The organism is Streptomyces sp. NPDC043685 (genome assembly GCF_056436585.1).
Window position 1 is genome coordinate 463,985 of sequence record NZ_JBWKCH010000004.1, and the last position, 57,168, is coordinate 521,152.

The window sequence follows — 57,168 nt, forward strand, 5'->3', positions numbered from 1 at the left end:
CCAGAAGCTGGTCCGCAAGCACGAACGGCGGGCCAGGGCCGGCAAGGCCATGAAGACGCTGGTGATTCTTGGCGCGGTCGCGGGCGGTGCTTTCGCCGCGTGGAAGTGGTGGGACAAGCAGGCCAACCCGGACTGGCTGGTGGAGCCGCCGGCCGCGACGGAGGTCCCCGAGTCGGGGCGCCTGTCTTCCGTGGACGGCACCGGCCAGGCGGTCCTGGACCCTGAGGTCGAGGCCAAGCAGGCGGAGGACGAAGCCGCCCGGCGCGACGACCGTTCCTGAGGGCGCCTGACAATCAACAGCACGGCGGGGCAGGAGACTTGAGGGTCTCCTGCCCCGCCGTGCTGTGTCACCGGGACCTCCTGGTCAGGGAGCTGTCCTGGATCTGCGAGTCGCTTGCGAGACACCCGTGTGAGGGATTTTCGGGAGGGATGGCGGCCTCTATCGTGACAGCTCACCCGTCGTGCAATTGCACGCGAAATTGCAACGGTATGACTGTCGGAGGCGATGTACATGCAGTACGACAACGGTGTTCCCGCCGACCGGATCAAGGGCGCCCAGTGGATCAAGAGCACGGCAAGTCAAGGGGCGGGCAACTGCGTTGAAGTCGCCGGGCTCCCCGACGGGCGCGTCGCCGTCCGGAACTCACGCCACCCCTCGGGGCCCGCCCTGGTGTACACGCGGCAGGAGATGGCAGCCTTTGTGGCCGGAGCTCGGGACGGTGAGTTCGACGGACTGACTGCGTAGCCCCGCGCAGGACAACGCTTGTCCGGTCCCATCGGGTTCTCCGCTCTGCGAGACTCGGGCAAGCGTTGATCTCACAGAGGAGAGTGCGTGCGCGTGGGATCTGATGGGCCTGCAGCGTCGATGCCCTCGGGGCAGCAGTCACAGCCGGATCCCGCGGCACGCCTCCTCGGAGAGCGGTTGCGCAGGCTGCGCCTCCAGCGCGGTCTGACCTTGAGTGAGGCGGCGGTCACGATCCGTGCTTCCGCCGCGAAGGTCAGCCGCCTCGAGCGGGCTGCCACCCAGCCGAAGGCGCGGGACGTCCGTGATCTCGCGGTCTTCTACGGGGCCGGCCGGGAAGAGCTGGCGGAGATCGAGTATCTGCTCTCCCAGTCCTCCAACGGCGCCTGGTACACGCAGTACAGCGATGTCACCCCGGACTTCCTGAAGAGGCTGATAAGCCTCGAGCAGGGTGCTGAGCGGATCATCATGTACGAGGCACTCGTCGTGCCGGGCTTGTTGCAGACTCGTGATTACGCACGAGCGGTGATCTCCGCCGCCCTTCCGATGGACGCCGAGAACGAGCGACGGGTCGCTCTGCGGCTGGACAGGCAGCGGATTCTGCGGCAGCCGGATCGTCCTGTGCTCACAGCACTGCTGGACGAAGGGGTGCTCCACCGGCCTCGTGGAGGCCGGCGGGTCATGAGACGCCAGCTGGAACAGTTGCTGGCCATGGGACAGGTGCCCGGGACCAATATCCGGATCGTCGAATTCGTTCACAGTGGGGATGTCTCGCCTCCGTACCCCATCACGCATCTGCGATTGCGGGACGGCCGGCCGGCGGAAGTGGTCTATGTCGAGAGCATCGGCAGTGCGACGTACCTGACCCGCCCGGAGGAGACGGAGCGCTACCGGTTCGTTCTGAATCGCCTGATGGAACGAGCGGCTTCCCGAAAGCGCACGGAGGAACTGCTGCGCAGGGCTATCGAAAAGTACCAGTGAGTCCGCGCACCCTGGGATTGCCGCTTCTTTCCTTCACAGGGCGACGACGCCGCCCCATTCCTCCCACTCGTTTCCCTGCTTCCATACGGTGGGCTGGGAATCGGGTCGCCATTGGCTCACCTCGACCAACCCCGGCTCGACGGGCTCCCAGTCCCGCAGGAACTCCGTCACCTCCGCTTTGGAACGGACGCGTCCCCAACGCCCCCCGGTCGCGGTTGCCATCAGGTCGGTGACACCGTCCCGGACCGCCTTGTTGTCGCTGACCAGTTGGCACACCACCAGGTAGCTTCCCGGGGCCAGTCGACCGGCCACGTCGCGCAGGAGCGCGCCGGGATCGCTCTCGTCCGGGAGACAGTGCAGGACGGAGACGAACAGGGCGGCGGTGGGCTTGGTCGGGTCGATCAGCCGCTTGGTGTCGCCGTGCTCGAAGATGTAGTCGGTCTCACGCATGTCAGCGCACAGCACCGCTGTCCGAGCGTTCTCCTCCAGCATGGTGCGGCCGTGCGCGAGCACGATGGGGTCGTTGTCCACGTAGACCACCCGTGCCAGCTCGTCGGCCTTCTGCGCGATCTGGTGCACATTGTCCTGCGTGGGCAGGCCGGATCCATGGTCGATGAACTGCTGGATCCCCCGCTCCTCGGCCAGGAAGCGGACCACCCGCCGCAGGAACGCCCGGTTGGTGAGAGCGAGTTCCCTGCTGCTGGGGGCGATCCGCAGCAGGTGGTCGCATGCTTCCCGGTCGCTCGCGTAGTTGTCGGTTCCCCCGAGCAGCCAGTCGTACATGCGAGCCACGCTCGGGGTCGTGACATCGATCTCGCGGTCTGTCGGCGTGTAATGGCCCATACATCGTCCTCCCCGGAGCGGCACCCAGACAGCGTCCTGGGTGAACTAGCCATGGTAGAGACGCACTTGGGGCGACAACAGGTGACGATCGGGCGTTCGGGCCGTCGGCCTCCAGGCGCGGGACCGGGGTCGGCCGCGAGCCGTGGGGCCGGCCCCGCTCTGACGACAGCGGGGCCGGCCCTTACGTCTCATTCGATGCGGATACGCATGTAACCGATGGACGAGCGGCTCCGCAGGGCGACGCCCAGGACGCCTGTCGCGACGCCCATGGCCGTCCAGCCGGGGTCGCGCACGTAGAGCCATGCCAGCACCCCGGTCGCCAGGAGCAGACCGAGGCACACTTCCACTCTCCAGATGGTCATCCGGCGAATTTGTGGACCCCACTGGCGCCAACTGCTAACTTCACTGTCGGCCGGGAGCTCATTCATCCATCCTCGGCCAAACCTGTCGATCACGTGGAGTTTTTCTCCTTTCCTTGATCGCGCGTGCCCCGGGGTGTGTCCGCACCCTGGGGCATTTGCGTGCGCTGAATCGTTTACGGGCGCACGCCGCACGCTATGACGTCGCCACAGTAGCGGTCCCGTCAAAGGCCCGCCACGCGTTCGGACGATGCAACAGCGGGATTTGTTGAACCTGCGGCGACAACCATTAAACACACCGGGCTTCACCCCACCGGCCGCAGATCAGACGTGACGCCCACGGAATCCAACCACGAACACTTTCGTGAGAAACGTGGCCATATTTGATCGACTTTCTTCGACAAGGCATCGGTCAGTCGGCATGTGATGCAGATAGCGCTTCCAGTAGAGCTCCCTTCGCTGCGGCCTCACAGCTCACGAGCGGAGCCTCTGAAGGGCTGACAGGAGCGTTTCATTCCGGATATCTGCACGTGCAGATGCAATAAGAGTGCAAGGAACACCCCCTCCCCGGCGCCCCTCCGGGGGGTGTGCCGTCCGGCCCGGAGCATGCGGTCGGGGCACGGCTGCGCCGGAGGCCGTACAAGGAGGACGCGACACCACATTCTCCGACGCCCCAGGGGCACCGAGCGTTGCGGGCGCTCGCCGCGGACACGTCTGGCGCCGAGGGGCGGCGGGGGCAGCCGTCACCCGGCGTCGATCGCCTTCCCCGAGCCCGTCCGGCACCAGGGGGCCGCGCACGGAGAGAGCCCCTCCGGCCCGGGTTTTCCCAGGCTGAAGGGGCTCTCGAAGTGTGGAGCCTAGGGGAGTCGAACCCCTGACATCTGCCATGCAAAGACAGCGCTCTACCAACTGAGCTAAGGCCCCGGAAAGTGACGTCCAGCCGGAGGAACCGCGTCCCGGCGGGCGTCGGAGACAAGAGTACCGGGTCACCCCCGTGGTTCCGCAAAAAGATTGGGGGTCCCCGTCGCCGACCACTCTCCGTAAGATGCTCGGCGTGGTTCGCTACCGCGAACCGCCGTATGGGGAAGCGATGGGGAGACGCAATGGACGCCGCACAGCAGGAAGCGACCGCAAGAGCGCGGGAACTGCAGCGGAACTGGTACGGGGAGCCACTGGGGGCGCTCTTCCGTAGGCTCATCGACGATCTTGGTCTCAACCAGGCTCGTCTCGCGGGGGTTCTGGGACTGTCCGCTCCGATGCTGTCGCAGCTGATGAGCGGTCAGCGGGCGAAGATCGGCAACCCCGCCGTGGTGCAGCGGGTGCAGCTGCTGCAGGACCTCGCGGGGCAGGTCGCGGACGGCAGCGTGAGCGCGGCCGAGGCCACCGAACGCATGGAGGAGATCAAGAAGTCACAGGGGGGCTCGGTGCTCAGCAACACCACGCAGACGACGAGCAGTTCGGGGGCGCCCACGGTCAAGCGCGTCGTGCGCGAGATCCAGTCGCTGCTGCGCTCGGTCGCGGCGGCGGGCGACATCATCGACGCCGCCGACACCCTCGCCCCGACCCATCCGGAGCTGGCAGAGTTCCTCCGGGTCTACGGGGCCGGCCGCACCTCGGACGCGGTCACGCACTACCAGTCCCACCAGAGCTGATCCCCGGCCCGCCCGCCGAAGGGGGTTCGGCAGCGGGCCGCGGGTGAAGCGACGGGGGACGCGTCACGGTACGGACGGGCACGAGGGGGCGTGTTCCGTACGGGGGACCGTTCGACGCGAGGGGGAGGTATCGCTCATCGGGGGAGCCGGGGGCTCGGGGGCCCGGGGGAGTCTTTCGCCCGTCGGGGAGTCGTAGCGCTCACCGACGGGGAAGCAAGGGGGGAAGCCGCAGGGGGAGGAGCGACGTACAGCCATGGGTGAGGTCTTCGCCGGCCGGTACGAACTGGTCGACCCGATCGGACGCGGAGGGGTCGGCGCCGTCTGGCGTGCCTGGGACCACCGCCGCCGTCGCTATGTGGCCGCCAAGGTCCTGCTCCAGAGCGACGCGCATTCGCTGCTGCGCTTCGTCCGCGAACAGGCCCTGCGGATCGATCATCCCCATGTGCTCGCCCCCACCAGCTGGGCCGCCGACGACGACAAGGTCCTGTTCACCATGGACCTGGTGGCGGGCGGATCGCTGGTCCATCTCGTCGGGGACTACGGCCCCCTGCCGCCGGCCTTCGTCTGCACGCTGCTCGACCAGCTGCTGGCGGGCCTGGCCGCGGTGCACGCGGAGGACGTGGTGCACCGTGACGTGAAGCCCGCCAACATCCTGCTGGAGGCCACCGGCACGGGCCGGCCGCGGCTGCGGCTGTCCGACTTCGGCATCGCGATGCGGCTGGGCGAGCCCCGCCTGACCGAGACCAACCTCGTCGTCGGAACGCCCGGTTATCTCGCGCCCGAGCAGATGATGGGCGCCGAACCGGACTTCCCCGCCGATCTGTTCGCCGTAGGGCTGGTCGCGCTGTATCTGCTGGAAGGCGCCAAGCCGGACAGCAAGGCGCTGATCCAGTACTTCGCCGAGCACGGGACGCCCGGGGCCCCCAAGGGCATCCCGGAGCCGCTGTGGCAGGTGGTGGCCATGTTGCTCCAGCCGGACCCGGAGGCGCGGTTCCGGACGGCCACAGGCGCCCGCAAGGCCCTCGCCGCCGCCGTGGAGCTCCTCCCGGAGCCGGGCCCGGACGACGAGCTGATCGAGATCTTCGACCAACTCGGGCCGCTCCCTGGGGGATTCGCCCCCGAAGGGCCGCTGGAGAGGGCGAAGGGGCTGAGCCCGAGGCAGGGGTTGCCCGACTCGCAGACCGGCGAGGAGCGGTCCCGGCGGACAGGCGGCGAGGGCGATACGCCGGTGCCCGATGGACAGCACACCGAGCCCCGGCGGCAACGCGGCCCGGCGACGCCGGCCGACCCGAGACGGACCACCGGCTCCGACCCCGCCCGGACGCCCTCGATGTCTGACACCGGCAGCTTCCATCTGCCGCCCCCGCAGGCCACCGTCACCTCGTCACCCACGCCAGAGCCGTACCGGCCGGCGTCCGCCTCCCCCTACGACCCGACCCACCGGCTGTCCCCCGCCCAGCCGCTCCCACCGGTGTACTCCGGCGCGCCGCCGCTCCCCGCGGAGCACTACCGCACGGACGCCTCCACCGCCTCGTACACCGCCCAGAGCCCACCGGCCCGGTTCGACAGCCCCACGCCGTCACGGCATCGTGCACGACGCGCCCCCCGGCCCGGCCCTCCGGCCAAGGTGGCGGTGCCCCTGCTGCTCCTCGCGCTGGCCTGCTACGCCGTGGGCTTCTGGGCTCTGACACGCCTGTGAGGGACGTGGCGGCGGGCCGGGGAGCGCCCGTCCCCCTTACCCGGCACTCCTGCGCCGAGCGACCACGGTCCACACTCCGAGTCCCACCAGCAGGGCGCTGCCGGTGCCGATCCCGCCGACGGCGAGTGCCCTCATCGCGGTGTCGTCGCCCCCGGCCACGCCTTCCACGGCCGCTTCCCGGTCCGCCTCCGACACCTCGAAGACGCCCTTCGGCTCGGACTCCCCCGCGTAGGCGGGCCCGCTCCCGGCCTGCCCGCTCACCCGGACCCGCAGCGTCATCGCGAACGGGCCGTCCCCGTAGGCGCCGGCGACACCCTCCGCGAGGTGGGCGACGAGGTAATAAGAGCCGGCGAAGCGCATCGCGCTCACCTGCGCGGTGGCGGCGTGGCGGTTGGCGTGGTCGACCGGTGGGAGGGGAGGCAGGCTGTTGGAGTTCTGGTCGCCGTCGTAGCCGACACCCACGTCGGCGATGTGACCGCGGGCCGGGTTGTAGAGGGCCACGTTCAGGGCGTCGGAGGTGTAGCCGGTGCCGCCGGAGTCCGAGCTGCCGAGGTCGGCGGTGACGGAGACCTGCTGTCCCCAGTCGACCGGCACCTTGTAGAAGAGCGTCTGGCCGGGCCGGATGTCGTCCCGCCAGACTCCCTGGTCGAGGGGGGTGGCGCCGGTGAATCCCGCGCCGCCTTTCCGGCGCTCGGGCTGTCCCTGGACCGGCTGGGGCGTGGCGGAGTCCCACACCTGGGGTGCGCCGGTCGCCTCGGCCCTCTCAGTGCGCGGTTCCGTCAGGGTGACGAGTTCCAGGTCCCAGGTGTCCGGCGAGGAGCCCTCGCCGTCCGGGTCGGCGCGCTCGACGGACACGTAGTACGCACCGGCCTTGCGGCACAGCGACTTGCCGGGCGAGATCTCCCGCATGCCCCAGGCGGCGATGGGGTGCGGGCTGCGGGCGGTCCCGAAAACGGTGGTGTCGTCGGAACAGGTGTTCCCCTCGGCGTCCTGGACGGTCACCTTGACGCCGTCGATGACGGAGACGGTGCTGTCGGGGGAGGGGACCGCGGTGACGGAGACGTACGCGTTCGACGCGGCGTCGAGCTCCAGGCCGTAGGTGACCTTGCCGTCGGCGGGCAGGGAGCTCTTGTACGTACGGCCGGGCTTCAGGAGAGCGGCGTCCCCGGTACTCCTCGCCCCCTCGACGCTCTGCGCGTCGGCGGCGAAGGCATAGGAATTCGGCGCGTCCGCGGCCTTGGAGGCGTCCGCTGCGAAGCTCTGCCCCGACACGGCGGCGGCATGTCCGGGGGTCACCGCCGCCGCCGTCCCCAGCACCACCGCCACGGCCCCCAGGCGTATTGCCACCGCCGGACGGCGGCGCCACGCACCCGTGCGCCGTCCCCACGCCGTACGACACCGTCCCCTCACGCGCCACCCCTCACCCTCGCCGGGCCACGAATCCGTGAAGCCGTGGCCCATCCTGCCGCGCCGGCCGGGTTCACGACCGGGCCTCGGCACACAAAACCCCGACCGCGAGGCGGCCGGGGTGTGCTTGGTCTGGGTTGTCGTGACTCACGAACCCGTGGGCACGGAGTCAGTCGCCTCCGTCCACAGATCCTGCTCGGCGCGATCCGCCTGGATCTGGCGGTACACGAGGAGCCCGCCGATGGCGGCCAGTGCGACCAGGAGAAGCTTCTTCACCGCGCGACCTCGTCTTTCCTTGACGTAGGGGACCTCTGGCGCCCGACTATACACACCGACCGATACCGATCGGTGACCTGAGTCGGCCCTCAACTCCCCTCCCGCGAACCGGGATAGAAGCGGAGTACACCGCTCCGATCGGAGGGTGATCACACGCCGACGGACGGTTACTTTGACCTCCCTTCGCCGCTCTCCTCACGTTTTCAGGCCTCTTGCGGCCATACGAGTGGTGTTGATCTGAACATCGACGCGCCACGGGTCGAGATCCACCACTTCTCGGCCCCCATACACATCATGAGGAAAGTACGCAAATCGCCCAACCCGAAAGTGAGGGGCCATGGCCCGGAACAAGGTCATGAAGCTGTGGACCGCCATCGTCACCGCCTTCCTCGCGCTGTGCACGGCGCTCGGACTCGTCACCACGACGGCCGCCCCGGCCGTAGCTCAGAGCGAGCAGAAGAGCAACAGCAACGGCGCGAGCATCCCGCAGCAGCGGACGGCGGCACCGGCGGCGTTCCCCTGGTCCTCCCCCAAGGCCCTGCCCCCCACGATGAAGCAGCGCATCCGCGCCGAGGCCCACGGCAAGACCCCCCGCTGCCGGCACCGCTCGTCCGCGGACACGGCGCTCACCCCCGGCACCGACTGCACCGACGAGGACACCGACGCCGACCCCGACAGTACGGCGGACCGCTTCGCACCCCTGCAACGCTGAGATCGCGGAAGCCCCCAGACACGGAAGACCCCCGACCGCTAAAGGTCGGGGGTCTTCGTGCTGGACCGGGGGCTTCGCGGTCCGCGTTGCTTACTGGTGAAACCGAGCGCGGCAGCTACTAGTACTTCAGGTAGCTTTCGGCGACCCAACCCCACTTGCCCTTGTTGGCGCCGGAGAGCACTTTGCCGTAGACCCAGGACTGGGACTTGTAAGTCGAGCAGTAGTGATCGAACTTCGTGCCCTTCGCCAGGAAACCCTTGGATGTGTAGCTCGTCCCGGGGCCGCTGCGAAGGTTGACGGTGGTCGTCGTCTTCTTCGTCTGCGGCACGGGAAGGATGAGGTCCTTCGGGCAGGCGGAGGGAAGGCTGGCTGCGGAGGCGGTGGCCGGAACCCCCATCACCAGAGCACTTGTCACCACTGCGGCACCGAGCAGTGACGCCAGTTTTTTGCGCACCATTTCCCCGTTCTCTGGTCAGATTGGTCGGCCAGTGATCATATCGAGCACGCGCGGGAAGCCAGGGGCACGTCCACAGCTCTTGAGCAGGGGCTTCACATCGTGGTCGCTCCTGACACGCCTGGTGGAGTGCTAGCGGGTGATGACCATGACGACGTAGAACATGCCTGCGGCAGCAACGAGGCAGGCACCGATGACGGCAAGCGCGGCAACGCCCGCCAGCCCTGTCACGCCCAGGATCGCCATCCATCCCGTTCGAGCCATCCGCTCGGCCTGCTCGGCTGCGCTGTCGTGGTCGCTGTCGTCGTACCAGTCTCGTTCAGTCATGACGCCCCCCGCTCCTAGACCCGGCACACCTGCGACCCGCTCACCGGCCGACGTCAGCCGTGGATGTCAAAGACCCCCAGCCGCTGTCGACTGGGGGTCTTTTCGCTGGTGGGGCTAACAGGAATTGAACCTGTGGCCTCATCCTTATCAGGTCGATCAAGGGAGTCCAGCGTCCTGGCTCTCCCCCGTCTCTGCCTCAACCGATGGTTCGCACCGGTCCGCTCTCGGTTGTCGCTGTTCGCACCTGTCGGTGTCAGGCACTGGTGTCAGCGGAAGGAGGGGGCCTTGACAGGTCTCTTATAGCCCCCTATATGGGCATCCAGGCGAGAACGCTTACTAGTATTTCAGGTAGGCAGTGGCAACCCAGCCCCACTTGCCCGTGTTGGCACCGGAAAGCACCTTGCCGTAGTCCCATGTCTGTGACTTATAAGTCGAGCAGTACACCTCGAACTTCGTGCCCGTGGCCAGGGAACCCTTGGCTGCGTAGCTCGTCCCTGGGCCGCTACGGAGGTTCACGGTCGTCGTCGTCTTCAGCGTCTGCGGCACGGGAAGGATGAGGTCCTTCGGGCAGGCTGAGGGAAGAGTGACCGCAGAGGCGGTGGCCGGAAGTCCCATCACCAGAGTGCTCGCCATCGCCGCAGCGCCGAGCAGCGCCGCCAGTTCCTTACGCATCCGTTCCCCGTCTCAGTTCAGATTTGACGAGTGATCATACTAAGGCTGGCGGCTTTGCTGCGTAGGCCTGGGCTTACCTCCGGCCTCACCCACTACTCACCTCAGCTTCCGTCCCGTCCGCCGTCGACCCACACACCGTGGAGCGGGCGTGGTTCAGGGCGTCAAGGTGGAGCGCGCCACTGTACGAACGACCTTGACGCCCTGGGCCGCGTCTGCTCGGCTCTGCCTGGGTCGACGGTGGACGGGACGGAAGCACCCCACGCACACCACTACGGGCCCGCGGCCGGGAACGGCGCCCCCTCCATCCCGGTGCCGGCCGATCCCCCGCCGGAGGCATCGCCTTGACCGTGGGCCGCGCAATGCGGTGATCGACTCATGGCCACCGGCCCTATCCACATGTGGGCGCGCGTCGGCGGCGGCAGCGCCGAGCGGGCCGAAGGCAGGAGCGCGGGCGCAGCCAGAGCCGGGAAGCGCGCCCGGCGGAGCGGAGCGCAGCCGGGGCTTGATGAGGTAGAGAAACCTGTAACAGCTCTTGCCCTGCAAGGGTCAGGCCGAAGGCACGTCGGTCGTCAGGAGTCGGCTCGTGAATCCGGCTTGGCACAGGCGCTCGTACGCGTCGACCACGTCGGCAGGTAGGGGCTGGCTGATCATGAAGCCCTGCTCCGGGTAGACCATCAGCCGCTGAAGCGCACCGACCAGCATGTCGATCACCAAGCGGGCGTTACCGATGGAGTCGACGTACTCGTCCAGCGTCATCGGACTGGAGGCGCTGACGACCTCGACTCCGGGCCAGAGCTTCCGCGCGGTGGCGTACGCCCGCCGCTCCTCGTACGGCTTGCTGATCAGGAGCACCGAGGACACCTCCACCCCGGCCTCCTCCAACAACTCTCGCGAGAAGCGGATGTTCTCGCCCGTGTTGCGGGCACGAGGCTCGACCAGAACGTCACTGCTGGGGACCCCGAGTTCCACTGCCCGCTCCCGGTAGTGGACGGCCTCACCGCGGGGCATGCGTTCCCGTGTCGTGGGGCTCGTGGCACCGGTGAAGAGGAGCAGAGGGGCCATGCCGCGCTTGTACAGGTCCACTGCCGTGTCAGCAACGCCCAGGTCGTGGCTGCCAAGCCCGATGGCCACGGAGCACGGCCGGGGTGAGTGACCCATCTGGTGGTAGTCCCACACGCGTCGGGCGTCTGCCCAATCCTGTGTCGAGATCACTGCTGCCCCTCCCTGTCCTTCGCTGAGTCGGGCACCTTGAAGTCGTACTCCCATGCGAAGCGCGACGCCGCGTGTACCCCGATGGCGAATTCCACGACGGTGCCCTCGGCCGTGTACGTCGTTCGGTGCAGCTCGACGACCGGTTCGCCCGGCGGTAGCTGCAACTGCTTGACCTCGTCCGGTGTCGCAGCACGGGCAAACAGTCGCTCCTTCATGTGATCGATCTCGTAACCCGCGTCGTACAGCACACGAAATCCGCCGCCCCGGCCGGCGGGACCCGGAGTGGGGTCCACCAGGCGTGTTCCCTCAACGTGCTCGGGACGGTAGTAGCTGGTCAGCGTGTGCGTCGGCTGGTCGCCTTCCTTGACCAGTCGCGCGCGGGCGTAGACCTCGGCACCTTCCGGCAGCCCATGTGCGGCTGCTACCCCCGGTGGCGCCACGACGCGAGTAACCGACTGGGTCTGCTCGTTCCGGCGGTAGCCCCGCCCGGAAGCCACGCGGTCTGCGATGAAGGCGACCTCGTCACCGTCCCGCCACTTGGCCTTGTCGTACCTGGCAATGCCAAGGCGCTTGAGAGGCACTCGCTCCCGCACCACAGTTCCGTGACCGCGAGAAGACGTCACCAGGCCCTCAGCCTCAAGAGCCTTGTAGGCCTGATGAACGGTGGACTTGGAGCCCTCACCGGCTGCAACTAGCTCCCTGATCTGCGGGAGCTGCTGGCCTGGTGCGTACTCACCGGTCTTGATCTGTTCAGCCAGCTTGTCGGCCAGCTCCCGCCACTTGGGCGCCATTGCGTGTCCCCTTCCTAACGGAATCAACTTTCGCACAGTCCCAGGACTATTGACAGTCCCAGGACTGCATGCCACAGTCTCCTCAAGCTGCTCACAGTCCTAGGACTGTGGTGGCGGAGCGTCTTTTGGCCTGCTCCAACGCAATCGACTCAAGGAGAGCTTTATGCCGTCGTTCAAGATCGACACCTCGACTGCCATCGTGTTCGTGGCGACTGCGCCGGAACCGAAGATGGCCAACAAGAAGACCGGTGAGCGGGCCGTGGACCGGGACACGGGTGCGGGTCTGTCGACCGTGGGTCTGCTGGTCTCGGATGAGGGGGAGGGGAACCTGTACCAGGTGACCATCCCGGAGACGGGTTACCCGGACGGTCTTCAGCCGGGTATGCCGGTCAAGGTCATTGGCCTGAAGGCGCGTGACTGGGAGAACGAGTTCAACGGCCAGAAGCGGCACGGCATCTCGTTCCGGGCGGTCGCGATCACCCCGGCGGCCTGACCATGAGTGACCTGACGTTGTGGCTGGAGGCCACGGGAGCCTTAGCGGGCGCCGGTGGTCTCGGCTACGCGAAGGTACGCGCGCCGCGCGTGTACTGGTCGCTGGTCGGGATGCCGGTCACCTGGGGCCGCTTCACTCTGTCGTACCGCTCGACGATGGACGTGTGTGGGCTGACGGTGCACCCGTCGGGTCTGCGGGCGTTCATGACCCGCAACGTGGCCCGCCGTGAGGTGCAGCCGGTCCCGCCGAAGATCCGCCGGATACGCGGCACCTCGACAGGGCTGCGGGTGACACTGCGACTTCCCGCCGGCCTGGAGCCCGCTGACGTGATGGCCTCCTCGGAGCGGCTTCGGCACGCCTGGGGTGTCCACTCGGTGACCGTGGTCGAGACCAAGCCCGGTTTCGTGGAACTGCGGATGACCGGCTATGACGTGCTGCGCCGGGTGCGGATGCCGCGCAAGGCCCGCCCGCATGGCATGGCCGTTCCGGTCGCGGTGCGCGAGGACGGGACCGCCTTCGAGCGGGACTACCGCAAAGCCCCGATGGCCCTCACGCTCGGCGCGAACCACTCGGGCAAGTCGATGTATCAGCGCAACCTGATCAAGGGGCTGGCGCAACTGCCGGTGGCCCTGGTCGGCATCGACTGCAAGCGCGGGGTGGAGCAGTCCGCGTTCGCGCCCCGGCTGTCGGCGCTGGTCACCAGCCCCGATGATGCGGCCTCGCTGCTCGGTGTGCTGGTCGCGGAGATGGAGGACCGCTTCGACCTGCTGAGCCGTCACGGTGTCTCGGACCTGTGGGAGCTGCCTGCCGAGGTGCGGCCAGTGCCGGTGGTCGTCCTGGTCGACGAGGTAGCGGAACTGTTCCTGATCTCTTCCAAGAAGGATGAGGAGCGCCGGGAGCGGATCGTCACCGCGCTGATCCGACTCGCGCAGATGGCCCGGGCCATCGGTATCCATCTGGAAATCTGCGGGCAGCGCTTTGGCTCCGACCTGGGCAAGGGCGCCACCATGCTCCGTGCTCAGCTCACCGGCCGTGTGGTGCACCGCGTCAACGACAAGCAGACCGCCGAAATGGGCCTGGCGGATGTGGCCCCGGACGCGGTCCCGGCCGCGAGCCTGATCCCCATGAACCGCCCCGGAACCGCCGTCGCGGCGGACCCCTCGGGCGGCTGGTCAAAGATCCGCACCCCGGAAACCTCGCGGGACGAAGTGGTAGCCGTCTGCCGGGAGTTCGCCCACCTGGTCCCGGACCTGCCGTTCCTCGAACCGTTCCGCCCCCACCTGCCCGCCGGGGCGCCGGCGTCCAGTCCATCGCTGGTCAAGCCCCGCCCGGTCACCGAGTAACACCCCGTACCGCCACGGTCGGCGCGACCGCATCTCGCCAGGTCCCTACCCCCGCCATGCCGCTGGGCGGCCGGACATCGCTCCCCGCCCGCCCCGGCCCGACTCCCTGAAGGGAGGTGCCCTTCATGTCCCGCTCGATCCGACCGGACGCCGTTCTCGTCCAGGCCGTCATTGCCGGTGCGCTGTCCTTCGCCCACCTGCACGACCTGGCCCAAGCCGCCGGACAGACCGGCTGGAAAGCCTGGGCCTACCCGGTTTCGGTGGACCTGCTCCTGGTTGCCGCCTGGCACCGGCTGCGAACAGCCCGCCGCGACCGCTCCGCCTGGACCTGGTTCGTCATCGCCCTGGCTGCCTCGCTCGGCGCGAACATCGCCACCGCGGGCCTGCTCGACCTGACCCACGTACCCGCCTGGCTGCGCATCCTCGTTGCTGGCTGGCCCGCGCTGGCCTTCCTCGGCGGAACCCTCCTGGTCCACACCCTCACCGAACCGGCCGACTCGGCACAGCCTGTGGACGATGATCCGGCCGCGCCGGAAGTCGAGATGCACCGCACCGACGAACCCTCTGCCGACTCGGAGCCCGCGGCGACCGTGCCCGAGCTGATCCCGGCCTCGCCGGAGCCCGCCCCGACCGCTGCACCGGTCGTCCCGGCCGCGCTGCTCGACCACGCCCGCAAGATCGCCGAAGCCCACCAGGCCTCGACCGGATCACCGATGCCAGCCGACGCCTTGTCGGCGCGGCTCGGCCTGCCCGCACCGATGGCCGACGCCATCGCCGCCCAACTCCAGCTCGCCTAACCCGAAGGGAGAAACGCCCGTGCCCGCCTACCGCCGCTTCCGCGACGTGATCCGCATCGGCCCCGTGCAGGTCGCCACCGCCTACGACGGTCGGGGCCGCGACAAGCACACCGCCGCCTGCACCGCCCCCGGCTGCGGCTTCGCCGCCGACTACGACACCCGCGCCGGTGCCGAACTCGCCGCCCGCACCCACCGCTGCAAGGCCTGAGAGGAGATCGCGCCATGGACGTACCGCTCTGGCTCGCCCTGCTCGTCGTCGGATGGCTCGGCGTCAAGCTCGCCCGCCCGCCGTGGTGGCTGGTCGCCGTGCTCCTGGTCGGCGGCTACCTCGTCGCCGGAAGCTTCCTCGCCCCCGCCCTCGGCACCGTCCTCAAGTAGAGAAGGGAACCGCCTCGTGTTCACGCCGAAGTACCCGCCCCAGGACACCGCGCCCCCGGTCAACGCCGCGGGTGCCCCGACGGTCGCCCGCCACCCGGCGCCCGTCCAGCCGACCCCGCCCCCGGTCGCGCCCGTCTCGAACCGGCCGACGGTCCAGCTCACGCCGGGCAGCGCGCTTGCCCTTGCCGCTGGCGGTGGCGCGGTGGTCCTCGTCGTCGGCGCGGTCCTGGTCTCCATGCTCCTCGCGGTCGCCATCACCGGCGTCTCCGTCGCCGTGGTCGCGGTCGTCTTGCGCCTGCTCGTCAAGGACCTGAACAACCATCGCTGAACGGCCCCCGGAGCGGCCTCGGTCGCCAAACTTCCGCCGCTCCGGGCGCCTTCCCACCTTCCACACCCAACGGACATGAAAGGCAAGCCCATGATGCCCCAGCACGCCCCCGCTGCGCGGATCTGCCGCGACTGCGACGGCTTCGCCGCCGTCGTCATTACCACCGGCAGCCGCCACGCCGACGGCACCCGCGTCACGCTCACCGTCGGTTGCCCGGCCTGCCACGGCACCGGCAACGCGCCTGCCGCCCGCTTCGCCCGCGTCGGGAGGTGACCGCCGCCATGAGGACCATCACCACCTCAGCTCACCTGGAGCCGGACACCACCGCCCGCGTGAGCGTGTTCGCTCCCACGCCCGAGGACGAAGGCTTCGTCAGCCTCCGTGTCGGGGGAGAGTTCATCGACCTTGCGCTGATCGCCCGTCCGGACACCGCCGACGCCCTGCGCGCCCTGGCCCGCGCCGCTGAGGAAGCCGCCTCGGCCCTCGACCGGATCGCCGACACCACCCCGGACGGTGCCGTGTGACCGACACCGCCACCATGGCGGGCCTGGACCCGGCCACCCTCGCCGACGTTCTGCGGGTGGCCGGGTCCCCCGGCTTCGACCGCATCCAAGAACAGATCCGCCGCACCGGCGGCTGCTCCGACCCCATCCACCTGCAAGGCTCCACCGTCACCCGCGACGCTGCCACCGGACAGGTGCTGCACTCCTACTCGACCGACACCGAGCCCGGCGGACGACTCCGCATCGCCTGCGGCAACCGCCGAGCCTCTCGCTGCCCGGCCTGCGCCTGGACCTACGCAGGCGACACCTACCACCTCATCCGCGCCGGACTCGTCGGCGACCCCGACAAGGGCACCCCGCACACCATCCGCGATCACCCGCGAGTCTTCGCCACCCTCACCGCACCGTCCTTCGGGCCAGTCCACAACCGCCCCGGAAACCGGCCCTGCCGCTGCGGCCAGCACCACGACGAGGACTCACCTCAACTCGGCACCCCGCTCGACCCCGCCGCGTACGACTACGCGGGCGCCGTGCTGTGGAACAACCACGCCTCCGAACTGTGGCGCTACTTCACGATCTACCTGCGCCGCGAGATCGCTAAGCGAGCCGGACTGACCCAGAAGGCTGCCAAGGAACAGTCCCGCGTCTCCTTCGGCAAGGTCGCCGAGTACCAGAAGCGCGGGGCCGTCCACTTCCACGCGGTGATCCGCTTCGATGGACCCGACGGGCCGGACGATCCGCCGCCGGCATGGGCCACCCTCGACCTGCTCACCGACTCCATCCATGCCGCCGCCGCCCGCGTCGCGGTCGAGGTGCCCGCCGCAGGGGACCAGCCCGCCCGCACGCTGCACTGGGGCACGCAGCTCGACGTGCAGCCGATCAGTGCCTTCGGCCACGCCGAGGAGATCACCGAACAGGCCGTTGCCTCCTACGTCGCCAAGTACGCCACCAAGGCAGCCGAGACCACCGGCACCGTCGACCGCCGCATCGGCAACAAGGAAGCTCTGGTCCTGCTCGGCGTGCCCGACCACCCTGCCCGGCTCATTGAGGCGTGCCTCGACCTGCACGCGCTCTACCCGGATCGCAAGCTCCGGGACTGGGCTCACATGCTCGGCTTCCGCGGCCACTTCTCCACCAAGTCCCGCCGCTACTCCACCACCCTCGGCGCCCTGCGGCAGACCCGAGCTGACTACCGCACCGCCCAGCAACGCGAAGCCCTCGGCCTGCCCGACCCCGACGACGAGGAAGCAACCACCCTGACCCTCGCCCACTGGTCCTACGCCGGGCACGGCCACACCCCCGGGGAATCCTGGCTCGCCGCCAACATCCGCCGCGACATCCAGCACAACCGCGAGATCGCCCGCGAGGAACTCCCCGCCCTGCTCGTCCTGGAAGGAGCTGCAACGTGACCACTGCCACCCCCGAGCTGCTCACCGTGCCTGAGGTCATGGCGCGGCTCAAGGTCGGTCGGACCAAGGTCTATGACCTGATTCGCACGCACCGTCTGGTCTCGATCAAGGTCGACGGGTGCCGCCGTATTCCGGCGAACTCAGTCGGGGACTTCATCCGGCGGCAGATCGAGAAGGGTGCCTGATGGCAAAGAGGCGCCCGAATGGCGGCGGCACGATCTCGAAGCGGGCGGACGGTCGCTACATGGGCCGCGCGCATGTCACCGACACCGATGGCAACCGGATCCGCAAGACGGTGTACGGCGCCACATGGGACGAAGCCAATGAGAAGCTCGGCAAACTCCAAGACCAGGAGCGCAACGGCATCCCGGTGCCGTCCCGGTCCTGGACGCTGGGCGAGTGGCTGGCCTACTGGCTGGAGCACATCGTCGAGCCGGAACGCGAGCACAACACGTACGTGAAGTACGAGTCCAAGGTCAGGCTGTACCTGTTGCCTCACCTCGGCAAGAAGCCGCTAGTCAAGCTCACCCCGGCACAGATCCGGGCCTTCATGGCGGCTCTGGCCCGGGAGAAGGTCGGCGCTTCGGCTCGCTTCGAGGTCCTCCGCGTTCTCCGCAACGCCCTGAACCGGGCCATGCGCGAGGAACTGGTCACCCGCAACGTCGCGCTCCTGGTCGGCATGCCCAAGGTCACCAAGGACAAGGGCACGGCATGGAACGCCCGGGAGGCCATCGCGTTCCTGCGGTCGGTCCGCGCCCACCGGCTCTACGCCGCCTGCGTCCTCGTCCTGGTCCTCGGCCTCCGCCGCAGCGAGGTGCTCGGGCTGCGCTGGCAGGACATCGACTTCGAGGCCGGCCACTTCACCCCGGTCAAGCAGGTCCAGCGGGTCAAGGGCACGGGCCTGGTCCTCAAGGACCTCAAGACGGAGTCCTCACAGGCCGTGCTCCCGCTCCCTGAGTTCTGCGCCCGCGCCCTGGAGGAGCGGCGCGAGCTGCAAGCCCTGGAACGGAAGATCGCCGGTGAGCACTGGTCCCAGGAGCCGGACCATGACCTGATCTTCTCCTCCGAGCACAGCGGCATGATCGACCCGGTGGGCTTCTCCCGCACCTTCGATCGGCTCGTCAAGCGGGCCAGGGTGCGCCGCATCACGGTCCGACTCGCCCGGCACACCTGTGGCACCCTGCTCGCCTTCCTTAAGGTGCACCCCAAGGTGGCTCAGGCGATCCTCCGGCACAGCCAGATCAGCATGACCATGGACGTCTACACGCACGTGGTCGGCGACAGTGAGCGGGAAGCGGTCGGCATGCTCGCGGAGCTACTGGAAGATCCGCTCATCGGCTGATCGCCGCTGTTGGTGTCAACCGTAGGTGTCAAAAGACCCCCAGCCGCTACCGACTGGGGGTCTTCTCGCTGGTGGGGCTAACAGGATTTGAACCTGTGGCCTCATCCTTATCAGGGATGCGCTCTAACCAACTGAGCTATAGCCCCGCCGCGCTGTTCGGGAGTGTGTCCCGCGCGCTGACTCCTGAAGATTAGCGCACGACATGCGCAGTCCCAAAATCGGTTGGCGGGACATCGTCAGGGCAACGACCGAGGTGATGTCACTCGTCCTCGGCGAGCGTCAGCTCGACACCGCCCACGAAGCCCGCGGACAGGTTGTAGATGAACGCGCCGAGCGTCGCGAGGGCCGTCGCGAGGACGACGTCGATGACCGCGATGACCGACGTGAACATCAGGACGTTGGGCAGCGACAGGAAGGCCTGCAGGTCGAAGCCGTTGGACTCGTTCGAGCCGGTGGCCTCCGAGATCGTGCCGCCGACCGTCGAGAAGACGCCCATCGCGTCCATGACCATCCACAGCACGGCGGACGCCACGATCGTACAGATGCCCAGGGCGATGGAGAGCAGGAAGCTGACCTTCATCACCGACCACGGGTCGGCCTTGGCCACCCGCAGCCGCGCCTTGCGGACGCGCGGAGTGGTGCCCGCTCCCGTACGAGGACGCCGTACGGCGGCAGCGGTCCCCCCGGCCGCCGCCTGCTGCTGCGCCGGGTAGGCCTGCGGCGGGTGGTACGGACCGGCCTGCTGCTGCGTCTGGCGCTCCCCGGGCAGAGGAGAGGCCGTGGCCGGCTCCTGCGTGGCCGGCTTCGGCTTCGCGCCGGAGGCGGACGGACCGGCTCCGGTCTTGTGCTGCTGGGTCTGCGGACCTCGGGTGTCCGTCACAGTTCCCCCCTGTGATTCATGCGCGTCAGGCGAGGGCGTGTCCTTGGTCGGGGACTTGATCGCCTTCAGGTTGGTCGTGTGCGGGTCCGCCGCACGCGCGGCGGAGCCACGACCGCCGTCGTCCGCTTCCGTACCCCTGGAGGTTCCGGCCGGTCCGGCGCCCGTGGCTCCGCTCACGCTGACTCACTCCTCGTGCTACTCGGACGAGGGCGCCTCACCCTCGTCCGTGCCGGTGGTCTCGGCACCCTCGGCGGTCTCGTCGACGACCACATCGCCGTCGACCTCCTCCGCCTCGCGTCCTGCCTCGGCGTTGCGAGCGATACCCACGACGGCATCGCGCTTGCCCAGATTGATCAGTTGGACGCCCATGGTGTCACGGCCGGTTTCCCTGATCTCGTTGACTCGCGTACGAATCACACCGCCCGACAGCGTGATGGCGAGGATCTCGTCGGTCTCCTCGACCACCAGCGCGCCGACGAGGGACCCACGGTCCTCGACGATCTTGGCAGCCTTGATGCCGAGGCCGCCGCGACCCTGGACGCGGTACTCGTCGACGGCGGTCCGCTTCGCGTACCCGCCGTCTGTGGCAGTGAACACGAACGTACCGGGTCGAACAACATTCATCGAGAGCAGCTCGTCGCCTTCGCGGAAGCTCATGCCCTTGACGCCCGAGGTGGCACGGCCCATCGGGCGCAGGGTGTCGTCCGAGGCGGTGAACCTGATGGATTGCGCCTTCTTGCTGATCAGAAGCAGATCGTCGTCCGCCGAGACCAGTTCGGCACCGATCAGTTCGTCGTCGGAACCGTCCTCCATCGAGCGGAGATTGATCGCGATGACACCGCCGGAGCGGGGCGAATCGTAATCCTTCAGAGGCGTCTTCTTCACAAGTCCGGCCTTGGTGGCGAGCACGAGGTAGGGGACCGCCTCGTAGTCGCGGATCGCCAGGATCTCGGCGATCGCCTCGTCCGGCTGGAAGGCGAGCAGGTTCGCCACGTGCTGACCGCGCGCGTCCCGGCCGGCGTCGGGCAGCTCGTAGCCCTTGACGCGGTAGACGCGGCCCTTGTTGGTGAAGAACAGCAGCCAGTGGTGCGTGGTGGACACGAAGAAGTGGTCGACGATGTCGTCTTCCTTGAGCTTCGTGCCGCGCACGCCCTTGCCGCCGCGCTTCTGGGCGCGGTAGTCGTCGGTCTTGGTGCGCTTGATGTAGCCGCCCCGGGTGACCGTGACGACGATGTCCTCCTCGGCGATCAGGTCCTCGATGGACATGTCGCCCTCGTAGGGGATCAGCGTCGTCTTGCGGTCGTCGCCGAACTTCTCGACGATCGCGGCCAGTTCGGCACTGACGATGCCGCGCTGGCGGACCGGGGAGGCGAGGATCTCGTTGTACTCGTTGATCTTCGCCTGGAGCTCGTCGTGCTCCTGGACGATCTTCTGGCGCTCCAGGGCGGCCAGGCGGCGCAGCTGCATCTCGAGGATGGCGTTGGCCTGGATCTCGTCGATCCGCAGCAGGTCCATCAGGCCGCCGCGGGCGATCTCGACGGTGTCGCTGCGCCGGATCAGCGCGATGACCTCGTCGATGGCGTCCAGGGCCTTCAGCAGACCGCGCAGGATGTGCGCCCGCTCCTCGGCCTTGCGCAGCCGGAAGCGCGTACGGCGGACGATGACCTCGATCTGGTGGGTCACCCAGTGCCGGATGAACGCGTCCAGGGAGAGCGTGCGCGGCACGCCGTCCACCAGCGCCAGCATGTTGGCGCCGAAGTTGGTCTGCAGGTCGGTGTGCTTGTACAGGTTGTTCAGCACGACCTTGGCGACCGCGTCCCGCTTCAGCACGATGACCAGGCGCTGGCCCGTGCGCGAGGAGGTCTCGTCGCGGACGTCGGCGATGCCGCCGATCTTGCCGTCCTTCACCAGGTCGGCGATCTTCTGCGCGAGGTTGTCCGGGTTGACCTGGTAGGGCAGCTCGGTGACCACCAGGCACTGGCGGTTCTGGATCTCCTCGACCTCGACGACCGCGCGCATGGTGATGGAGCCGCGACCGGTGCGGTACGCCTCCTCGATGCCCCGGCGGCCGACGACGAGCGCGCCGGTCGGGAAGTCCGGGCCCTTGATGCGCTCGATGAGCGCGTCCAGCAGCTCCTCGTGGGAGGCCTCGGGGTTCTCCAGGTACCACTGGGCGCCGGCGGCGACCTCGCGCAGGTTGTGCGGCGGGATGTTGGTCGCCATGCCGACCGCGATACCGGCCGAGCCGTTGATCAGCAGGTTCGGGAAGCGGGCCGGCAGGACGGTCGGCTCCTGGGAGCGGCCGTCGTAGTTGTCCGTGAAGTCGACGGTCTCCTCGTCGATGTCGCGGACCATCTCCATCGACAGCGGCGCCATCTTGCACTCGGTGTACCGCATGGCCGCGGCCGGGTCGTTGCCCGGGGAGCCGAAGTTGCCGTTGGAGTCCACGAGCGGCATGCGCATCGACCACGACTGCGCGAGGCGGACCAGCGCGTCGTAGATCGAGGAGTCGCCGTGCGGGTGGTAGTTGCCCATGACGTCGCCGACCACGCGGGCGCACTTGTAGAAGCCGCGCTCGGGGCGGTAGCCGCCGTCGTACATGGCGTACAGCACGCGGCGGTGGACGGGCTTGAGGCCGTCGCGGACGTCGGGCAGCGCACGCGAGACGATGACGGACATCGCGTAGTCGAGGTACGAGCGCTGCATCTCCGTCTCGAGCCCGACGGGCTCGACGCGCATGGCCAGGGCGTCACCCTCGGGCGTCGTCACGGGAGTGTTCTCGTCGGTCATTGCTGGTGAAGATCCTTCCTGATGCGGTCAGCTGAGACCGACTCAGATGTCGAGGAAGCGGACGTCCTTGGCGTTGCGCTGGATGAACGCGCGGCGGGCCTCGACGTCCTCGCCCATGAGGACCGAGAACAGGTCGTCGGCCTGGGCGGCGTCGTCGAGGGTGACCTGGCCGAGGACGCGGTGCTCCTGGTCCATGGTCGTGATGCGCAGCTCCTCGGCGTTCATCTCGCCGAGACCCTTGAAGCGCTGGACGGAGTCGTCCTTGATGCGCTTGCCGGCGTTGCGGCCCATCTCGATCAGGGCGTCGCGCTCGCGGTCGGAGTACGCGTACTCGAAGTCGTCCTTGCCCCACTTGATCTTGTAGAGCGGCGGGCGGGAGAGGTACACGTGACCGGCCTCGACCAGGGGCCGCATGAAGCGGAACAGGAAGGTCAGCAGCAGGGTGTTGATGTGCTGGCCGTCGACGTCGGCGTCCGCCATCAGGATGATCTTGTGATAGCGGAGCTTCTCGATGTCGAAGTCCTCGTGGACTCCGGTGCCGAAGGCCGAGATCAGCGCCTGGATCTCCTGGTTCTGCAGGATCTTGTCGATCCGCGCCTTCTCGACGTTCAGGATCTTGCCGCGGATCGGGAGGATCGCCTGGTACTGCGGGTTGCGGCCGGACTTGGCCGAGCCGCCGGCGGAGTCACCCTCGACGATGAAGATCTCGCACTTGGTGGGATCGTTCGACTGGCAGTCGGAGAGCTTGCCGGGCAGGGACGCCGTCTCCAGCAGGCCCTTGCGGCGGGTGAGGTCGCGGGCCTTGCGGGCCGCCACGCGCGCGGTGGCCGCCTGGATGCCCTTGCGGATGATGTCCGCGGCCTCGTTCGGGTTGCGGTCCAGCCAGTCCGTGAGGTGCTCGTAGACGACCTTCTGCACGAAGGTCTTGACCTCGGTGTTGCCCAGCTTGGTCTTGGTCTGGCCCTCGAACTGGGGCTCGCTCAGCTTGACGGAGATGATCGCCGTCAGACCCTCGCGGATGTCGTCACCCGTGAGGTTGTCGTCCTTCTCCCGCAGCAGCCTCTTGTCGCGCGCGTACTTGTTGATCAGCGAGGTGAGCGCCGCGCGGAAGCCCTCCTCGTGAGTGCCGCCCTCGTGCGTGTGGATGATGTTGGCGAACGAGTACACGCCCTCGGTGTAGCCGCCGTTCCACTGCATCGCGACCTCGAGGGACAGGTTCTTGTCCTTGTCCTCGGCCTCGAGGTCGATCACGGTGGGGTGCACCAGGTCTCCCTTGCGGGAGTTCAGGTACTTCACGAAGTCGACGATGCCGCCCTCGTAGTGGTACGAGACGCTCTTGACCTCGTGCTTCTCGTCCTCGCCCGCCTCGTCCGCGCCAGCGGTGGCCTTCGCCGACTCGCGCTCGTCGGTGAGGTTGATCCGCAGACCCTTGTTGAGGAACGCCATCTCCTGAAAGCGCCGGGAGAGCGTCTCGAACGAGTAGTCGGTGGTCTCGAAGATGTCGCCGTCGGCCCAGAAGGTGACCGACGTGCCGGTCTCCTCGGTGGCCTCGTGCCGGGCGAGCGGTGCCGTGGGGACGCCGAGCTTGTAGTCCTGCGTCCAGCGGTAGCCGTCCGTCTTGACCTCGACGGCGACCTTCGTGGACAGGGCGTTCACGACGGAGACACCCACGCCGTGCAGACCACCGGAGACCGCGTAACCGCCGCCGCCGAACTTGCCGCCCGCGTGCAGCACGGTCAGCACGACCTCGACGGCGGGCTTGCCCTCGGACGGGACGATGCCCACCGGGATGCCACGGCCGTTGTCGACGACCCGGACACCGCCGTCGGCGAGGATCGTCACGTCGATGGTGTCCGCGTGACCGGCCAGCGCCTCGTCGACGGAGTTGTCCACGACCTCCTGCACCAGGTGGTGCAGTCCGCGCTCACCGGTCGAGCCGATGTACATGCCGGGTCGCTTGCGGACCGCGTCCAGACCCTCGAGGACGGTGATGGCACTGGCGTCGTACGAGGCGGTGACCTCGCCGTTGGAGGTGATCGCCTCGCTGGTCACGCCTGCGTCGGTGGACGGGATGTTCTCGTTGGGGTTGCCGGAATCGGCCACGAAGCGCCCTTTCTGGCACAGCACGAGCCAGGCTCGTCGGCGGGTTGCCGGAGCGGCTGCGGCATGTTGCGTTGGTAAGCCTTGATCAGCGTTGCTCAGCTTTTCCCGGACGGTCCCCACGAGTGGGGCGGGATTGCTTCCAGTCTACCGGTAGCACTGACACTGATGGGGGTTTGCCGGTACCTGAGTCCGCATGTGCCGCCCTCGATGGGTCTTGCCCGACTCCCGATATACGGATGGGGGCTCCAAGAGGCTCACGGAGGCACTCAGCGCTTCCGGCCGTCAACCCTTGGCTACTTAGGAGTCAGGTCCCGATTCGCAACCGTGTGCGGACGCACGACGGAAGGACCGCCGACGCTCCGAAAGAGCGGAAGGAAGCCCTTGATGTGAAGTCAGTCACGTGCTGTCGACAGGTGGGAAACCGGTGCCGCTCAGCCGTAGGTGTCGCCCGGACCGGTGCTGCCGGGGGCGCGCAGCGGACCGAAGCGGCGCGCGGGACCGGCCGGGCCCTGCACCTTGATCAGCTTCACCCTGCCGTGCCCCAGGTCCTCGTTCAGGCGCGCGACCAGCGTGGGCGCGAGCAGCCGGAGGTTCGTCGCCCACGCCGTCGAGTCGCAGCGCACCACCAGGACGCACTCGTCCTCGTCGTACTTCTCCGGTACGCAGTGCTTGGCCACGTCCTCGCCGACGATCTGCGGCCAGCGGCCCATCACACCCCCCACCGCGGCCGGCGCCTCCCAGCCGCGCTCGGTGATCAGCCGGTTGATCGCCGAGCCGAGCGCCATGGGATCGCGCCCGTCGGCGCGCGCGCCGGAGCGCAGACCGCCGCGGCGCGCCTGCTTCTTCTGCTGCGCCGCGTCTCCCCGCGCGCGTGCGGCCTCCTTGGCGGCGCGCAGCGCCACGCGCGCGAGGTCGACTCCGGAGGGCTCGGGGGCTCCGGAGGGCTGGGCGGGCCGGGACGCGCCGGGTGTGTTCTCCGTCATACGCGCTCCACCGTCCCCTCGGACACGGCGAACCGCGTCCCCGACAGCACATGCGGTACGTCGTCGTCGACCGCGGCCGTCACCAGGACCTGCTCGCCGGGCGCGACCAGCTCGGCGAGACGCTCACGGCGGCGGGTGTCCAGCTCGGCGAAGACGTCGTCGAGCACCAGCACCGGCTCGTTGCCCTCCGCCCTGAGCAGGTCGTACGAGGCCAGGCGCAGCGCCAGCGCGTAGGACCAGGACTCGCCGTGGGAGGCATAGCCCTTGGCCGGCAGCTGGCCGAGCTTGAGCAGGAGGTCGTCCCGGTGCGGGCCGATCAGGGTGACACCGCGCTCGATCTCCTGCTTGCGGGCCTCGGCGAGCGCGGCCATCAGCTGCTCGAAGAGGTCCTCGCGGGTATGTGCCTCCCCCGGCGCCGAGGGCTTGTACTCCAGCGCGATCGGGCCGCCTCCGGGGGCGAGTTGCTCATAGGCCTTGTCGGCCAGTGGCTGGATCGTGGCGATCAGGTCCAGACGCTGGGCGAGCAGCTCGGCGCCCGCGCGGGCGAGGTGCTGGTCCCACACGTCCAGGGTGGACATGTCCATGGTGCGGCCGCCGTGCCGCCGGGCCAGGGCGGCCGACTTCAGGAGGGTGTTGCGCTGCTTGAGGACCCGGTCGTAGTCGGAGCGGACCCCGGCCATGCGCGGCGAGCGCGCGGTGATCAGCTCGTCGAGGAAACGACGCCGCTCACCGGGGTCGCCCTTGACCAGGGCGAGATCCTCCGGCGCGAACAGCACGGTCCGCACGATCCCCAGCACGTCACGCGGCCTGACCTGCGAGGACCTGTTGATGCGGGCGCGGTTGGCGCGCCCCGGGTTGATCTCCAGCTCGATGAGCTGCTGCCGTTCGCCCTGGCGGACCTGGGCCCGGATGATCGCGCGCTCGGCGCCCATGCGGACCAGGGGGGCGTCGGAGGAGACCCGGTGGCTGCCGAGGGTGGCGAGATAGCCGACGGCCTCGACGAGGTTGGTCTTGCCCTGCCCGTTCGGCCCGACGAAGGCCGTCACCCCGGGGTCGAGCGGGACCTCGACCCGGGGGTACGAGCGGAAGTCGGCCAGCGACAGATGCGTGACGTGCATGGTCGTTTCGCCGACCTCCCCGGACGGTTGTGGACTGCCGTACAGCCCTGTGGACTACTTCTTCTCGACCGCGTGGCCGCCGAACTGGTTCCGCAGCGCCGCGATCATCTTCATCTGGGGCGAGTCCTCCTGGCGGGAGGCGAACCGCGCGAACAGCGACGCGGTGATCGCCGGCAGCGGCACCGCGTTGTCGATGGCCGCCTCCACAGTCCAGCGTCCCTCGCCGGAGTCCTGTGCATAACCCCGCAGCTCGTCGAGGTGCTCGTCCTCGTCGAGCGCGTTGACCGCGAGGTCGAGCAGCCAGGAGCGGATGACCGTGCCCTCCTGCCAGGAGCGGAAGACCTCCCGGACGTCGGTCACGGAGTCGACCTTCTCCAGGAGCTCCCAGCCCTCGGCGTAAGCCTGCATCATCGCGTACTCGATGCCGTTGTGGACCATCTTCGCGAAGTGGCCGGCGCCGACCTTGCCGGCGTGCACCGAGCCGAAGTCGCCCTCCGGCTTGAGGGCGTCGAAGACCGGCTGCACCTTGGCGACGTTCTCCTTGTCGCCGCCGTACATCAGCGCGTAGCCGTTCTCCAGGCCCCAGACGCCGCCGGAGACACCGCAGTCGACGAATCCGATGCCCTTGGCCGCCAGCTCCCCGGCGTGCTTCTCGTCGTCGGTCCAGCGGGAGTTGCCACCGTCCACGACGACGTCCCCGGGCTCCAGCAGCTCGGCGAGCCGGTCGATCGTGGTCTGCGTGGCCTCACCGGCCGGGACCATCACCCAGATCACCCGCGGGCCGCTGAGCTTGCCCACCAGTTCTTCCAGGCTGTGGACATCGGCGAGGTCCGGGTTGCGGTCGTATCCGAGGACGGTGTGACCTGCGCGGCGGATCCGCTCGCGCATGTTGCCGCCCATCTTGCCGAGGCCGACGAGACCGAGCTCCATCAGTTGTGTTCCTTAGGTTCTGCGACGTGGCGTGGCGGCACGTGCGTACCGCGAGGCACTCTCGTACCCGCGTCCGAGCCTAAACCCGGACGCTCGCGCACATCTGTGGGCATACGCGCTCACTCGTACGCCCTCACCTGCGGGTTTGTCCTCAGCCTGTGGACAACCGCCGGTGATCCCCAGAGGCTCACCGGCCCCCGGGCGGGCTCAGCCGCTGAGGCGCACCGGCATGATCAGGTACTTGTAGGCCTCGTCCGCCTCGGCGTCCAGCGCCGGCCTGCCGCTGAGCAGCGCGGGCTTGGTGGACGTCGTGAAGGACAGCTGGGCCACCGGGGAGTCGATGGCGCTCAGACCGTCCAGCAGGAAGGTCGGGTTGAAGGCGATCGAGATGTCGTCGCCCTCCAGCTGGGCGTCAACCCTTTCCACAGCCTGTGCGTCGTCGCTGGAGCCGGCCTCCAGGATGAGCACGCCCTGCTCGAAGCTCAGCCGCACCGGGGTGTTGCGCTCGGCGACCAGGGCCACACGCTTGACGGCCTCCACGAAGGGGGCGGTCTCGATGACGGCGATGCTGTTGAACTCCGTCGGGAACAGCGTGCGGTACTTCGGGAGGTCGCCCTCCAGCAGCCGGGTCGTCGTACGGCGCCCCGCACCCTCGAAGCCGATCAGGCCCTCGCCGGCGCCCGAGCCGGACAGCGCCAGGATCACCTGGTCGCCGCTGGTGAGGGCCTTGGCGGTGTCCAGAAGCGTCTTGGCGGGCACCAGGGCGACCGCGGAGGCCTCCGGGTTCTCCGGCTTCCACAGGAACTCGCGGACCGCGAAGCGGTAGCGGTCGGTGGACGCCAGCGTGACGGTGTCGCCCTCGATCTCGATGCGGACACCGGTGAGGACGGGCAGCGTGTCGTCACGGCCTGCCGCGATGGCCACCTGGGCGGCGGCGGAGGCGAAGACCTCGCCGGGGACCGTGCCCGTCGCGTTCGGCATCTGGGGCAGGGCCGGGTACTCCTCCACAGGCAGGGTGTGGAGTGTGAACCGGGAGGAGCCGCAGACCACGGTCGCCCGTACACCGTCTGTGGAAATCTCCACCGGCCGGTTGGGGAGCGCCCGGCAGATGTCCGCGAGCAGGCGGCCGGAGACCAGGACCGTGCCCTCCTCGTCGACCTCGGCCTCCACGGAGACCCGCGCGGAGACCTCGTAGTCGAAGCTGGACAGGCTCAGCTGGCCGTCCTCGGCCTTCAGCAGCAGGCCGGCGAGGACAGGCGCCGGCGGACGGGCCGGGAGGCTGCGTGCCGCCCAGGCCACTGCCTCCGCGAGTACGTCGCGTTCCACCCGGATCTTCACTGTTGCCGCCTCCTGCTGTTGCCGGCGCTTCTCGCTCTGCCTGGCCCTCGTCGTCTGTCTCGGTGTCGACGGTCCCGGTGAGGGGGAGGACACCGGGGACCAGTCTGACGCACCGCACTGACAGTAGGTGCCTCTCGGGGTCAAGTCGTGACGAGGGGCTGCCGGGCACCGAAGAGCGAGTTGTGCACAGGACCCCCTTCGAAACGGATTCCCAGCTCTCTCTAGTCGGGAGTAGTAGTAGGGCCTGTGGATACCGTGGATAACCTCGTTTGCCCAGCTCAGGGCAGGAATTTTGTCCACGGGCCCTGTGGGTGGAGGCGGTGGACAACCGGGCGTATCTGTGGAGAACAGAAAGTTCTGCACACGCCGTGCACAGGAAGGGGCGAGTTCTCCCCAGTGCCGTCCCCAGGTTTACCCACGTTTCCCACAGACCAACCCGGCACCTTCGTGTGACGCCTTTCACTCGACCCGGTGAGGAGGCGCGTCGGGTTGCCGAACAGTGGACAGGCATGTGGAGAAGCGGCCGATCGCTGGGGACAACCGCCCCCAGCCTGTGGGCGGCCGGTGGACAACTCGGTGCACAGCCTGTGGATCAATCCTTCGTCCACAGCCTGTGGAGATCCTTCGTCCACCAATCCACAACCAGCTGAGCTGGTCTGATGGTCTTTCAACAGCGGCGGCTGTGGACACTATCTGGACAACTCCCCGGTCCCCAGTCTGTGGACGGCAGAAAGTCACCGAATCTGTGGAGGGAGGCCGTAACCCGGCGATGAATCGAACACAAGGTTGCGGCCCGGTGTGCGAGGCGGGGGCCGGTAACGCGCCGCCGGAGCTCGGAAACCCGGCCGCACGGCCGCGGCAGCGCCCGGAACCGGGCCCGTGGCACCGACGCGCCGGGACACGAGAAGGGCGCTCCCGGATCCCTCCGGGAGCGCCCTCGGCGGCTGTCCGCCGTCGTCGTCAGCCGTTCTTGATGCGGTTGGTCAGCTCCGTGACCTGGTTGTAGATGGAGCGGCGCTCGGCCATCAGATTGCGGATCTTGCGGTCCGCGTGCATGACCGTGGTGTGGTCGCGGCCGCCGAACAGCGCGCCGATCTTCGGCAGCGACAGGTCCGTCAGCTCACGGCACAGATACATGGCGATCTGGCGGGCGGTGACGAGGGCGCGGCCGCGCGAGGTGCCGCACAGGTCCTCGACGGTCAGCCCGAAGTAGTCCGCCGTCGCGCCCATGATGGCCGTCGACGTGATCTCGGGCGCCGAGTCGTCGCCGCCGGGGATGAGGTCCTTCAGGACGATCTCCGTCAGCCCCAGATCCACCGGCTGCCGGTTGAGCGAGGCGAACGCCGTGACCCGGATCAGCGCGCCCTCCAGCTCACGGATGTTGCGCGAGATCCGGGACGCGATGAACTCCAGCACCTCCGGCGGCGCGTTCAGCTGCTCCTGCACCGCCTTCTTGCGCAGGATCGCGATCCGCGTCTCCAGCTCGGGCGGCTGGACGTCGGTGATCAGTCCCCACTCGAAGCGGTTGCGCAGCCGGTCCTCCAGGGTGACCAGCTGCTTCGGCGGCCGGTCCGAGGACAGCACGATCTGCTTGTTCGCGTTGTGCAGGGTGTTGAAGGTGTGGAAGAACTCCTCCTGCGTCGACTCCTTGTCCGCCAGGAACTGGATGTCGTCGACCAGCAGGATGTCCATCTCGCGGTAGCGCTTGCGGAAGCTGTCGCCCTTGCCGTCGCGGATGGAGTTGATGAACTCGTTGGTGAACTCCTCCGAGCTCACGTAGCGCACGCGCGTGCCCGGGTAGAGGCTGCGCGCGTAGTGCCCGATCGCGTGCAGCAGGTGCGTCTTGCCGAGCCCGGACTCCCCGTAGATGAACAAGGGGTTGTAGGCCTTCGCCGGTGCCTCGGCGACGGCGACCGCGGCCGCGTGGGCGAAGCGGTTGGAGGCGCCGATGACGAACGTGTCGAAGAGGTACTTCGGGTTCAGTCGCGCGGTGGGCTCACCGGGGCCGGTCGCCGGCGCGGGCTGCGCGGCCAGCGGGCCGGGCGCACCCGTGGTGGGCAGGTTCGGCCCGACCGGACCGCCCCGGTGGACGTGGCCCGAGCCGGCCGGCGGATCGGGCAGCTCGCGGCGCCCGTCCCGCTGGTCGTAGTCGCCGCGCGACGTCTCGTAGTCGGATCGCGGCTTGTCGTAGGAGGGGCGCTCCATGGGCTGCGGGCGGTAGTCCTGCGATGAGCCGTAGGAGTCCTTGGAGGGCGGGCCGCCGTAGGAGTCCTTGGATCCGTACGCGTCCTTCGACCCGTAGGCGTCCTGAGGTCCGGGGCCGTAGGAGTCCTGCTGCGGGTTGTAGGCGTCCTGGGAGCCGTACGAGTCCTGCCCGGGTGACGCGTACGGGTCCCGCTCGGGGAAGCCGAGGCGCTGCTGCTGCCAGCCGTACTCGTCCTGCTGCGCCGGCCGCGGCCAGGCGCCCGGCTCGGGACGCTGGTATTCGGAGGGGTACGCGGGACGGGCCGTGGGCAGCTGGTCTGCGCGCGTAGGCGGAAGCTGGTCGCCGGACGGGCCGGACGGCCCGGGCGGCTGGTCGGCCCGGTGGCGGCCGTACCCCTCGTAACCGTCGCGGTCCTTGCGTTCGTAGTCGCGCTCCTGGCGCTCGTACCCCTCACGCTCCTGCCGCTCGTAGGCGTCGCGGTCCTGACGGTCGTAGCCGTCGCGCTCCTGGCGGGTGGCGGGAAGCTCGTGCTCCTCGTAGCGCGACTGAGGGCGTGCCTGGGGTGCCGCTGGGGCCGGCGGGTCGCCCGCGGAGTCGTCGACGGTGATCGCGATCCGGATCGGGCGGCCGCACTCGCGGCTCAGGGTCTCGCTGACGATCGGCGCGAGACGACCCTCCAGTACGCCCTTCGCGAACTCGTTCGGCACGGCGAGCAGGGCGGTGTCCGCGACCAGCGCGAGGGGCTGGCAGCGCCGGATCCAGTGCTCGTCCTTCCCTTCGACCCCTTGGCCGCGGCCCTCCCCGAGGAGCTGCTCCAATACGCGTGGCCACACTGCGGCAAGATCGGCAGGTACGTCAGCCACAGGGCACGCTCTCTCACAGGTCCCACGAACGTGTGGTTCTGGGACGGCTCGGGATGTAAATCGGGTGGGGCAGGGATAAGGGAACGAATCGGAGTTCCGTCACGGTAGTCAGGGCGGCCGGTACGGTTCAAGTTGTTGTCCCCAGCCTGTGGACAAGTGTCTCCCGGCGACTCCTGGTTTGACCGGATGGCGTAGCCGCGCGTACCGTAACCAGGTCGAGTTGTCGATGGCTGCTGCCGCCTGCCTCCGATGGGCACAGATCATTTGGGTGATCGGTCAGCGGTGCACTCGGGCGTAACTGCGAGCTACTCGTGGGCGCACGGTGACAGCCAGGACGGCACCCCGCAACTACCGATTTTCTCTGGAGCCCCCGAGTGAGCAAGCGCACCTTCCAGCCGAACAACCGTCGCCGCGCGAAGACCCACGGCTTCCGCCTGCGGATGCGCACCCGTGCCGGTCGCGCGATTCTCGCGAACCGCCGCAGCAAGGGTCGCGCCAGCCTGTCCGCCTGATCCTGATCAGGTCATGACGTCGTGCTGCCTACCGAGCATCGGCTGAGGCGGCGCGAGGACTTCGCGACCGCGGTACGACGAGGACGCCGGGCCGGACGCCCGCTCCTGGTCGTCCATCTACGGAGCGGTTCCACGGACCCGCACGCGCCTGGGGAGAGCGCTCCCCCGACGCGTGCGGGTTTCGTCGTGAGCAAAGCCGTGGGCGGCGCGGTCGTGCGGAACAAGGTCAAGCGCAGGCTTCGCCACCTGATGCGCGAGCGAGTCGCCCAGCTGCCCCCCGGTAGCCTGGTAGTCGTACGAGCGCTGCCCGGATCGGGCGACGCCGACCATGCACAGCTGGCCCGAGACCTGGATGCCGCTCTCCAGCGGTTGCTGGGAGGGGGCGCGCGATGAAGTACCCGCTGCTGGCTCTGATCAAGCTCTACCAGTGGACGATCAGTCCCCTGCTCGGGCCGGTCTGCAAGTACTACCCGTCGTGCTCCCACTACGGCTTCACGGCCATCGACCGGCATGGTGCCGTCAAGGGAACGGCACTCACGGCCTGGCGCATCCTGCGGTGCAATCCGTGGTCGCTGGGCGGTGTGGACCATGTCCCGCCGCGCAAGCGCCCGCGGTGGCACGAAATGCTGCGCAACGCGTGGCGTGCACGCAAGGGCGGGCCCTCCGCCGCCGGACCGGCCAGCGAAGGACAGACTTCTCCCACAAGTCCGTCGAGTCCTTCGAGCCCGGCCGCAGAGACACCGTCCCATGCCCAAGGAGCATGATTAGTGGACACGATTGCCAGCCTCTTCAGCTTCATCACCACACCCGTCTCCTGGGTCATCGTCCAGTTCCATTCGGTGTACGGCGCCCTCTTCGGCCCTGACACCGGTTGGGCCTGGGGCCTGTCGATCGTGTCCCTGGTGATCCTGATCCGTATCTGCCTGATCCCGCTCTTCGTGAAGCAGATCAAGGCGACCCGGGCCATGCAGACGCTCCAGCCCGAGATGAAGAAGATCCAGGAGCGCTACAAGAACGACAAGCAGCGTCAGTCCGAAGAGATGATGAAGCTGTACAAGGAGACGGGTACCAACCCGCTCTCCTCGTGCCTTCCCATCCTGGCGCAGTCCCCCTTCTTCTTCGCGCTGTACCACGTGCTCAACGCCATCGCCTCCGGCGACACCATCGGCGTGATCAACAAGAGCCTGCTGGAGAGCGCCCAGAAGGCCCACATCGTCGGTGCGCCGCTGGCGGCCAAGTTCACCGACAGCGCATCGAAGGTGGAAGCACTCGGTGCCACCATCACCGACGTGCGCGTGGTCACCGCCATCATGATCGTCCTGATGTCGGCGTCGCAGTTCTTCACCCAGCGCCAGCTGATGACGAAGAACGTCGACACCACGGTGAAGACCCCGTTCATGCAGCAGCAGAAGATGCTGATGTACGTCTTCCCGGTCATGTTCGCCGTCTTCGGCATCAACTTCCCGGTCGGTGTCCTCGTCTACTGGCTGACCACCAACGTGTGGACCATGGGCCAGCAGATGTACGTCATCCACAACAACCCGACCCCGGGCTCCAAGGCGCAGGCCGCCTATCTCGAGCGCCTCGCCAAGCACGTCACGCAGCACCACAAGGTCGGCAAGCGCCGCGACCGGGTGATCGTCAAGGCCATCGTCGCCAAGGGCCGCGACCGCAACGAGTTCGAGCGCAAGTTCATCAACGGCCTGAGCAAGGCCGGCCTCGCCGCCCAGGCCGACGGCACCGTGATCAAGAGCGACACCGCCGCCGTGGCGCAGGCCGAGGACGGTTCGCCGACCACCGCCGCCGGTACCCCGAAGCGCCAGCAGCCCAAGCGGCAGAGCAAGTCGCGGCGTCAGCACGGTGGGCCGGCCGGCGCCAAGGCGGCCGGTGAGACCGAGCCGAAGACGTCGCTGACCAAGGCCGACGAGCCCGAGGACGCCAAGCCCGCGTCGGCCGCCAGCAAGGGCGGTGCGAAGCCCGCCGGCGGTACCCGCAGCAAGGCCCAGTCCGGACAGCGCAAGGGCCCGCAGCGGCCCAAGTCCCCGTCCAAGAAGTAAGAAGGAGTCCATCCCGTGACGGAAGGCACCACCTCCGCCGCTGCCGAGGGTGCAGACACCCTGACTCGCCTGGAGCAGGAAGGCGAGATCGCGGCGGACTACCTGGAGGGTCTGCTCGACATCGCCGACCTGGACGGCGACATCGACATGGACGTCGAGGCCGACCGTGCCTCCGTCTCGATCATCAGCGACACGGGTGGCCGTGATCTGCAGAAGCTGGTCGGTCGTGACGGTGAGGTGCTGGAGGCGCTCCAGGAGCTCACTCGTCTGGCCGTGCACCGGGAGACCGGTGACCGCAGCCGTCTGATGCTCGACATCGCGGGATACCGGGCCGAGAAGCGTTCGGAGCTGTCCGAGCTGGGCGCCAAGGCCGCCGCGGAGGCCAGGAGCAGCGGTCAGGCCGTGAAGCTGAAGCCGATGACCCCCTTCGAGCGCAAGGTCGTGCACGACGCGGTCAAGGCCGCGGGGCTGCGCAGCGAGTCCGAGGGCGAGGAGCCGCAGCGCTTCGTCGTCGTGCTGCCCGCCTGACCGGCCTCTACGTTCTCCGGCCCCGTCTGTTGCGCAGGCGGGGCCGAACTTTGTCAGCCTGATAGTTCTGGTGGTTCAGGTGTCGGCGCCGGGTGCGCTGACGCGGTACGGAAGGACGGTCCCCCCGTGACGGAGGCAGCGGAGCTTCCCCCCGCGCCCGAGCAGGCGCGCGCGGTGTTCGGTGACCGCTTCGCGGATGCGGTGCGGTACGCCGAGCTGCTCGCTGAGGCGGGCGTGCAGCGCGGTCTCATCGGCCCGCGTGAAGTGCCGCGTCTGTGGGAGCGGCACCTGCTGAACTGTGCGGTGCTCTCCGAGGTCGTGCCCGAGAGTGTGACGGTGTGCGATGTCGGCTCGGGTGCCGGTCTCCCCGGCATTCCGCTGGCGCTGGTCCGCACCGACCTGAAGATCACGCTTCTGGAGCCGCTGCTGCGGCGCACCAACTTCCTCACCGAGGTCGTCGAGCTGCTCGGCCTCGATCATGTGACCGTCATGCGGGGCCGGGCCGAGGAGGTCATGGGCAAGATCCAGCCGGTCCATGTGGTGACGGCCCGGGCGGTCGCGCCGCTCGACCGGCTCGCCACCTGGGGCATCCCGCTGCTGCGGCCGTACGGAGAGATGCTCGCACTGAAGGGCGACACCGCCGAGGAGGAGCTGAAGAGCGCGTCGGTGGCACTGAGCAAGCTGGGTGCGGTGGAGACGTCCATCCTGCATGTGGGTGAAGGCGTGGTGGATCCGATGTCCACCGTCGTGCGGGTCGAGGTCGGGGAGAGCCCGGGCGGGGTGCGCTTCGCCGCGAAGCGCGCCAAGGCGGCTCGCACGGGGCGGACGCGCCGTCGACGCTGAGCGGCTGCCGTCCGACGGCGCTGATCCGTCCTGAGGACGAGACGTACTCCACACAAGCTGCCAAACCTATGCATGCCGGAGTGTCGCGACAATTCGGCCACGGCTGCTGTGCATCGTGTTTCACGTGAAACGTCGCTCACTGCTGCACGGCATCATCAGTCGTGGCCGCGCTGCGGCCGAACCCCGCGACCGAAAGCCTCTCGGTTCACTCGATGAGGGACCAGAGGTATCCACAGAGGTGGATTTCTCCACAGAACGCCAGGCCTCACTGGTTCACGACCCCGAAGACATGGGAGGCTCTGTTCATTGCGAGCCTGAAGTCGAGGAGAGTGAATCCTTGCGGTCCGACGCCAACATCGCGGGACCGATGACCGATCCGGTCCCCGGTCCCCGAACCGAGTCGATGGGGGCGGATGTTTCACGTGAAACACCGCCTCCGATGGACGACACTCCCATCGGTCGTGCTGCCCAACTGGCGGTGGAGGCTCTGGGCCGAGCCGGTGAGGGCCTGCCACGGCCCGAGCAGACCCGAATCATGGTGGTCGCCAACCAGAAGGGCGGTGTGGGCAAGACGACGACGACCGTCAACCTTGCCGCGTCGCTGGCCCTGCACGGCGGCCGGGTCCTCGTGGTCGACCTCGACCCCCAGGGCAATGCCTCCACCGCGCTGGGTATCGACCACCACGCCGAAGTCCCGTCCATCTACGACGTGTTGGTGGACAGCAGGCCTCTCTCCGAAGTCGTCCAGCCGGTGCCGGATGTCGAGGGCCTCTTCTGCGCCCCCGCCACGATCGATCTCGCCGGTGCGGAGATCGAGCTGGTGTCGCTGGTGGCGCGGGAGAGCCGCCTTCAGCGTGCGATCCAGGCGTACGAGCAGCCGCTGGACTACATCCTCATCGACTGCCCGCCCTCCCTCGGTCTGCTGACGGTCAACGCGCTCGTCGCGGGCCAGGAGGTCCTGATCCCGATTCAGTGCGAGTACTACGCGCTGGAAGGTCTCGGGCAGTTGCTGCGCAATGTCGACCTGGTACGGGGGCACCTCAACCCCGACCTGCATGTGTCGACCATCCTGCTCACCATGTACGACGGCCGGACGCGCCTCGCGTCTCAGGTCGCCGACGAGGTGCGCACCCACTTCGGCGACGAGGTACTGCGGACGAGCATCCCCCGATCCGTCCGTATCTCCGAGGCGCCGAGTTATGGGCAGACGGTACTGACCTACGATCCTGGATCGAGCGGTGCCCTCTCCTACCTTGAGGCGGCACGAGAGATCGCGCTGAAGGGTGTCGGCATCAGCTATGACGCGACGCACGCCCACATCGGCGCACAACAGAACGACCCGAGCATGGTGGAGGGCATTCAGTGAGCGAGCGACGGAGGGGGCTGGGCCGTGGTCTCGGCGCACTGATCCCTGCTGCGCCGACGGAGAAGTCGGTGGCCCAGGCTGCTGCGGCCGGGGGCGCTGCTTCCGCGTCTCCCGCGGCCGTGCCTGCATTGACCGATCGCGGGGTGGCCGCGGCGAAGGTGGCTACGCTGCCGACCGTTTCACGTGAAACAGAGGAGCCGACGCAGCCGAGTGCTCCCGTCGCGCCTGCGGCGCCCATCGGTGCGCACTTCGCCGAGATCCCCCTGGACTCCATCACGCCGAACCCGCGGCAGCCGCGTGAGGTCTTCGACGAGGACGCGCTGTCCGAGCTCATCACCTCCATCAAGGAAGTCGGGCTCCTCCAGCCGGTCGTCGTACGGCAGGTGGGTCCCTCCCGCTATGAGCTCATCATGGGTGAGCGCCGCTGGCGGGCCTGTCGCGAGGCGGGGCTGGAGGCGATCCCGGCGATCGTCCGGGCCACGGAGGACGAGAAGCTCCTTCTGGACGCCCTGCTGGAGAACCTGCACCGGGCTCAGCTGAACCCTCTGGAAGAGGCAGCCGCCTACGACCAGTTGCTGAGGGACTTCAGCTGCACGCACGACCAGCTGGCGGACCGCATCGGACGATCCCGTCCGCAGGTGTCCAACACCTTGCGTCTGCTGAAACTGTCGCCGGCCGTGCAGCGCCGTGTCGCCGCCGGAGTGCTCTCCGCCGGACACGCGCGGGCGCTGCTCTCCGTCGAGGACTCGGAGGAGCAGGACCGGCTGGCCCACCGCATCGTGGCCGAGGGCCTTTCGGTGCGGGCCGTCGAAGAGATCGTGACGCTGATGGGGTCGCGGCCTCAGAAGGCCCAGAAGCACAAGGGTCCGCGTGCCGGTGCCCGGGTCTCTCCCGCGCTGTCCGATCTCGCTACGCGTCTCTCGGACCGTTTCGAGACCCGCGTGAAGGTCGACCTGGGGCAGAAGAAGGGCAAGATCACCGTCGAGTTCGCCTCGATGGAAGATCTGGAGCGGATCCTCGGTTCCCTCGCTCCGGGCGAGGGGCCGGTCCTGCAGAAGAGTCTGCTGGAGAGTGACTCCGAGGAGAGCGAGTCCTGAGTCTCCAGGGGCCTCTGGTGAATCTGCGAAAGAGCGGGCCGCGTCCGGTGTGTGCCGGAACGAGGTCCGCTCTTTCCTTTTTGGCGGTATCGAGGAAATCGCATCGTGGATACGATGCGGTTCGGGTACGGCGCAACGACTTGGCAGCACCTCTGAGAGGGAGGCAGGGGCCATGCGATCCATGAGCCGCACCGGACTGATGAGTGCCGGTTTGGGGCTGGGAGCCGTCGGTGGTTTCATCGGCAGCCTCCTCAAGGAACGGAGCGCTCTGACAGCCGCCCGCGACGCGGCGGCGGGCGAAGGAAGCGAGGATCAGCCGTCATGGGCCGCCGGCTCGTACCGCTCACACTGGACAACCTCCAGGACCTTCCCAGGCGTTGTCGCTCGTGTGTCTTCTGGGAACTCGATCCGGTCAGCGGTGAGGCAGCGGTAAAGGGAGGCACGTCCGACTCGGAAAAGGAAGCCTGGATCTCGGCGGTCCTTCTGGACTGGGGATCTTGCGGGCGAGTTGTGTACGTCGACGACGTGCCGGTGGGCTACGTGCTCTACGCTCCCCCCGCCTATGTCCCGCGTTCCACGGCGTTCCCCACGAGTCCTGTCTCGCCCGATGCGGTGCAGCTGATGACCGCGTTCATCGTCCCCGGCTACCAGGGGCAGGGCCTGGGCCGGGTGATGGTTCAGACGGTGGCCAAGGATCTGCTGAGGCGGGGCTTCAAAGCGATCGAGGCCTTCGGGGACGCGCGTTGGAAGGAACCAGCCTGTGTCCTGCCCGCCGACCATCTCCTGGCGGTGGGGTTCAAGACGGTTCGCCAGCACCCCGTCCACCCCCGTCTGAGGCTGGAACTGCGGTCGACGCTCTCCTGGAAGGAAGACGTCGAGATGGCGTTGGACCGCCTCCTGGGAGCGGTGCAGAAGGAGCCGGCGCTCCGGCCGTTGTAGCCGCAGGCAAACGAATGGGCCAGCCCTTCCGGGCTGGCCCATTCGTGTTTCACGTGAAACGTGCACCGTCGATGCGACGGCCGCGCCGGTTCACTCGGCGATGAACTCCTCCAGGTCGCGAACGATCGCGGCCTTCGGCTTCGCGCCCACGATGGTCTTGGCGACCTCGCCACTCTGGTAGACGTTCAGGGTCGGGATGGACATGACGCCGTACTTGGCGGCCGTACCCGGGTTCTCGTCGATGTTCAGCTTGACGATCTCGATCTTGTCGCCGTACTCGGCAGCGATCGCCTCGAGGGACGGCGCGATCTGGCGGCAGGGACCGCACCAGGCGGCCCAGAAGTCCACCAGAACGGGCTTGTCGCTCTTGAGGACGTCCTGCTCGAACGAGTCGTCGGTCACATTCTTCAGGGTGCCGGCCACGGCGGGCTCCTTAACTGGTTGGTGCGTGGGGCGGGTAGGGAGGGGGTCAGACAGCGGTCTTCTCGGGCTCGGCCTGCTCCTCGTCCGCCAGGGCGGCAAGGTAGCGCTCGGCGTCGAGAGCCGCAGAGCAGCCGGTGCCGGCCGCGGTGATCGCCTGGCGGTAGGTGTGATCGACCACGTCACCGGCAGCGAAGACACCCGTGAGGTTCGTGCGCGTCGACGGCGCGTCCACCTTCAGGTACCCCTCTTCGTCCAGGTCGAGCTGGCCCTTGAAGAGCTCGGTGCGCGGGTCGTGTCCGATGGCGATGAACAGTCCGGTCACGGGCAGGTCCGAGATCTCACCGGTCTTGAGGTTGCGCAGCTTCAGACCGGAGAGCTTCGGGTCGCCCTGGATCTCGGCGACCTCGCTGTCCCAGACGAACGAGATCTTCGGGTCGGCGAAGGCACGCTCCTGCATGGCCTTGGAGGCGCGCAGCGTGTCACGGCGGTGGACGATGGTCACCGACTTGGCAAACCGCGAAAGGAAGGTGGCCTCCTCCATCGCGGTGTCGCCGCCACCGATCACGGCGATGTCCTGGTCCTTGAAGAAGAAGCCGTCACAGGTGGCACACCAGGACACGCCACGACCGGAGAGGGCGTCCTCGTTCGGCAGGCCGAGCTTGCGGTGCTGCGAGCCGGTGGCCACGATGACGGCCTTGGCCCGGTGCACGGTACCGGCCGTGTCCGTGACGGTCTTGATCTCACCGCTCAGGTCGACGGCCACGATGTCGTCCGGAACGAGCTCGGCACCGAAGCGCTCCGACTGGGCGCGCATGTTGTCCATGAGCTCGGGGCCCATGATGCCGTCCTGGAAGCCCGGGAAGTTCTCGACCTCGGTGGTGTTCATGAGCGCACCACCCGCGGTGACGGCGCCCTCGAACACCAGTGGCTTCAGCGACGCGCGCGCGGTGTAGAGCGCCGCCGTGTAGCCGGCGGGCCCGGAGCCGATGATGATCACGTTACGGACGTCGCTCACGGCTGGATTCCTCGTCTCTGGACTGCGTCGTTCGACCGGTGGGAGCTTCTCCCAGAGGAGCTCTCACCCCACCCAACGGATCCTAAGGGGCGCGCATTCCCGCTGTGTCCGCGCACACGGGGATACGGCACCGTCAGGTGACCTCATCGGGCAAGTCGAAGCGCTTGCTCAGGTGGACGGGTAGCTGCGCTCCAGGAGCACCTTGCCGGCAGCGCCTGATGCCGCGTGATCCACACAGGTGGCATCCACGATGTAGGCGGTGACCCGGGTGGCGTCGGAAGCGTCGGGAAGCAGGACGAGGATCGCCTTCTTCCCTTGATACGTGCCGTCCTCCGTGGCCAGGGCCTCGTCCTGCCGCCCGATGCCGTCGCGGACGCAGCCCGGCACCACCACTGACTTGAAGACCTTGTGCTGATTGGCGCCAGGCGCGGTCGCGGCGCCGAAGGGGGTGCGGGAGCCGCCGCCTTCTTCGGTCTTCTTCCCGGTCTTGTTCTCGGCGAGGAGATCGGTGACCTGGTCCCGCAGCTTCCCCTCGGAGAAGGTGTCCGCGGAGGTGGCCTTCCGTTCACCCGCCGTGTCATGGGGCGGCTTGTTGTCACCGAGTGAGGACAGCAGGACGGAACCCAGGCCCAGGGCAGCCGCCGTGAAGACGGTTCCGAGGACGGCGATCCTGCGACGCCCGGGGCGCGTGCGACCCTTACGGCCCGGGCCGGTGGTGGAGGAGCGGGGGCGGCCGGCAGGACGGTCGGCGGGCGGCGATGTTTCACGTGAAACATGAGCACCACTGTCGTCCTCGTGCGCGAGGCGAGGATCACCCGTGGACGTCGGGCTCTCAGCGGACTCGGGACCGCTGGCGTTCAGCAGCGCCTCGGCGGCGAGTGCCGCATCGATGCGGCCCGCGACATCGGCGGGCATACGGGGCGGGCCCGGCAGCGTGCCGAGCAGGCCGCGGATCTCCTCCAGGGAGGTGTACACGTCCGCGCAGAGCTCGCACTCGTCCAGATGCCGCCGGAGGCCGGTGGTCCGGGACGGTGGGAGAAGGCCCTCGGCGAGGTCGGAGATCTCAGCGACGTCCGGGTGCCCGGCCATGTCTGTCGTCGACGTCACGCTCGTCCACCTCCGCCCTTCACCGCGGCTGGGTCGTTCGGTCCTGTGTCCGGCGGTTGCGCTCGGTGCGGTCCCGCTGCGGGTGGGACGGGCGGCCGCTGTGTCCGGTTCCGTTCTCCGCCCGGGTTCTTGCCCGCACCGCTGCTGTCGGGCCGTAGATGGGTGAGCAGCGGGAGGAGTCTGGCCCGTCCGCGCGCGCATCTGCTCTTCACCGTGCCGGTCGGCACGTCGAGGATGTGCGCTGCCTCGGCGACCGGGTAGCCCTGCATGTCCACCAGGACGAGCGCGGCCCGCTGGTCGGCCGGCAGGGTCCCCAGCGCTTCGATGAGCTGCCGGTGGAGGTCGTTGCGCTCGGCGGGGGCCGAGGCCGACTCGTGCGGCTCCAGCAACTGCTCCAGGCGCTCGGTGTCGTCGACGGGAGAGGTCTTCCGGGAGGCGGCCTTGCGGGCGCGGTCCAGACAGGCGTTCACCGTGATCCTGTGCAGCCACGTCGTGACGGCCGACTGGCCCCGGAAGGTGTGGGCGGCCCGGTAGGCGGACACGAGGGCGTCCTGCACGGCGTCAGCGGCCTCCTCGCGGTCCCCCAGCGTGCGCAGGGCAACCGCCCAGAGCCGGTCGCGATGCCGCCGCACGATCTCCCCGAAGGCGTCCGGGTCGCCTTCGACGTGCCGTGCGAGGAGATCCTGATCACTGGCACCGCTGTGCTCGGTGCGGTCTGCCATCGGACCCCCTCCCTCGGTCGGTGCTCAGCCCGTGAACTTCACTTCGGTGATGGCCTGCTTGTATCCCCTGTTGCTGAAGTTGGCCGGGTCGTCGCCCGAGTACGGCAGGGCGGTGAGCCACACGAGGACGTACCGGCTCTTCACCGGCTTGTCGACGCTCACCTTGAGGGATGTGCCGCTTGTCGTCGCCGTCCCGAGCTTCCGCATGGAGCTCAGCGGCGTCGACGAACCCAGGGACTCCGTCGCGTACAGCTCCGCCGTGGTGTGGTCGTTGCCGTACCGCAGCGACAGGGTCGCGGCGGAGACCTTCTGCTCGGATCCGAGGTCGTAGACGATGCCGACACCCGGCTTTATCACGATCTTCGGACCGTCCACGTAGCTGTTGGTCCGCCAGCCCGTGGAGGTGTTGCCGTCATAGGTCTTGCCCACGTCGGCGGGGTGCTGGGCGTCGCCCTCGGCGACGTACTCCTCTGCGCCCTTGATGGGGATCGGCCGCGAGGGCGCCGCGTTCCTGTTCTTGTCGCCGCCCTCGTGGTCCTGCGTCTTGGTCGGCTCGTCGTTCTTGCCGCCCTGCTCCATCAGCGCGTCCGCCAGTTGCCAGCTGCCGAGGCCCAGCGCGGCGATCAGGAGTGCGGAGACGGCCCACTTCAGCGCCTTGCCCGTGCGGCTCTGGAGCGGGGGCGGTGGAGCCGGGATCACCTGGGTGACACCGGGACGCGGGTTCTGACGGCCGTACGTGCCCTGCTGGTACGTCGTGCGCTGGTACTCGGGCGGGGCGGTGAACGCCGGCTCCGGCGGGCGGATGCGGGGCATCTCGCCGATCGCCTTCACCAGCTCCTCCGGCGTGGTGCACGGTGACTCGTGCCGGGAGGCGGTGGCGCCGTCGTTGGCGAGTGCGCGCATGGACAGCTCGGACAGGCCTCGGTGCACACCGGCCCGCACCTGGTCGGGCGCGATCAGGCCGATGTCCTTCGGCAGGCCCGACAGCCCGTAGGCGTCGCTCTCGTAGGGCCAGCGCTGCGTCAGCGCCGCGTACAGCAGGGCGCCGATGGCCTCGGTGTCGGTGCGCTGTGGCGTGTCGGACGAGACCCCGCGCAGGGCCGCGTTCACGGCGAGGCCGCGAATGCGCCACTGGCCGGTCGAGGCACGCAGCACGGCGTTCGGGTTCAGCCGCAGATGGGCGAGGCCCTCACGATGGGCGGCGGCCATCGCGGAGGAGACCTGGCTGACCATCTGGTAGGCGTCGTAGGGCTCCAGGGGGCCCGAGGCCAGAAGCGTGGTCAGTTCCGTCGCGTCGGGGAGCCACTCGTGGACGACGTAGACGACATCGTTCTCCTCCACCGCGTCCAGCACCTGGACGAAGCGCGGGTCGCCCAGGAGGGCGGAGGAGCGGGCGGCCGCCAGGACGGAGCGGGCCCGCGCGTGGTCGGCCGGCAGGATGTGCACGCCCACGGCACGGCGGAGCTTCTCGTCCACGGCGCGCCAACTGCTGAAGCCGTCCAGACGGGTGACGCACTCCTCGAGGCGGTAGCGTCTGGCGAGCTTGTGACCACTGTGCAGTTCGGGCGGCGAAGTCTTCCCGGCACCGTCGGTCCGGGCGCTCTCCTGTACCTCGTCGCTGTCCGTGTCCCGCTCCCGGTTCTTGGCCACCCCGTCGGCCGTGGACTGGTCCGCCTGCGCGGTCAGCGACGTGTCGTCGCTGTTGTCTGCCACGTCGACGGCAGCCGTACTCCGTTCCGCCACCGTCGTCCCTGCCTCCCCATCCATTGCGCGCCGCCCGACTTCCGTTCGCGCGCCGTCCGACGCCGAAACCAATTGTGCCCACAGTCCGCCGCCATGCACGACACGCGGTGGCCGACGATGGTTGTGCGCCTACCCCCAGGCTCAGCGTCCCAGGCGTCCGCGGACCATGCCGACCAGCGAGTTGAGTTCCTCGATGCGCATGCGGCGAGCGGCGACGAAGAAGATTCCGAGGAGCACCACGCCGCCTGCCAGGACCGCGGCGAGCGAGCCCGCGGGACCCTGGCCGAGCGTGTGGCCGATGCCGTAGCAGGCCGCGCCGCTGAGCAGGGCGGCCGGGACCGAGGCGATGCACAACCGGGCGTAAGTCCGCAGCACACGGGCGCCGTCGAGGTCCCCGCCGAGCCGCTTGCGCAGCCGGCGCCAGGCGACACCGACACCGATCGCGTAGGCCAATCCGTACGAGGCGGCCATGCCGACCACGGCCCAGCGCGAGGGGATCACGAAGTAGCAGATCGCCGAGGCGCCCGCGTTGACCGCGGCCACGATGACCGTGTTGTAGAAGGGGGTTCGGGTGTCCTCATAGGCGTAGAAGGCACGCAGGACCACGTACTGCACGGAGTACGGGATCAGACCGAGGCCGAACGCCATCAGCATGAAGCCCATGTTGGTGGCCTCGCTGGTGCCCGAGGAGCCGAACATCAGCGTGCACATCGGGATGCCGAGGGAGAGAAAGCCGAACGCGATCGGCACGATCGCGACCGCCGTGGTGCGCAGCCCCTGGGAGATGTCGTCGCGTACGGCACCCCCGTCGCCCTCGGCGGCCGAGCGCGACAGGCGGGGCAGCAGGGCGGCCATGAGGGAGACCGTGATGATGGCCTGCGGCAGACCCCAGATCAGCTGGGCGTTGGCGTAGGCGGAGAAGCCGGTGCCGTCGACGGGCGAGGCCTTGCCCGCCGCCGTGGACAGCTGGATGACGATCATCGCGCCCGCCTGATTGGCGAGGACGAACAGGACCGTCCACTTGGCGAGGGTGACGGCCTTGCCGAGGCCCTGGCCCTTCCAGTCGAAGCGCAGCCGCAGCCGGAAACCGGTCTCGCGCAGGTAGGGGATCATCGCGAGCGCCTGGACGACGAGGCCGAGCAGGACGCCGATGCCGAGCAGGCGCTGGCCCTCCGGCGGAATGTTCGCGGCCTTCATGCCGGAGTCGGCCGCGGTGCCGTAGACGTAGATGAACATGCCCAGCGTCACGATGATGACGATGTTGTTCAGGACCGGGGTCCACATCATCGCGCCGAACTTGCCACGGGCGTTGAGGATCTGACCCATCACCACGTGGATGCCCATGAAGAAGATCGTGGGCAGGAAGTACTGGGCGAAGGTGACGGCGACCTGGTTCGCCGCCGGGTCGCTGGCGACCGGGTCGGACAGCACGCGGATCAGGAGCGGCGCACCCAGGACCGAGAGGGCGGTGAGGCCGCCGAGCGTCACGATGACCAGGGTGAGCAGACGGTTGGCGTACGCCTCCCCACCGTCGTCGTCCTCCTTCATGGCGCGCACGAGCTGCGGCACGAAGACGGAGTTGAGACCACCGCCGACGGTGAGGATGTAGATCATCGTCGGCAGCTGGTAGGCGACCTGGAAGGTGTCACCGAGGAGGCCGACGCCCAGTGCCGACACGATCAGCGCGGAACGGATGAAGCCGGTGAGGCGGGAGACCATCGTGCCCGCCGCCATCACGGCACTGGACTTCATCAGGCCAGCGGCGCGACCGCCCTTCTTCGGGGCGGCCGCGGGCTCGGCGGCCGGCGTCTCGTCCACGAGGGGCGCCGTCGCCGAGGCCGGGCCGGGCCCGGCGTACTGGTCCTGTGGTGCGTAGGGGCCCTGGGCCGCGTGCCCCGGAGCCGGAGCGGGGCCGGGGACCGACGGCGCGTCGTACGAGGGGTGACCGCTGTTCTGCTGCTGGTCCCGGAAGAGATGCGCGAACGCGTCCGGCTCCTGGCGCGGCTCCCCCGCCTGGGAGACGAGGTCGTCCACACCCACGAACTGGGTGGTGCGGGGGTCGTCGCCGTACGGCAGGTGCCGTGTCGGGCCTTCCGGCTCCGGCGGGGGCGTCTGCGCCCAGACCTGCGGGTCGGGGGCGTACGGCGACTGCGGCGGCCGGCCGTAGAGCTGCTGCTGCGGCTGGTACGTGCCGGGAGCGGGCGGGGGGTGCGCGGCACGGTCGTAGAGCGCCTCGCCTACCGGGTCCTGGGCGGAGAGGTCCTGGGCCCGGTAGGGGTCCTGGCCGTAGGCGTCCTGGAGGTAGCTGTCGGCGGGCGGCTGCGGCGGCACCTGGCCGTGCTCGGGCGGTGAGCCCTCGGGACCGCCCGCATCGGGGTAGCCCGAGTTGCCCGCGGCCCGGCCGCGGTCACCGTCGTACGGCGCGTTCATGGTTACCCCACCTCATCGTCCCGGGCCCACCGGCCACGACTTCTCAACGGTCCACTCTCTCACCCGTGCCGGACGGGTCGGCGCTTTCCGCTGCGGTGTCCGGGGCCGGGTCACTCGGCTGCTGCGGGCCGTCCGCCCCCGAGCCGTCCGGGTTGTCCTGCTCCAGACGTGTGCCGGAGGGCTGCGGGTTCTGCGGAGCGTCGGTCCCGCTCCGCGGGCCGTCGTCCTCGTCGCCCGCCTCGGCGATGTCGTCGTCCTCGGCGGCCTCGCGCGCGGCGGCGCGCTTGCGCTGGGTGTACATCCGGAAGCCGGCGAGGACCAGGATCAGGACGCCACCGCCGATGACCAGCATCACCGTGGGCGTGACCTCGGTGACCCTCACGTCGAAGACGACCGGGGCGCCGTACTTCTGTCCGTCCTCCGTGTACAGCTGGGCGACGACTTCCGCCCGGCCGTTGGCGTTGGCCGACGTGGTGAACTTCACCGACTGGGCGTGACCCCCGTTGACGGCGACGCGCTGCTCCTCGTAGGCGTCGCCGCCGATCTTGAGACGCGTGGGGTTCTTCGACGTGAGCCGCAGCTCCAGGTGCTCCACGCCCTGGACCAGGTTGTTCTGGACGGTCACGGGGATGGTGGCGCTGCGGCCGGAGAGCTTGGTCTCCGACTTCTGGATCAGCTTCACCCCGTCGATCAGTCCGTCGAGATACGACTCGATGCCGTCGCGGTATCCCACCGCCGCGACACCACGGCCACGCCACGACGTGGACATCTCGCGGTTCATGGCCCGCCCGAAGGGGGTCACCACCCGGGCCTGGATGGTGAGGATGACCTTGAACTTGTCGAGCTTGCCCTGGGTCCGGGCGATCTGTTCGAAGGCGGCCCGCGGCAGCTCCTGCTTGCGCAGCGAGGACGGGTACGCGGAGGCCGACGGGACCTTCGTGTTGGCCGACGCATCCGGTTTGGCCTTGGCGGCGGCCGCGAGGTCCTGCGATTCGGACCAGTTTCCGTCCTGCAGAGCCGCCACGGCTTCCGCCATGGTCTGCGCCTGGCTGACGGAGGGCATGCGCTGCGGGGCGATCACGACGCTGCGCTGCTTGCCGGTCTGCAGGCCCAGCGTCAGGCTCTGGGCCAGGAAACGCTGCACGGCGAGCGTGGAGGCAGAGGCCCTGGTCAGGTTGCCCTGGAACGCCGTGGACATCCGGGAGTCAGCGACGACGGCCGTGGTACCGCCGCCGATGGGCCGAGCGGCTGAGGGCGTGTACGACAGGTTGTCCTGAAGGCTGTCGCCGCGGGCGATCACCTTGTCGGCGCCCGCGGACGTGGCGACCTTCACGATCGACGGGTCGATGGCGCCGTCCACCGGCCAGACGAAGTCCGTGGACGGTTTCACGTGGAGGATCGTGTCCACCGTCTCGGCGGCGACTGTGGTGGCCTCCTTGAGATGGCCGAGCGAGCCGGCGACGCTGGTGCCGTTGTGGGCGAGGGAGGCCAGGTCGGGGTCGCCGAACGGCAGGGCGACCACCTCCTCGCCCGTGACCGCCTGCTGGAGCTCGGCCAGCCAGTGCTTGGCGGCCTCCTGGCTCCTGCCGGGGGTGGTGGTGCCGTTCGCGCCGCTGACCTCGTAGCTCCCCGTCATCGCGTCGACGGACGCCAGCAGGTCCGGGTCGATCACCCACGTGACGTCCAGGCCCTTGCCCAGCGACACCATCTGGTCGAGGCGGCCGCCCGGGGCGATCTCCTCGGCGAGCTCGTCGTCGCGGAAGACCGGTGTCTGCTGCTCGTTCGACCCCGTCTCGGCTGCCATGTGGGCGCTGGAGACGAGCGGCCACAGGAAAGTGGTCTTCGTCTTGGTGTCCGCCTCCTCCGGCTGCCACGGCAGGAAGGTCCGCTGGACACCGAGTACCTGGTCCCAGGGCTGCGCCGCGGTCTCTCCGGAGAGCGAGACGGCCAGCTGGTAGACACCGTCACGGCCGAGGTCCAGCTTGTCGGCCGGTACGGAGATGCTGAAGGGCTGTGCGACGCCGGGGGTGAGTCGGGGGAACTTCTCGCTGTACTTGCCGCCGACCTTCTTGCCGGTGGGTCCCTGGAGGTCGTCGCTCTTCTTGGCGAGCGTGTCGATCGCCGAGCGGGTCTCGAGCGGGGGGCCCACCTGAAGGTCGACGTGGGCGCCGGTGACCGTCTGCCTGCCCTTGTTGGTCACCGTGCCCGACACGGTGATCGTGTCCCCCTCGGAGGGGGCGGTGGGGCTGAGCGAGTCGACCGCGACCGACACCGAGCCCGCGCTGGAGGCGGCCTGCGGGGCTTCCTGGCCGGCCGCGTCCGCCGGTGTCGCGGCGGGCAACTGGAGGAGTCCGGCCAGCAGCGGTGCACCGGCGAGCAGTGCCCCGGTGCGCCGCAGCCACCGGCGGGCAGGTGAGGCACTGGTCCCCTGGAAGTCTGCCGCCTCGGCCACGCGCTCGTCCGTCCCTCGTCGTCGTCAGTGGTCGTCGGAATGTGCGTCCACGCATGGTAACGATGCGCGCTGAGGGGAAGTGCCGCGGTCCGCTCCACAAGATCGCTGACCGGCACCGCGCTGCCCGGTATGTCGCTCTATGAAAGGGAGCGGCTGTTTGCGGCTCCAGGACTGGGCTTGGGGGTGTATGACGGACGTGTCCCCATGCTTTCGTGCGGGGAAAAGGGGAGAGCTCGCGGGTGCCCGGGCCACGTACCCTCTTCTGTTGTGCCGAACGAAGAAACGCCCAGTGCCCTGAGCCAGGTGCAGCGCCGCGCGGTGAGTGAACTGCTGCGGGTCGCTCCTGTCGCCGACGACCTCGCCCGCCGCTTCCAGGAGGCCGGGTTCTCACTTGCCCTGGTCGGCGGCTCGGTACGGGACGCGCTGCTGGGTCGGCTCGGTAACGACCTGGATTTCACGACTGACGCGCGTCCTCAGGACGTTCTCAAGATCGTGCGCCCTTGGGCCGACGCCGTCTGGGAGGTCGGGATCGCCTTCGGCACGGTCGGTGCCCAGAAGGACGGCTACCAGATCGAGGTGACCACCTACCGTTCCGAGGCCTACGACCGCACCTCGCGCAAGCCCGAGGTGTCGTACGGGGACTCCATCGAGCAGGATCTCGTCCGCCGTGACTTCACGGTGAACGCCATGGCGGTGGCGCTGCCGGAGAAGGAGTTCGTCGATCCGCACGGCGGGCTGGAGGACCTGGCGGCACGTGTGCTGCGGACGCCGGGAACTCCGGAGGAGTCGTTCTCGGACGATCCGCTGCGCATGATGAGGGCCGCGCGTTTCGCGGCCCAGCTCGACTTCGAGGTCGCCCCCGAGGTCGTCACGGCGATGACGGACATGGCCGGACGCATCGAGATCGTCTCGGCCGAGCGGGTGCGGGACGAGCTGAACAAGCTGATCCTCTCCCCGCAGCCGCGCACCGGCCTGACGCTGCTCGTCGAGACGGGCCTCGCCGACCGCGTGATGCCCGAGCTGCCTGCGCTGCGTCTGGAGCGTGACGAGCACCACCGTCACAAGGACGTCTACGACCACACACTGATCGTCCTGGAGCAGGCGATGGCATTGGAGGAGGACGGTCCCGACCTCACCCTCCGCCTGGCCGCCCTGCTGCACGACATCGGCAAGCCCCGCACGCGCCGGTTCGAGAAGGACGGGCGGGTCTCGTTCCACCACCACGAGGTGGTCGGGGCGAAGATGACCAAGAAGCGCATGACGGCCCTGAAGTACTCCAACGAACTGGTGAAGGACGTCTCACGTCTGGTCGAACTCCACCTGCGCTTCCACGGCTACGGCACGGGAGAGTGGACGGACTCGGCGGTTCGGCGCTACGTCCGTGACGCCGGCCCGCTCCTCGACCGCCTCCACAAGCTGACCCGCTCGGACTGCACGACCCGGAACAAGCGCAAGGCTGCCGCTCTGTCGCGTGCGTACGACGGGCTGGAGGAGCGGATCGCCAAGCTGCAGGAGCAGGAGGAGCTGGACTCGATCCGTCCGGACCTCGACGGCAACCAGATCATGGAGATCCTCGGCGTGGGCCCCGGGCCGGTCATCGGCCGGGCGTACCAGCACATGCTGGAGCTGCGTCTGGAGAACGGGCCGATGGAGCACGACGCCGCGGTGGCCGAGCTCAAGGAGTGGTGGGCGGGGCAGGAGAGCTGAGGCCGCGAGCCGGGTCATGTTTCACGTGAAACATGACCCCGGGGCATCGCACTCAGGCATACAGAGGGCCGGTGTTTCACGTGAAACACCGGCCCTGTGCGTCGGGCTCTACTTGACGGTCTTCAGGCAGAGAACGACATCGTGGTTGTCGCCCGACTGGTAGTACGCGATCTGCGATTCCTTGACGGCTTCGCACTTGTCGGCGTCGCTGCTGTTGTCGAACTTCTCGACGACTTCGTACTGGGCATCGCTGGATGAGCAGTCGACCGTCGACAGGTCAGGCTGGGACTGCGAGCCCTTGTTGTGCATGCAGCTGCCCACGGACGTGGTCTCCGCGTCGGTCTTGCCCACCTGCCACTTGATCACGGCGATGATGATCGCGACGACGATGAACCCGACGATGCGCAGAAGCTTCTTGCTGAAGCGTCGGCCGGGAGCCGGCGGGGGGACCGGACCGGCGCCCTGGGGCGGGAAGCCGGGCTGCTGCGGCTGACCGCCCTGAGCCGGGAACGGAGCCTGGGGTGCAGCCACGGGCTGGCCCTGTGCGAATGGATTGCCCTGGGGCGGCGGAGTGGTCACTGGGGGTCCCCCTAAAACATGGTGAGTGACGCGAACATGTCGCGAGATAAGACCCACGTAAGGTAGCGGTCCCCACTGACACCGCAGTAGTCAGAAGTGGCTCCGTGTCATTGATGTGACACTTGCCGGTGGCCAAAACGGGCCATAGCCACAGCTACCGCCGCGTAGATAACGGCGATCGTGATCACCAGAGGCGCCGACCGACCGTCCGGCGGCAGCATCAGGGCGGCCACCGCGGCCGCGCCGACGAAGGAAACGTTGAAGAGTACGTCGTAAACCGAGAAGATCCGGCCACGGAAGCCGTCCTCGACGCAGGACTGGACGATGGTGTCCGTGGCGATCTTCGCGCCCTGGGTGGTCAGCCCGAGGACGAAAGCCGCCGCCAGCAGCGGGGCGGCGGCGAACGGCAGCCCGAGAGCCGGCTCCAGCAGCGCGGCGGCGCCCGCGCACACGACGATCCAGCGGCCCGGCCCGAGCCGCACCGCGGCCCAGGGCGTCATCACGGCCGCCGAGAAGAAGCCGGCACCCGAGACTCCCAACGCCACTCCAAGCAGGGCGAGTCCGTCGTCCGGGGTCGAGGTGAGGGCATACCGGCACAGCATCAGCAGCATGACCAGCAGCGCGCCGTAGCAGAACCGCATCAGCGACATCGCCGCGAGCGCCCAGGCGGCCTCACGGCGCTGCGGCGCGGCCAGATGGCGCACACCTGACGCCAGATCACGCGCGGTGTCCGTGAGAGCCGTCCCGATCCGCTGCCGTGTCAACGGCCGGTCAGGTCCGAGGAGTTCGCGCGCCATGCTCAAGGACGCCAGGGCCGCGCACAGGTACAGCCCCGCTCCCACGAGCACCACCGCGGCGTCGGAGTCCGCCACCACCAGCCGCACGACGAAGGCGAGCCCGCCGCCCGCGGTCGCCGCGAGCGTTCCGGCGGTCGGGGAGAGGGAGTTGGCGATGACCAGGCGATCGGCGTCGACCACACGCGGCAGGGCGGCGGACAGGCCGGACAGGACGAAGCGGTTGACGGCGGTGACGCACAGAGCCGAGACGTAGAAGAGCCAGTCCGGCGCCGGGCTGAGGATCAGCAGGGCCGTCGCGCAGGCCAGCAGCGCGCGCAACAGGCTCCCGAACAGCAGCACCTGGCGGCGCCGCCAGCGGTCCAGCAGCACCCCGGCGAAGGGACCGACGAGCGAGTACGGGAGCAGCAGCACCGCCATCGCGGAGGCGACCGCGGCGGCCGAGGCCTGCTTCTCCGGGGAGAAGACCACGTATGCGGCGAGCGCGACCTGGTAGACGCCGTCGGCACCCTGGGACAGCAGACGCACGGCGAGCAGGCGCCGGAAACCCTGGAAGCGCAAGAGGACGCGCAGGTCACGGACGACGGCCATGGGGCCCAGCCTCACATACGGGGAAGGTCCCCGGGTCGTGCGACCCGGGGACCCTCACAGCCCTGGCAGGAGCGAATGTTTCCGGCGCGTCAGCGCTCGACCTCACCCTTGATGAACTTCTCGACGTTCTCACGGGCCTCGTCGTCGAAGTACTGCACCGGCGGCGACTTCATGAAGTAGCTCGACGCCGAGAGGATGGGACCGCCGATGCCGCGGTCCTTGGCGATCTTCGCGGCGCGCAGGGCGTCGATGATGACGCCGGCGGAGTTCGGGGAGTCCCAGACCTCCAGCTTGTACTCCAGGTTCAGCGGGACGTCACCGAAGGCACGGCCTTCGAGGCGGACGTAGGCCCACTTGCGGTCGTCCAGCCAGGCGACGTAGTCGGACGGGCCGATGTGGACGTTGCCCTCGCCCAGCTCGCGGTCGCGGATCTGGGAGGTGACGGCCTGCGTCTTGGAGATCTTCTTCGACTCGAGGCGGTCGCGCTCGAGCATGTTCTTGAAGTCCATGTTGCCGCCGACGTTCAGCTGCATCGTGCGGTCCAGGACGACGCCCCGGTCCTCGAACAGCTTCGCCATGACGCGGTGCGTGATGGTGGCGCCGACCTGCGACTTGATGTCGTCGCCGACGATCGGCACGCCCGCCTCGGTGAACTTGTCCGCCCACTCCTTGGTGCCGGCGATGAAGACCGGGAGGGCGTTGACGAAGGCGACCTTGGCGTCGATGGCGCACTGCGCGTAGAACTTCGCAGCGTCCTCGGAGCCGACGGGCAGGTAGCAGACGAGGACGTCGACCTGCTGGTCCTTGAGGACCTGCACGACGTCGACCGGCTCCTCGGCGGACTCCTCGATGGTCTCGCGGTAGTACTTGCCGAGACCGTCGAGGGTGTGACCGCGCTGCACCGTCACACCGGTGCTGGGCACGTCGCAGATCTTGATGGTGTTGTTCTCGGAGGCGCCGATGGCGTCCGCCAGGTCGAGACCGACCTTCTTGGCGTCCACGTCGAAGGCGGCGACGAACTCGATGTCGCTGACGTGGTAGTCGCCGAACTGGACGTGCATCAGGCCCGGCACCCTGGACGCCGCGTCGGCGTCCTTGTAGTACTCGACTCCCTGCACCAGCGATGCGGCGCAGTTGCCCACACCGACGACGGCTACGCGAACCGAACCCATTCCGGTTGCTCCCTGTGTGTACGAGTGAGGCCCTGACTGGGCTCTCACGTGGCGGTGTCGTCGGGCGTATCCGGACGGGGGTCGCCCCCCGGCCGGGGCAGGCCGCCCGACGCTCCAGATGTGGTGTCACGCGAGGCGGGCCCCCCGGTGGCCGGACCCTTGAGGTCCCGCCCCGCCCGCTCGCTTTCGATCAGCTCGTTCAGCCAGCGCACCTCGCGCTCCACGGACTCCATCCCGTGGCGCTGGAGCTCGAGCGTGTAGTCGTCGAGGCGCTCCCGGGTCCGGGCCAGGGAAGCGCTCATCTTCTCCAGCCGCTCCTCCAGCCGGCTGCGACGGCCTTCCAGCACGCGCATGCGCACATCGCGCGAGGTCTGGCCGAAGAAGGCGAAACGGGCGGCGAAGGTCTCGTCCTCGTACGCGTCGGGCCCGGTCTGCGAGAGCAGCTGCTCGAAGTGCTCCTTACCCTCCGCCGTCAACCGGTAGACGATCTTGGCGCGGCGCCCCGTGAGGGGGGCGGCGAGGGCGTCCTCGGGGGTGGTGCCCGGTTCCTCGATCAGCCAGCCGTTGGCGACCAGCGTCTTGAGGCAGGGGTAGAGCGTCCCGTAGCTGAACGCACGGAACACCCCGAGGGACGTGTTGAGCCGTTTGCGCAGCTCATACCCGTGCATCGGAGATTCGCGAAGCAGGCCGAGTACGGCGAACTCGAGGATCCCGGAACGCCGGCTCATCGTCGCCTCCTCTCGCCGCGGTGCGCGTGTATCGGCCCGATGTGTCGGACCGATGTGTCGGGCTGATGTATCGACTCGATACATCACGACGATAGAACGGCCTTCCGTATGCGACAAGAGGGGGTCGGGTGAACGGGATCACATCACCGATTCATCGGACACGACTTGCCTGATTTGAGGTGAACTTCGAGGCTCGGAGGGTTTTGACGGTGCGTAGTCTGTGCGCCATGCACATCACCGGGAACCGAGGGACGCCTGAGAGCGTCGTGGTCCTCGGTGTAGTACGGGTGCACGCGGGACCGATGAATGCGGAGCCGACCGCATCCGTACTTCGGGGGGACCGGAAACCAGCCGCCGTTTCCAGGCGCGCAAAGGTGCGCCTGCCCGAGGAGTAGTCGTTCGATGAGCGAGCACCGTCGCAAACCGCCGCAGCCGCAGGGAGGCGGACGTGCCGCGGCCCGACGCGGCCAGTCCGGCTCGTCCTCCGGCCGCCGTGCGGCACCGCGAGGCGCCACCGGGTCTCCGTCCGACTCCTATGGGTCGGACGCGTACGACTCAGGGGGTGAGGAGCGTCAGTACGGCGGCCGTGCCGAGGCCCGCCGCGCGGCGCAGAGAAGCACGGGCGGCAGCCGCCGCAGAGCGGCCGAACCGGCCCGAGGTGGTCGGCGTGCCGGCCCCGGTGGCCCGCAGGGGCCCGGGCGGGGCAGGGGGCGGGCCGCCGCCGTGCCCGACAAGAAGCGGCTGATCGACTATCCGCGGGCCGGCAAGTACGGCTGGCAGCGCTGGGTGCCCTCCTGGAAGCTCGTCTCCGGGTTGTGCATCGGCTTCTTCGGCAGCCTGGTGGCCGTGGCGGGCATCGGCTACGCCATGGTGGGCGTCCCCAACGAGGAGAACGCCGCGGCCCTGTCGCAGAACAACGTCTACTACTGGGCCGACGGCTCCCAGATGGTCGCGGCGGGCAGCGGCCAGAACCGGCAGAACGTCACGATCGACCGGATCCCCAAGGCCATGCGGTGGGCGGTGATCTCGGCCGAGAACAAGAGCTTCTACCAGGACTCGGGTGTCGACCCCATGGGCATCGCCCGAGCCCTGGCGAACATGGCCCGGGGCGGTGACACCCAGGGCGGTTCGACGATCACCCAGCAGTTCGTCAAGAACACCTACCTGAGCCAGGAACAGACGGTCAGCCGCAAGTTCAAGGAGATGTTCATCTCCATCAAGGTGGGCACGAAGCTCTCCAAGGACGAGATCCTCCAGGGGTACCTGAACACCTCGTACTACGGCCGCGGCGCCTACGGCATCCAGGCGGCCGCGCAGACCTACTTCGGCAAGGAAGCGAAGGATCTCGAGCCGAACGAGTGTGCCTTCCTCGCCGCTCTGCTCAAGGGCCCGACCTACTACGACCCGGCGGGCAACGATGGCATCGACCCCTCGGCGACCCGGGAGGCCAACACCAAGCGCGCCAAGGCCCGTTGGAGCTGGATCCTCGAGCAGATGCACAACGACAAGAGGATCACGGACCAGCAGTACCAAGAGGCGATCAAGAACTTCCCCAAGCTCCAGGGCCGCAAGGCGTCCAAGGGCATGACCGGCCAGATCGGGTACCTGGCGGACACGGCCAAGAAGTACGTCCTGAACCACTCCAACATCTCCGAGAAGCAGTTCGACCAGGGCGGCTACCAGATCAGGACGACCTTCGACAAGGACAAGGTCGAGGCGCTGGCGAAGGCCGTCAAGAAGGTCGAGAAGGAGAAGCTCGACCCGAAGAACCGCGAGCTGGACAAGCACGTCCAGTTCGGTGCGGCGTCGGTGAAGCCCAAGGACGGCGCGATCGTCGCGTTGTACGGCGGCGCCGGCTACGAGAACGGCCACTTCAACAACAACGCGGACACCGCGGGTGTCCCCGTCGGTTCGACGTGGAAGCCGTTCGTGCTCGCGGCGGCGATGCAGCACGGCACGTACAAGAGCGACGGAGTCGGGGTCTCGCCGCTGAGCAAGTACAACGGCAACGACCATCTCAAGGTCAGGAAGAACGACGGAAGCTACGTCCTGAAGAAGGACAACACGCCGTTCTTCCAGGAGAACGAGAGCGACTACCCCTGGGGCTACATCTCCTTGCGCAAGGCGATGGAGCAGTCCGTGAACACGCCGTTCGTGCAGCTCGGCATGGACGTGGGGATGAAGAACGTGGCCGACGTGGCGGAGAAGGCCGGCATCCTGGAGGGCAGCTTCGCCGAGCTCAACGCGTCGTTCGCGCTCGGTACGTCGACTCCCAGTGCGATCCGTATGGCCGACGCCTACGCGACGTTCGCCGCGGCGGGCAAGCAGGCCGCCCCGTACTCGGTGACGAGCGTCAAGTTCAATGGCCAGGAGCTCGAGGGCTTCAAGAAGCCGAGGGTCACGCAGGCGATGCCCGAGCAGGTGGCCAACAA

General features: G+C 68.6%; 56 protein-coding genes and 2 tRNA genes (2 of these 58 only partly in view). 28 read left to right on the top strand and 30 right to left on the bottom strand.

The window, feature by feature from the left end:
• The 3 genes from AC0665_RS15600 to AC0665_RS15610 all read left to right on the top strand — a co-directional run.
• Nucleotides 1-280, top strand: the 3' portion of a protein-coding gene (locus AC0665_RS15600; RefSeq protein WP_468408065.1) for a DUF5324 family protein. The gene continues 422 nt to the left of window position 1, outside the view; 280 of the gene's 702 nt are visible here — the last part of the coding sequence; its start codon lies off the left edge, out of view; it ends in the stop codon at nt 278-280.
• A gap of 231 nt (nt 281-511) precedes the next feature.
• On the top strand, nt 512-745 hold the full coding sequence (locus tag AC0665_RS15605) for a DUF397 domain-containing protein (protein WP_468408063.1): 234 nt from the start codon (nt 512-514) through the stop codon (nt 743-745).
• Nucleotides 746-922: 177 nt separating this feature from the next.
• Nucleotides 923-1,723, top strand: a complete 801-nt coding sequence (locus AC0665_RS15610) for a helix-turn-helix domain-containing protein (protein WP_478705173.1) — start codon at nt 923-925, stop codon at nt 1,721-1,723.
• Nucleotides 1,724-1,756: 33 nt separating this feature from the next.
• Here AC0665_RS15610 and AC0665_RS15615 read toward each other — a convergent pair whose 3' ends face one another.
• The 3 genes from AC0665_RS15615 to AC0665_RS15625 form a co-directional block, all read right to left on the bottom strand.
• Complete coding sequence (locus AC0665_RS15615; protein WP_478508426.1) at nt 1,757-2,566, bottom strand: SAM-dependent methyltransferase; 810 nt, start codon at nt 2,564-2,566, stop codon at nt 1,757-1,759.
• A gap of 188 nt (nt 2,567-2,754) precedes the next feature.
• On the bottom strand, nt 2,755-2,928 hold the full coding sequence (locus AC0665_RS15620) for a hypothetical protein (RefSeq protein ID WP_468408057.1): 174 nt from the start codon (nt 2,926-2,928) through the stop codon (nt 2,755-2,757).
• 848 nt (nt 2,929-3,776) lie between these two features.
• Nucleotides 3,777-3,849 (bottom strand) — tRNA-Ala (locus AC0665_RS15625).
• Nucleotides 3,850-4,028: 179 nt separating this feature from the next.
• Between AC0665_RS15625 and AC0665_RS15630 the strand changes: the two genes are divergently transcribed.
• Nucleotides 4,029-4,577, top strand: coding sequence for a helix-turn-helix domain-containing protein (locus AC0665_RS15630; protein WP_190900819.1), 549 nt, complete (start codon nt 4,029-4,031; stop codon nt 4,575-4,577).
• Nucleotides 4,578-4,830: 253 nt separating this feature from the next.
• On the top strand, nt 4,831-6,276 hold the full coding sequence (locus AC0665_RS15635) for a serine/threonine-protein kinase (protein WP_478705174.1): 1,446 nt from the start codon (nt 4,831-4,833) through the stop codon (nt 6,274-6,276).
• Nucleotides 6,277-6,312: 36 nt separating this feature from the next.
• On the opposite strand, the gene AC0665_RS15640 is transcribed toward AC0665_RS15635, so the two are convergent.
• Both AC0665_RS15640 and AC0665_RS15645 read right to left on the bottom strand, forming a co-directional pair.
• Nucleotides 6,313-7,623, bottom strand: a complete 1,311-nt coding sequence (locus AC0665_RS15640) for a hypothetical protein (protein WP_478603065.1) — start codon at nt 7,621-7,623, stop codon at nt 6,313-6,315.
• A 207-nt stretch (nt 7,624-7,830) separates the two neighbouring features.
• A complete protein-coding gene (locus AC0665_RS15645; protein ID WP_003999697.1) occupies nt 7,831-7,959 on the bottom strand; it encodes a DLW-39 family protein in 129 nt (42 codons plus the stop codon).
• 337 nt (nt 7,960-8,296) lie between these two features.
• On the opposite strand from AC0665_RS15645, the gene AC0665_RS15650 reads away from it, so the two are divergent.
• The gene (locus AC0665_RS15650) at nt 8,297-8,671 is read left to right on the top strand and encodes a DUF6344 domain-containing protein (protein ID WP_478508429.1); all 375 of its coding nucleotides are present in this window, start codon (nt 8,297-8,299) and stop codon (nt 8,669-8,671) included.
• Between the two features lie 118 nt (nt 8,672-8,789).
• Here the strand turns inward: AC0665_RS15650 and AC0665_RS15655 are convergent, their stop codons facing one another.
• The 5 genes from AC0665_RS15655 to AC0665_RS15675 form a co-directional block, all read right to left on the bottom strand.
• Complete coding sequence (locus tag AC0665_RS15655; RefSeq protein WP_478705175.1) at nt 8,790-9,128, bottom strand: SH3 domain-containing protein; 339 nt, start codon at nt 9,126-9,128, stop codon at nt 8,790-8,792.
• A gap of 129 nt (nt 9,129-9,257) precedes the next feature.
• Entirely contained in the window at nt 9,258-9,452 is a 195-nt protein-coding gene (locus AC0665_RS15660) for a hypothetical protein (RefSeq protein WP_478705176.1), read from the bottom strand.
• Nucleotides 9,453-9,788: 336 nt separating this feature from the next.
• Complete coding sequence (locus tag AC0665_RS15665; protein ID WP_478603059.1) at nt 9,789-10,124, bottom strand: SH3 domain-containing protein; 336 nt, start codon at nt 10,122-10,124, stop codon at nt 9,789-9,791.
• A 546-nt stretch (nt 10,125-10,670) separates the two neighbouring features.
• Complete coding sequence (locus AC0665_RS15670; protein WP_478705177.1) at nt 10,671-11,336, bottom strand: YdcF family protein; 666 nt, start codon at nt 11,334-11,336, stop codon at nt 10,671-10,673.
• Nucleotides 11,333-12,127, bottom strand: a complete 795-nt coding sequence (locus tag AC0665_RS15675) for a GntR family transcriptional regulator (protein WP_478705178.1) — start codon at nt 12,125-12,127, stop codon at nt 11,333-11,335. The genes AC0665_RS15670 and AC0665_RS15675 overlap by 4 nt, the downstream gene beginning before the upstream one ends.
• Nucleotides 12,128-12,290: 163 nt before the next feature.
• Between AC0665_RS15675 and AC0665_RS15680 the strand changes: the two genes are divergently transcribed.
• The 11 genes from AC0665_RS15680 (at nt 12,291) to AC0665_RS15730 (ending at nt 18,720) form a co-directional block, all read left to right on the top strand.
• A complete protein-coding gene (locus AC0665_RS15680) occupies nt 12,291-12,620 on the top strand; it encodes an SCO3933 family regulatory protein (protein WP_478705179.1) in 330 nt (109 codons plus the stop codon).
• Nucleotides 12,621-12,622: 2 nt separating this feature from the next.
• Nucleotides 12,623-13,963: an FtsK/SpoIIIE domain-containing protein gene (locus AC0665_RS15685; RefSeq protein WP_478705180.1), complete on the top strand. Its 1,341-nt coding sequence runs from the start codon at nt 12,623-12,625 to the stop codon at nt 13,961-13,963.
• A gap of 125 nt (nt 13,964-14,088) precedes the next feature.
• Nucleotides 14,089-14,760, top strand: a complete 672-nt coding sequence (locus AC0665_RS15690; protein ID WP_478705181.1) for a DUF2637 domain-containing protein — start codon at nt 14,089-14,091, stop codon at nt 14,758-14,760.
• A gap of 19 nt (nt 14,761-14,779) precedes the next feature.
• On the top strand, nt 14,780-14,968 hold the full coding sequence (locus AC0665_RS15695; protein ID WP_358310653.1) for a mobile element transfer protein: 189 nt from the start codon (nt 14,780-14,782) through the stop codon (nt 14,966-14,968).
• 14 nt (nt 14,969-14,982) lie between these two features.
• Nucleotides 14,983-15,138 (top strand): hypothetical protein, encoded by a 156-nt coding sequence (locus AC0665_RS15700; RefSeq protein ID WP_086083352.1) that lies wholly within the window; start codon nt 14,983-14,985, stop codon nt 15,136-15,138.
• A gap of 16 nt (nt 15,139-15,154) precedes the next feature.
• Complete coding sequence (locus AC0665_RS15705; protein WP_478705182.1) at nt 15,155-15,466, top strand: SpdD protein; 312 nt, start codon at nt 15,155-15,157, stop codon at nt 15,464-15,466.
• Nucleotides 15,467-15,559: 93 nt separating this feature from the next.
• Complete coding sequence (locus tag AC0665_RS15710; protein ID WP_478705253.1) at nt 15,560-15,739, top strand: hypothetical protein; 180 nt, start codon at nt 15,560-15,562, stop codon at nt 15,737-15,739.
• 8 nt (nt 15,740-15,747) lie between these two features.
• A complete protein-coding gene (locus tag AC0665_RS15715; RefSeq protein WP_148640329.1) occupies nt 15,748-15,990 on the top strand; it encodes a hypothetical protein in 243 nt (80 codons plus the stop codon).
• A complete protein-coding gene (gene repSA, locus AC0665_RS15720; protein ID WP_478705183.1) occupies nt 15,987-17,378 on the top strand; it encodes a replication initiator protein RepSA in 1,392 nt (463 codons plus the stop codon). Before AC0665_RS15715 ends, repSA begins: the two co-directional genes overlap by 4 nt.
• Nucleotides 17,375-17,563: a helix-turn-helix domain-containing protein gene (locus AC0665_RS15725; RefSeq protein ID WP_478705184.1), complete on the top strand. Its 189-nt coding sequence runs from the start codon at nt 17,375-17,377 to the stop codon at nt 17,561-17,563. The genes repSA and AC0665_RS15725 overlap by 4 nt, the downstream gene beginning before the upstream one ends.
• Nucleotides 17,563-18,720: a tyrosine-type recombinase/integrase gene (locus AC0665_RS15730; protein WP_478705185.1), complete on the top strand. Its 1,158-nt coding sequence runs from the start codon at nt 17,563-17,565 to the stop codon at nt 18,718-18,720. The genes AC0665_RS15725 and AC0665_RS15730 overlap by 1 nt, the downstream gene beginning before the upstream one ends.
• A gap of 69 nt (nt 18,721-18,789) precedes the next feature.
• Here AC0665_RS15730 and AC0665_RS15735 read toward each other — a convergent pair.
• From AC0665_RS15735 to dnaA, 9 genes are all read right to left on the bottom strand, one after another.
• A tRNA-Ile gene (locus AC0665_RS15735) sits at nt 18,790-18,866 on the bottom strand.
• 113 nt (nt 18,867-18,979) lie between these two features.
• Nucleotides 18,980-19,777, bottom strand: coding sequence for a DUF3566 domain-containing protein (locus tag AC0665_RS15740; protein WP_468408045.1), 798 nt, complete (start codon nt 19,775-19,777; stop codon nt 18,980-18,982).
• An 18-nt stretch (nt 19,778-19,795) separates the two neighbouring features.
• Nucleotides 19,796-22,390 (bottom strand): DNA gyrase subunit A, encoded by a 2,595-nt coding sequence (gene gyrA / locus AC0665_RS15745; RefSeq protein ID WP_363121435.1) that lies wholly within the window; start codon nt 22,388-22,390, stop codon nt 19,796-19,798.
• Between the two features lie 42 nt (nt 22,391-22,432).
• Nucleotides 22,433-24,493 (bottom strand): DNA topoisomerase (ATP-hydrolyzing) subunit B, encoded by a 2,061-nt coding sequence (gene gyrB, locus AC0665_RS15750; protein ID WP_363121436.1) that lies wholly within the window; start codon nt 24,491-24,493, stop codon nt 22,433-22,435.
• A gap of 431 nt (nt 24,494-24,924) precedes the next feature.
• Nucleotides 24,925-25,476 (bottom strand): DciA family protein, encoded by a 552-nt coding sequence (locus tag AC0665_RS15755; protein WP_468408043.1) that lies wholly within the window; start codon nt 25,474-25,476, stop codon nt 24,925-24,927.
• Complete coding sequence (gene recF / locus AC0665_RS15760) at nt 25,473-26,594, bottom strand: DNA replication/repair protein RecF (RefSeq protein WP_468408041.1); 1,122 nt, start codon at nt 26,592-26,594, stop codon at nt 25,473-25,475. The genes AC0665_RS15755 and recF overlap by 4 nt, the downstream gene beginning before the upstream one ends.
• A gap of 54 nt (nt 26,595-26,648) precedes the next feature.
• Entirely contained in the window at nt 26,649-27,524 is an 876-nt protein-coding gene (gene gnd / locus AC0665_RS15765) for a phosphogluconate dehydrogenase (NAD(+)-dependent, decarboxylating) (RefSeq protein ID WP_468408039.1), read from the bottom strand.
• 207 nt (nt 27,525-27,731) lie between these two features.
• A complete protein-coding gene (gene dnaN / locus AC0665_RS15770; RefSeq protein ID WP_366049259.1) occupies nt 27,732-28,862 on the bottom strand; it encodes a DNA polymerase III subunit beta in 1,131 nt (376 codons plus the stop codon).
• A gap of 960 nt (nt 28,863-29,822) precedes the next feature.
• Nucleotides 29,823-31,931 carry a chromosomal replication initiator protein DnaA gene (dnaA, locus tag AC0665_RS15775; protein ID WP_478705186.1) on the bottom strand — a complete coding sequence of 703 codons (2,109 nt, stop codon included), beginning with the start codon at nt 31,929-31,931 and terminating at the stop codon, nt 29,823-29,825.
• Nucleotides 31,932-32,305: 374 nt separating this feature from the next.
• Between dnaA and rpmH the strand changes: the two genes are divergently transcribed.
• The 9 genes from rpmH to AC0665_RS15820 all read left to right on the top strand — a co-directional run bounded on the left by rpmH (nt 32,306) and on the right by AC0665_RS15820 (nt 39,273).
• The gene (gene rpmH / locus AC0665_RS15780; protein ID WP_005482975.1) at nt 32,306-32,443 is read left to right on the top strand and encodes a 50S ribosomal protein L34; all 138 of its coding nucleotides are present in this window, start codon (nt 32,306-32,308) and stop codon (nt 32,441-32,443) included.
• A 21-nt stretch (nt 32,444-32,464) separates the two neighbouring features.
• On the top strand, nt 32,465-32,836 hold the full coding sequence (gene rnpA, locus AC0665_RS15785) for a ribonuclease P protein component (RefSeq protein WP_078615240.1): 372 nt from the start codon (nt 32,465-32,467) through the stop codon (nt 32,834-32,836).
• Nucleotides 32,833-33,207: a membrane protein insertion efficiency factor YidD gene (gene yidD / locus AC0665_RS15790; protein ID WP_363121442.1), complete on the top strand. Its 375-nt coding sequence runs from the start codon at nt 32,833-32,835 to the stop codon at nt 33,205-33,207. Before rnpA ends, yidD begins: the two co-directional genes overlap by 4 nt.
• A 3-nt stretch (nt 33,208-33,210) precedes the next feature.
• A complete protein-coding gene (yidC, locus tag AC0665_RS15795; protein ID WP_468634548.1) occupies nt 33,211-34,500 on the top strand; it encodes a membrane protein insertase YidC in 1,290 nt (429 codons plus the stop codon).
• Nucleotides 34,501-34,515: 15 nt separating this feature from the next.
• A complete protein-coding gene (locus AC0665_RS15800) occupies nt 34,516-35,028 on the top strand; it encodes a Jag family protein (RefSeq protein ID WP_363121444.1) in 513 nt (170 codons plus the stop codon).
• A 126-nt stretch (nt 35,029-35,154) separates the two neighbouring features.
• Nucleotides 35,155-35,871 (top strand): 16S rRNA (guanine(527)-N(7))-methyltransferase RsmG, encoded by a 717-nt coding sequence (gene rsmG / locus AC0665_RS15805; protein ID WP_468408032.1) that lies wholly within the window; start codon nt 35,155-35,157, stop codon nt 35,869-35,871.
• A 289-nt stretch (nt 35,872-36,160) separates the two neighbouring features.
• On the top strand, nt 36,161-37,237 hold the full coding sequence (locus AC0665_RS15810) for a ParA family protein (protein ID WP_468635135.1): 1,077 nt from the start codon (nt 36,161-36,163) through the stop codon (nt 37,235-37,237).
• Nucleotides 37,234-38,334 carry a ParB/RepB/Spo0J family partition protein gene (locus tag AC0665_RS15815; RefSeq protein ID WP_478705187.1) on the top strand — a complete coding sequence of 367 codons (1,101 nt, stop codon included), beginning with the start codon at nt 37,234-37,236 and terminating at the stop codon, nt 38,332-38,334. Before AC0665_RS15810 ends, AC0665_RS15815 begins: the two co-directional genes overlap by 4 nt.
• Before the next feature lie 321 nt (nt 38,335-38,655).
• Complete coding sequence (locus tag AC0665_RS15820) at nt 38,656-39,273, top strand: GNAT family N-acetyltransferase (protein ID WP_468634542.1); 618 nt, start codon at nt 38,656-38,658, stop codon at nt 39,271-39,273.
• A 90-nt stretch (nt 39,274-39,363) separates the two neighbouring features.
• Here the strand turns inward: AC0665_RS15820 and trxA are convergent, their stop codons facing one another.
• The 7 genes from trxA to AC0665_RS15855 all read right to left on the bottom strand — a co-directional run bounded on the left by trxA (nt 39,364) and on the right by AC0665_RS15855 (nt 49,165).
• Nucleotides 39,364-39,696 carry a thioredoxin gene (trxA, locus tag AC0665_RS15825; protein WP_381451413.1) on the bottom strand — a complete coding sequence of 111 codons (333 nt, stop codon included), beginning with the start codon at nt 39,694-39,696 and terminating at the stop codon, nt 39,364-39,366.
• Between the two features lie 46 nt (nt 39,697-39,742).
• A complete protein-coding gene (gene trxB, locus AC0665_RS15830; RefSeq protein ID WP_363121448.1) occupies nt 39,743-40,711 on the bottom strand; it encodes a thioredoxin-disulfide reductase in 969 nt (322 codons plus the stop codon).
• Between the two features lie 168 nt (nt 40,712-40,879).
• Nucleotides 40,880-41,818, bottom strand: coding sequence for an anti-sigma factor family protein (locus AC0665_RS15835; protein WP_478603047.1), 939 nt, complete (start codon nt 41,816-41,818; stop codon nt 40,880-40,882).
• Entirely contained in the window at nt 41,815-42,540 is a 726-nt protein-coding gene (gene sigM / locus AC0665_RS15840) for an RNA polymerase sigma factor SigM (protein WP_478603045.1), read from the bottom strand. Before sigM ends, AC0665_RS15835 begins: the two co-directional genes overlap by 4 nt.
• Before the next feature lie 24 nt (nt 42,541-42,564).
• Nucleotides 42,565-44,283, bottom strand: a complete 1,719-nt coding sequence (locus AC0665_RS15845) for a protein kinase family protein (protein ID WP_478603043.1) — start codon at nt 44,281-44,283, stop codon at nt 42,565-42,567.
• 141 nt (nt 44,284-44,424) lie between these two features.
• Nucleotides 44,425-46,713 (bottom strand): murein biosynthesis integral membrane protein MurJ, encoded by a 2,289-nt coding sequence (murJ, locus tag AC0665_RS15850; RefSeq protein ID WP_478705188.1) that lies wholly within the window; start codon nt 46,711-46,713, stop codon nt 44,425-44,427.
• A gap of 43 nt (nt 46,714-46,756) precedes the next feature.
• A complete protein-coding gene (locus AC0665_RS15855; RefSeq protein ID WP_478705189.1) occupies nt 46,757-49,165 on the bottom strand; it encodes a DUF6049 family protein in 2,409 nt (802 codons plus the stop codon).
• Between the two features lie 303 nt (nt 49,166-49,468).
• On the opposite strand from AC0665_RS15855, the gene AC0665_RS15860 reads away from it, so the two are divergent.
• The gene (locus AC0665_RS15860) at nt 49,469-50,872 is read left to right on the top strand and encodes a CCA tRNA nucleotidyltransferase (RefSeq protein WP_478705254.1); all 1,404 of its coding nucleotides are present in this window, start codon (nt 49,469-49,471) and stop codon (nt 50,870-50,872) included.
• Between the two features lie 108 nt (nt 50,873-50,980).
• On the opposite strand, the gene AC0665_RS15865 is transcribed toward AC0665_RS15860, so the two are convergent.
• From AC0665_RS15865 to AC0665_RS15880, 4 genes are all read right to left on the bottom strand, one after another.
• Entirely contained in the window at nt 50,981-51,451 is a 471-nt protein-coding gene (locus tag AC0665_RS15865) for an LppU/SCO3897 family protein (RefSeq protein ID WP_468634529.1), read from the bottom strand.
• Between the two features lie 107 nt (nt 51,452-51,558).
• Complete coding sequence (locus tag AC0665_RS15870; RefSeq protein ID WP_478603035.1) at nt 51,559-52,836, bottom strand: MFS transporter; 1,278 nt, start codon at nt 52,834-52,836, stop codon at nt 51,559-51,561.
• An 89-nt stretch (nt 52,837-52,925) separates the two neighbouring features.
• Nucleotides 52,926-54,008, bottom strand: a complete 1,083-nt coding sequence (locus tag AC0665_RS15875; RefSeq protein WP_363121457.1) for an inositol-3-phosphate synthase — start codon at nt 54,006-54,008, stop codon at nt 52,926-52,928.
• A 44-nt stretch (nt 54,009-54,052) separates the two neighbouring features.
• Nucleotides 54,053-54,736 carry a PadR family transcriptional regulator gene (locus AC0665_RS15880; RefSeq protein ID WP_468408011.1) on the bottom strand — a complete coding sequence of 228 codons (684 nt, stop codon included), beginning with the start codon at nt 54,734-54,736 and terminating at the stop codon, nt 54,053-54,055.
• Nucleotides 54,737-55,138: 402 nt separating this feature from the next.
• Between AC0665_RS15880 and AC0665_RS15885 the strand changes: the two genes are divergently transcribed.
• Nucleotides 55,139-57,168 carry the 5' portion of a transglycosylase domain-containing protein gene (locus AC0665_RS15885; protein WP_478705190.1) on the top strand. 628 nt of this gene lie beyond the right edge of the window, so the window shows 2,030 of its 2,658 coding nt (coding positions 1-2,030); the start codon lies at nt 55,139-55,141; its stop codon lies beyond the right edge, outside the window.

Excerpts from the sequence above, each read along its gene's own strand:
- AC0665_RS15810 (WP_468635135.1), top strand. The coding sequence starts at position 36,161 with ATGGGAGGCTCTGTTCATTGCGAGCCTGAAGTCGAGGAGAGTGAATCC.
- gnd (WP_468408039.1), bottom strand. The coding sequence starts at position 27,524 with ATGGAGCTCGGTCTCGTCGGCCTCGGCAAGATGGGCGGCAACATGCGC.
- AC0665_RS15605 (WP_468408063.1), top strand. The coding sequence starts at position 512 with ATGCAGTACGACAACGGTGTTCCCGCCGACCGGATCAAGGGCGCCCAG.
- sigM (WP_478603045.1), bottom strand. The coding sequence starts at position 42,540 with ATGGCAGACCGCACCGAGCACAGCGGTGCCAGTGATCAGGATCTCCTC.
- AC0665_RS15715 (WP_148640329.1), top strand. The coding sequence starts at position 15,748 with ATGAGGACCATCACCACCTCAGCTCACCTGGAGCCGGACACCACCGCC.
- AC0665_RS15680 (WP_478705179.1), top strand. The coding sequence starts at position 12,291 with ATGCCGTCGTTCAAGATCGACACCTCGACTGCCATCGTGTTCGTGGCG.
- gyrA (WP_363121435.1), bottom strand. The coding sequence starts at position 22,390 with ATGACCGACGAGAACACTCCCGTGACGACGCCCGAGGGTGACGCCCTG.
- AC0665_RS15615 (WP_478508426.1), bottom strand. The coding sequence starts at position 2,566 with ATGGGCCATTACACGCCGACAGACCGCGAGATCGATGTCACGACCCCG.
- AC0665_RS15690 (WP_478705181.1), top strand. The coding sequence starts at position 14,089 with ATGTCCCGCTCGATCCGACCGGACGCCGTTCTCGTCCAGGCCGTCATT.
- AC0665_RS15880 (WP_468408011.1), bottom strand. The coding sequence starts at position 54,736 with ATGAGCCGGCGTTCCGGGATCCTCGAGTTCGCCGTACTCGGCCTGCTT.
- AC0665_RS15620 (WP_468408057.1), bottom strand. The coding sequence starts at position 2,928 with ATGACCATCTGGAGAGTGGAAGTGTGCCTCGGTCTGCTCCTGGCGACC.
- AC0665_RS15665 (WP_478603059.1), bottom strand. The coding sequence starts at position 10,124 with ATGCGTAAGGAACTGGCGGCGCTGCTCGGCGCTGCGGCGATGGCGAGC.
- AC0665_RS15630 (WP_190900819.1), top strand. The coding sequence starts at position 4,029 with ATGGACGCCGCACAGCAGGAAGCGACCGCAAGAGCGCGGGAACTGCAG.
- AC0665_RS15650 (WP_478508429.1), top strand. The coding sequence starts at position 8,297 with ATGGCCCGGAACAAGGTCATGAAGCTGTGGACCGCCATCGTCACCGCC.
- AC0665_RS15660 (WP_478705176.1), bottom strand. The coding sequence starts at position 9,452 with ATGACTGAACGAGACTGGTACGACGACAGCGACCACGACAGCGCAGCC.
- AC0665_RS15755 (WP_468408043.1), bottom strand. The coding sequence starts at position 25,476 with ATGACGGAGAACACACCCGGCGCGTCCCGGCCCGCCCAGCCCTCCGGA.
- murJ (WP_478705188.1), bottom strand. The coding sequence starts at position 46,713 with ATGAACGCGCCGTACGACGGTGACCGCGGCCGGGCCGCGGGCAACTCG.
- AC0665_RS15820 (WP_468634542.1), top strand. The coding sequence starts at position 38,656 with ATGGGCCGCCGGCTCGTACCGCTCACACTGGACAACCTCCAGGACCTT.
- recF (WP_468408041.1), bottom strand. The coding sequence starts at position 26,594 with ATGCACGTCACGCATCTGTCGCTGGCCGACTTCCGCTCGTACCCCCGG.
- AC0665_RS15870 (WP_478603035.1), bottom strand. The coding sequence starts at position 52,836 with ATGGCCGTCGTCCGTGACCTGCGCGTCCTCTTGCGCTTCCAGGGTTTC.
- yidD (WP_363121442.1), top strand. The coding sequence starts at position 32,833 with ATGAAGTACCCGCTGCTGGCTCTGATCAAGCTCTACCAGTGGACGATC.
- AC0665_RS15635 (WP_478705174.1), top strand. The coding sequence starts at position 4,831 with ATGGGTGAGGTCTTCGCCGGCCGGTACGAACTGGTCGACCCGATCGGA.
- AC0665_RS15675 (WP_478705178.1), bottom strand. The coding sequence starts at position 12,127 with ATGGCGCCCAAGTGGCGGGAGCTGGCCGACAAGCTGGCTGAACAGATC.
- AC0665_RS15700 (WP_086083352.1), top strand. The coding sequence starts at position 14,983 with ATGGACGTACCGCTCTGGCTCGCCCTGCTCGTCGTCGGATGGCTCGGC.
- AC0665_RS15875 (WP_363121457.1), bottom strand. The coding sequence starts at position 54,008 with ATGGGTTCGGTTCGCGTAGCCGTCGTCGGTGTGGGCAACTGCGCCGCA.
- AC0665_RS15685 (WP_478705180.1), top strand. The coding sequence starts at position 12,623 with ATGAGTGACCTGACGTTGTGGCTGGAGGCCACGGGAGCCTTAGCGGGC.
- AC0665_RS15730 (WP_478705185.1), top strand. The coding sequence starts at position 17,563 with ATGGCAAAGAGGCGCCCGAATGGCGGCGGCACGATCTCGAAGCGGGCG.
- AC0665_RS15655 (WP_478705175.1), bottom strand. The coding sequence starts at position 9,128 with ATGGTGCGCAAAAAACTGGCGTCACTGCTCGGTGCCGCAGTGGTGACA.
- AC0665_RS15710 (WP_478705253.1), top strand. The coding sequence starts at position 15,560 with ATGCCCCAGCACGCCCCCGCTGCGCGGATCTGCCGCGACTGCGACGGC.